Source organism: Paraburkholderia graminis (genome assembly GCF_003330785.1).
GTDB classification, from domain to species: Bacteria; Pseudomonadota; Gammaproteobacteria; order Burkholderiales; family Burkholderiaceae; genus Paraburkholderia; species Paraburkholderia graminis.
The window spans coordinates 1149072-1204564 of record NZ_CP024934.1 but is presented as its reverse complement, the minus strand read 5'-3'; the positions used below and the strand labels follow the sequence as shown (position 1 = coordinate 1204564).

At 63.0% G+C, this 55493-nt stretch carries 58 protein-coding genes and 1 pseudogene (2 of these 59 cut by a window edge); 14 read left to right on the top strand and 45 right to left on the bottom strand.

Annotated elements, in window-relative coordinates; genetic code table 11:
• The 12 genes from CUJ91_RS05450 to CUJ91_RS05395 all read right to left on the bottom strand — a co-directional run.
• Positions 1 to 94, bottom strand: partial view of a response regulator transcription factor gene (locus CUJ91_RS05450; RefSeq protein WP_114155990.1) — the 5' portion only. It extends 287 nt beyond the left edge of the window; the window shows 94 of its 381 coding nt (coding positions 1-94); its start codon is at positions 92 to 94; its stop codon lies off the left edge, out of view.
• A gap of 140 nt (positions 95 to 234) precedes the next feature.
• Complete coding sequence (locus CUJ91_RS05445) at positions 235 to 636, bottom strand: hypothetical protein (protein WP_114155989.1); 402 nt, start codon at positions 634 to 636, stop codon at positions 235 to 237.
• A 64-nt stretch (positions 637 to 700) separates the two neighbouring features.
• Positions 701 to 1783, bottom strand: coding sequence for a GlxA family transcriptional regulator (locus tag CUJ91_RS05440; RefSeq protein ID WP_244230974.1), 1083 nt, complete (start codon positions 1781 to 1783; stop codon positions 701 to 703).
• A gap of 106 nt (positions 1784 to 1889) precedes the next feature.
• Positions 1890 to 2690 (bottom strand): crotonase/enoyl-CoA hydratase family protein, encoded by an 801-nt coding sequence (locus tag CUJ91_RS05435; RefSeq protein WP_029969891.1) that lies wholly within the window; start codon positions 2688 to 2690, stop codon positions 1890 to 1892.
• 2 nt (positions 2691 to 2692) lie between these two features.
• Positions 2693 to 4294, bottom strand: coding sequence for a class I adenylate-forming enzyme family protein (locus CUJ91_RS05430; protein ID WP_114155988.1), 1602 nt, complete (start codon positions 4292 to 4294; stop codon positions 2693 to 2695).
• 18 nt (positions 4295 to 4312) lie between these two features.
• On the bottom strand, positions 4313 to 5503 hold the full coding sequence (locus CUJ91_RS05425; protein ID WP_114155987.1) for an acyl-CoA dehydrogenase family protein: 1191 nt from the start codon (positions 5501 to 5503) through the stop codon (positions 4313 to 4315).
• Between the two features lie 13 nt (positions 5504 to 5516).
• A complete protein-coding gene (locus CUJ91_RS05420; RefSeq protein WP_006048301.1) occupies positions 5517 to 6395 on the bottom strand; it encodes a nitrilase-related carbon-nitrogen hydrolase in 879 nt (292 codons plus the stop codon).
• Between the two features lie 35 nt (positions 6396 to 6430).
• Complete coding sequence (locus CUJ91_RS05415; protein ID WP_006048302.1) at positions 6431 to 7327, bottom strand: glycine betaine ABC transporter substrate-binding protein; 897 nt, start codon at positions 7325 to 7327, stop codon at positions 6431 to 6433.
• 35 nt (positions 7328 to 7362) lie between these two features.
• Positions 7363 to 8100 carry an ABC transporter permease gene (locus CUJ91_RS05410; RefSeq protein ID WP_371026874.1) on the bottom strand — a complete coding sequence of 246 codons (738 nt, stop codon included), beginning with the start codon at positions 8098 to 8100 and terminating at the stop codon, positions 7363 to 7365.
• Positions 8097 to 9215, bottom strand: coding sequence for an ABC transporter ATP-binding protein (locus CUJ91_RS05405; protein ID WP_114155986.1), 1119 nt, complete (start codon positions 9213 to 9215; stop codon positions 8097 to 8099). The genes CUJ91_RS05410 and CUJ91_RS05405 overlap by 4 nt, the downstream gene beginning before the upstream one ends.
• Positions 9216 to 9217: 2 nt before the next feature.
• The gene (locus CUJ91_RS05400) at positions 9218 to 9943 is read right to left on the bottom strand and encodes an ABC transporter permease (RefSeq protein WP_114156687.1); all 726 of its coding nucleotides are present in this window, start codon (positions 9941 to 9943) and stop codon (positions 9218 to 9220) included.
• Between the two features lie 315 nt (positions 9944 to 10258).
• Positions 10259 to 11425 carry an MFS transporter gene (locus CUJ91_RS05395; RefSeq protein ID WP_244230973.1) on the bottom strand — a complete coding sequence of 389 codons (1167 nt, stop codon included), beginning with the start codon at positions 11423 to 11425 and terminating at the stop codon, positions 10259 to 10261.
• 541 nt (positions 11426 to 11966) lie between these two features.
• Here CUJ91_RS05395 and CUJ91_RS05390 point away from each other — a divergent pair.
• The gene (locus CUJ91_RS05390) at positions 11967 to 12734 is read left to right on the top strand and encodes a transposase (protein ID WP_035570241.1); all 768 of its coding nucleotides are present in this window, start codon (positions 11967 to 11969) and stop codon (positions 12732 to 12734) included.
• A 57-nt stretch (positions 12735 to 12791) separates the two neighbouring features.
• Here the strand turns inward: CUJ91_RS05390 and CUJ91_RS05385 are convergent, their stop codons facing one another.
• From CUJ91_RS05385 to pdxR, 5 genes and pseudogenes are all read right to left on the bottom strand, one after another.
• Positions 12792 to 13079 (bottom strand): DUF1330 domain-containing protein, encoded by a 288-nt coding sequence (locus tag CUJ91_RS05385; protein ID WP_107710216.1) that lies wholly within the window; start codon positions 13077 to 13079, stop codon positions 12792 to 12794.
• Positions 13080 to 13402: 323 nt separating this feature from the next.
• Positions 13403 to 14393: pseudogene (locus CUJ91_RS05375) on the bottom strand (nitrilase-related carbon-nitrogen hydrolase).
• 67 nt (positions 14394 to 14460) lie between these two features.
• The gene (locus tag CUJ91_RS05370; RefSeq protein ID WP_006048754.1) at positions 14461 to 14772 is read right to left on the bottom strand and encodes a DMT family transporter; all 312 of its coding nucleotides are present in this window, start codon (positions 14770 to 14772) and stop codon (positions 14461 to 14463) included.
• Between the two features lie 30 nt (positions 14773 to 14802).
• Positions 14803 to 15261 (bottom strand): carboxymuconolactone decarboxylase family protein, encoded by a 459-nt coding sequence (locus CUJ91_RS05365; RefSeq protein WP_006048753.1) that lies wholly within the window; start codon positions 15259 to 15261, stop codon positions 14803 to 14805.
• Positions 15262 to 15378: 117 nt separating this feature from the next.
• Complete coding sequence (gene pdxR / locus CUJ91_RS05360) at positions 15379 to 16800, bottom strand: MocR-like pyridoxine biosynthesis transcription factor PdxR (RefSeq protein WP_114155985.1); 1422 nt, start codon at positions 16798 to 16800, stop codon at positions 15379 to 15381.
• A gap of 270 nt (positions 16801 to 17070) precedes the next feature.
• Between pdxR and CUJ91_RS05355 the strand changes: the two genes are divergently transcribed.
• The 3 genes from CUJ91_RS05355 (at position 17071) to CUJ91_RS05345 (ending at position 19306) form a co-directional block, all read left to right on the top strand.
• On the top strand, positions 17071 to 17709 hold the full coding sequence (locus CUJ91_RS05355; protein ID WP_114155984.1) for an FMN-dependent NADH-azoreductase: 639 nt from the start codon (positions 17071 to 17073) through the stop codon (positions 17707 to 17709).
• Positions 17687 to 18319, top strand: coding sequence for an LOG family protein (locus CUJ91_RS05350; RefSeq protein WP_114155983.1), 633 nt, complete (start codon positions 17687 to 17689; stop codon positions 18317 to 18319). Before CUJ91_RS05355 ends, CUJ91_RS05350 begins: the two co-directional genes overlap by 23 nt.
• Before the next feature lie 246 nt (positions 18320 to 18565).
• Positions 18566 to 19306, top strand: a complete 741-nt coding sequence (locus CUJ91_RS05345) for an ABC transporter substrate-binding protein (protein WP_114155982.1) — start codon at positions 18566 to 18568, stop codon at positions 19304 to 19306.
• A 33-nt stretch (positions 19307 to 19339) separates the two neighbouring features.
• On the opposite strand, the gene CUJ91_RS05340 is transcribed toward CUJ91_RS05345, so the two are convergent.
• Positions 19340 to 20314 (bottom strand): LysR substrate-binding domain-containing protein, encoded by a 975-nt coding sequence (locus tag CUJ91_RS05340; protein ID WP_053857771.1) that lies wholly within the window; start codon positions 20312 to 20314, stop codon positions 19340 to 19342.
• A 136-nt stretch (positions 20315 to 20450) separates the two neighbouring features.
• Here CUJ91_RS05340 and CUJ91_RS05335 point away from each other — a divergent pair, with 136 nt between their 5' ends.
• Positions 20451 to 21665, top strand: coding sequence for an MFS transporter (locus CUJ91_RS05335; protein WP_208716155.1), 1215 nt, complete (start codon positions 20451 to 20453; stop codon positions 21663 to 21665).
• A gap of 14 nt (positions 21666 to 21679) precedes the next feature.
• Here the strand turns inward: CUJ91_RS05335 and CUJ91_RS05330 are convergent, their stop codons facing one another.
• Complete coding sequence (locus CUJ91_RS05330) at positions 21680 to 21862, bottom strand: hypothetical protein (RefSeq protein ID WP_114155980.1); 183 nt, start codon at positions 21860 to 21862, stop codon at positions 21680 to 21682.
• A 169-nt stretch (positions 21863 to 22031) separates the two neighbouring features.
• Between CUJ91_RS05330 and CUJ91_RS05325 the strand changes: the two genes are divergently transcribed.
• On the top strand, positions 22032 to 22934 hold the full coding sequence (locus CUJ91_RS05325) for a LysR family transcriptional regulator (protein ID WP_114155979.1): 903 nt from the start codon (positions 22032 to 22034) through the stop codon (positions 22932 to 22934).
• Here CUJ91_RS05325 and CUJ91_RS05320 read toward each other — a convergent pair.
• Positions 22900 to 23298, bottom strand: coding sequence for a RidA family protein (locus CUJ91_RS05320; RefSeq protein ID WP_114156686.1), 399 nt, complete (start codon positions 23296 to 23298; stop codon positions 22900 to 22902). The genes CUJ91_RS05325 and CUJ91_RS05320 overlap by 35 nt on opposite strands.
• Positions 23299 to 23428: 130 nt before the next feature.
• On the opposite strand from CUJ91_RS05320, the gene CUJ91_RS05315 reads away from it, so the two are divergent.
• Complete coding sequence (locus tag CUJ91_RS05315) at positions 23429 to 24334, top strand: LysR family transcriptional regulator (RefSeq protein WP_029969921.1); 906 nt, start codon at positions 23429 to 23431, stop codon at positions 24332 to 24334.
• An 86-nt stretch (positions 24335 to 24420) separates the two neighbouring features.
• Here the strand turns inward: CUJ91_RS05315 and CUJ91_RS05310 are convergent, their stop codons facing one another.
• The 4 genes from CUJ91_RS05310 to CUJ91_RS05290 form a co-directional block, all read right to left on the bottom strand.
• Entirely contained in the window at positions 24421 to 24873 is a 453-nt protein-coding gene (locus CUJ91_RS05310; protein ID WP_006048319.1) for a winged helix-turn-helix transcriptional regulator, read from the bottom strand.
• Complete coding sequence (locus CUJ91_RS05305) at positions 24857 to 25288, bottom strand: hypothetical protein (RefSeq protein ID WP_175130879.1); 432 nt, start codon at positions 25286 to 25288, stop codon at positions 24857 to 24859. The genes CUJ91_RS05310 and CUJ91_RS05305 overlap by 17 nt, the downstream gene beginning before the upstream one ends.
• A 157-nt stretch (positions 25289 to 25445) precedes the next feature.
• Positions 25446 to 25958, bottom strand: coding sequence for a GNAT family N-acetyltransferase (locus CUJ91_RS05295; RefSeq protein ID WP_006048321.1), 513 nt, complete (start codon positions 25956 to 25958; stop codon positions 25446 to 25448).
• A gap of 24 nt (positions 25959 to 25982) precedes the next feature.
• Positions 25983 to 26882, bottom strand: coding sequence for a LysR family transcriptional regulator (locus CUJ91_RS05290; protein WP_006048322.1), 900 nt, complete (start codon positions 26880 to 26882; stop codon positions 25983 to 25985).
• A 120-nt stretch (positions 26883 to 27002) separates the two neighbouring features.
• On the opposite strand from CUJ91_RS05290, the gene CUJ91_RS05285 reads away from it, so the two are divergent.
• Positions 27003 to 28607, top strand: coding sequence for an MFS transporter (locus CUJ91_RS05285; RefSeq protein WP_244230972.1), 1605 nt, complete (start codon positions 27003 to 27005; stop codon positions 28605 to 28607).
• A gap of 23 nt (positions 28608 to 28630) precedes the next feature.
• Here CUJ91_RS05285 and CUJ91_RS34590 read toward each other — a convergent pair whose 3' ends face one another.
• On the bottom strand, positions 28631 to 28837 hold the full coding sequence (locus CUJ91_RS34590) for a hypothetical protein (protein ID WP_132384614.1): 207 nt from the start codon (positions 28835 to 28837) through the stop codon (positions 28631 to 28633).
• 309 nt (positions 28838 to 29146) lie between these two features.
• Between CUJ91_RS34590 and CUJ91_RS05280 the strand changes: the two genes are divergently transcribed.
• On the top strand, positions 29147 to 29341 hold the full coding sequence (locus CUJ91_RS05280; RefSeq protein WP_114155977.1) for a hypothetical protein: 195 nt from the start codon (positions 29147 to 29149) through the stop codon (positions 29339 to 29341).
• A 115-nt stretch (positions 29342 to 29456) separates the two neighbouring features.
• Positions 29457 to 29927: a YaiI/YqxD family protein gene (locus tag CUJ91_RS05275; RefSeq protein WP_006048326.1), complete on the top strand. Its 471-nt coding sequence runs from the start codon at positions 29457 to 29459 to the stop codon at positions 29925 to 29927.
• Between the two features lie 21 nt (positions 29928 to 29948).
• Here the strand turns inward: CUJ91_RS05275 and CUJ91_RS05270 are convergent, their stop codons facing one another.
• From CUJ91_RS05270 to CUJ91_RS05190, 17 genes are all read right to left on the bottom strand, one after another.
• Positions 29949 to 30824: a lipid A biosynthesis lauroyl acyltransferase gene (locus CUJ91_RS05270; protein WP_029969940.1), complete on the bottom strand. Its 876-nt coding sequence runs from the start codon at positions 30822 to 30824 to the stop codon at positions 29949 to 29951.
• Positions 30825 to 31108: 284 nt separating this feature from the next.
• A complete protein-coding gene (locus CUJ91_RS05265) occupies positions 31109 to 31534 on the bottom strand; it encodes a c-type cytochrome (protein ID WP_244230971.1) in 426 nt (141 codons plus the stop codon).
• A gap of 17 nt (positions 31535 to 31551) precedes the next feature.
• Positions 31552 to 31881 (bottom strand): hypothetical protein, encoded by a 330-nt coding sequence (locus CUJ91_RS05260; protein ID WP_006048329.1) that lies wholly within the window; start codon positions 31879 to 31881, stop codon positions 31552 to 31554.
• A gap of 10 nt (positions 31882 to 31891) precedes the next feature.
• Positions 31892 to 32530 (bottom strand): cytochrome c oxidase subunit 3, encoded by a 639-nt coding sequence (locus tag CUJ91_RS05255; protein ID WP_029969943.1) that lies wholly within the window; start codon positions 32528 to 32530, stop codon positions 31892 to 31894.
• Positions 32527 to 34452: a cytochrome c oxidase subunit I gene (gene ctaD, locus CUJ91_RS05250; protein WP_374710152.1), complete on the bottom strand. Its 1926-nt coding sequence runs from the start codon at positions 34450 to 34452 to the stop codon at positions 32527 to 32529. The genes CUJ91_RS05255 and ctaD overlap by 4 nt, the downstream gene beginning before the upstream one ends.
• Positions 34453 to 34463: 11 nt before the next feature.
• Positions 34464 to 35531 (bottom strand): cytochrome c oxidase subunit II, encoded by a 1068-nt coding sequence (coxB, locus tag CUJ91_RS05245; protein ID WP_208716153.1) that lies wholly within the window; start codon positions 35529 to 35531, stop codon positions 34464 to 34466.
• Between the two features lies 1 nt (position 35532).
• Positions 35533 to 36153 carry a c-type cytochrome gene (locus CUJ91_RS05240; protein ID WP_114155974.1) on the bottom strand — a complete coding sequence of 207 codons (621 nt, stop codon included), beginning with the start codon at positions 36151 to 36153 and terminating at the stop codon, positions 35533 to 35535.
• On the bottom strand, positions 36150 to 37049 hold the full coding sequence (locus tag CUJ91_RS05235) for a substrate-binding domain-containing protein (protein WP_114155973.1): 900 nt from the start codon (positions 37047 to 37049) through the stop codon (positions 36150 to 36152). Before CUJ91_RS05235 ends, CUJ91_RS05240 begins: the two co-directional genes overlap by 4 nt.
• Entirely contained in the window at positions 37030 to 38805 is a 1776-nt protein-coding gene (locus CUJ91_RS05230; RefSeq protein ID WP_029969950.1) for a methanol/ethanol family PQQ-dependent dehydrogenase, read from the bottom strand. Before CUJ91_RS05230 ends, CUJ91_RS05235 begins: the two co-directional genes overlap by 20 nt.
• Before the next feature lie 195 nt (positions 38806 to 39000).
• Entirely contained in the window at positions 39001 to 39237 is a 237-nt protein-coding gene (locus tag CUJ91_RS05225; protein WP_114155972.1) for a hypothetical protein, read from the bottom strand.
• A gap of 60 nt (positions 39238 to 39297) precedes the next feature.
• On the bottom strand, positions 39298 to 40020 hold the full coding sequence (locus CUJ91_RS05220) for a chemotaxis protein CheB (protein WP_161966566.1): 723 nt from the start codon (positions 40018 to 40020) through the stop codon (positions 39298 to 39300).
• Between the two features lie 189 nt (positions 40021 to 40209).
• Positions 40210 to 40587, bottom strand: a complete 378-nt coding sequence (locus CUJ91_RS05215; RefSeq protein WP_006048337.1) for a response regulator — start codon at positions 40585 to 40587, stop codon at positions 40210 to 40212.
• Positions 40588 to 40589: 2 nt separating this feature from the next.
• The gene (locus tag CUJ91_RS05210; protein ID WP_029969952.1) at positions 40590 to 43736 is read right to left on the bottom strand and encodes a CheR family methyltransferase; all 3147 of its coding nucleotides are present in this window, start codon (positions 43734 to 43736) and stop codon (positions 40590 to 40592) included.
• The gene (locus CUJ91_RS05205) at positions 43733 to 43972 is read right to left on the bottom strand and encodes a type II toxin-antitoxin system ParD family antitoxin (protein WP_029969953.1); all 240 of its coding nucleotides are present in this window, start codon (positions 43970 to 43972) and stop codon (positions 43733 to 43735) included. The genes CUJ91_RS05210 and CUJ91_RS05205 overlap by 4 nt, the downstream gene beginning before the upstream one ends.
• A gap of 103 nt (positions 43973 to 44075) precedes the next feature.
• Positions 44076 to 45704 carry a putative bifunctional diguanylate cyclase/phosphodiesterase gene (locus CUJ91_RS05200; protein WP_244230993.1) on the bottom strand — a complete coding sequence of 543 codons (1629 nt, stop codon included), beginning with the start codon at positions 45702 to 45704 and terminating at the stop codon, positions 44076 to 44078.
• A 135-nt stretch (positions 45705 to 45839) separates the two neighbouring features.
• Positions 45840 to 46340 (bottom strand): GAF domain-containing protein, encoded by a 501-nt coding sequence (locus tag CUJ91_RS05195; protein WP_006048341.1) that lies wholly within the window; start codon positions 46338 to 46340, stop codon positions 45840 to 45842.
• Between the two features lie 87 nt (positions 46341 to 46427).
• Positions 46428 to 46853, bottom strand: a complete 426-nt coding sequence (locus tag CUJ91_RS05190) for a TOBE domain-containing protein (protein ID WP_114155970.1) — start codon at positions 46851 to 46853, stop codon at positions 46428 to 46430.
• 204 nt (positions 46854 to 47057) lie between these two features.
• Here CUJ91_RS05190 and CUJ91_RS05185 point away from each other — a divergent pair, with 204 nt between their 5' ends.
• Together CUJ91_RS05185 and CUJ91_RS05180 are read left to right on the top strand one after the other, a co-directional pair.
• The gene (locus tag CUJ91_RS05185; RefSeq protein WP_114155969.1) at positions 47058 to 48734 is read left to right on the top strand and encodes an SH3 domain-containing C40 family peptidase; all 1677 of its coding nucleotides are present in this window, start codon (positions 47058 to 47060) and stop codon (positions 48732 to 48734) included.
• 174 nt (positions 48735 to 48908) lie between these two features.
• Entirely contained in the window at positions 48909 to 49373 is a 465-nt protein-coding gene (locus CUJ91_RS05180; RefSeq protein ID WP_006048344.1) for a VOC family protein, read from the top strand.
• Positions 49374 to 49565: 192 nt separating this feature from the next.
• Here CUJ91_RS05180 and CUJ91_RS05175 read toward each other — a convergent pair whose 3' ends face one another.
• The gene (locus CUJ91_RS05175) at positions 49566 to 50483 is read right to left on the bottom strand and encodes a recombination-associated protein RdgC (protein WP_114155968.1); all 918 of its coding nucleotides are present in this window, start codon (positions 50481 to 50483) and stop codon (positions 49566 to 49568) included.
• Between the two features lie 249 nt (positions 50484 to 50732).
• On the opposite strand from CUJ91_RS05175, the gene CUJ91_RS05170 reads away from it, so the two are divergent.
• Complete coding sequence (locus CUJ91_RS05170) at positions 50733 to 51065, top strand: hypothetical protein (protein WP_006048346.1); 333 nt, start codon at positions 50733 to 50735, stop codon at positions 51063 to 51065.
• A 147-nt stretch (positions 51066 to 51212) separates the two neighbouring features.
• Here the strand turns inward: CUJ91_RS05170 and msbA are convergent, their stop codons facing one another.
• Positions 51213 to 53006: a lipid A export permease/ATP-binding protein MsbA gene (msbA, locus tag CUJ91_RS05165; RefSeq protein ID WP_006048347.1), complete on the bottom strand. Its 1794-nt coding sequence runs from the start codon at positions 53004 to 53006 to the stop codon at positions 51213 to 51215.
• Between the two features lie 237 nt (positions 53007 to 53243).
• Here msbA and CUJ91_RS05160 point away from each other — a divergent pair, with 237 nt between their 5' ends.
• Positions 53244 to 54029 carry a glycosyltransferase family 2 protein gene (locus tag CUJ91_RS05160; RefSeq protein WP_006048348.1) on the top strand — a complete coding sequence of 262 codons (786 nt, stop codon included), beginning with the start codon at positions 53244 to 53246 and terminating at the stop codon, positions 54027 to 54029.
• A gap of 13 nt (positions 54030 to 54042) precedes the next feature.
• Here CUJ91_RS05160 and dnaE read toward each other — a convergent pair whose 3' ends face one another.
• Positions 54043 to 55493, bottom strand: partial view of a DNA polymerase III subunit alpha gene (gene dnaE, locus CUJ91_RS05155; protein ID WP_006048349.1) — the 3' portion only. The gene runs 2140 nt beyond the window's last position; 1451 of the gene's 3591 nt are visible here — the last part of the coding sequence; the start codon falls outside the window, past its right edge — the gene reads right to left on this strand; the stop codon is at positions 54043 to 54045.

Sequence of the window (55493 nt, the reverse complement as noted above, 5' to 3'; positions counted from 1 at the left end):
GCACGTCCCAACCCAGCGAACGAACCAGACTCGATGTGGCGATGCGGACGGATTCGTCGTCGTCGATAATCGAAGCTATCGGATGGGAATGCAAGCGACTGATCCTCTGCCATACATGCGGTTACGGCGGCACACTGTTGCTTCGCCCGCCGTTCAGGTGTTCCCATCTTAGGGAGAAAAGCCTGCCGGGAAAATTATATGTGTGTATAGGGTGGGTGCGTGGAGTCGGCGTTGCTACCCGAAAAGCCGCGCCCACACCCGCCGCACACGACGCGCGCGGTCTTCGAAAAGATATGACGCAACCAGCGCCAGAAGACCTGAAATAGCCCCCGTCAGGATGTGCTCGACGTAGGGGATTGGGTAGTGACTCGCGTGGGAGTAGGCGTCGCCTATCGCTGTCAGGACGCCGACGACAAGCGCATTGCCGTAGCGATGGCCGTAGAGTTTCGCTGCAGGTGTGAAAGTCAGAAGTATGGCCAGGAGCCCGGTGAGCAGACCGGTGCGGAATGCAATCGTCCAGTGGACAAGGCTCATGATGTTGCCCCAGCTACCCGGCATGCAGGTCATGCATGCGCTTGTGGGCTGCCAGAAACGCTGGATAAACAGCCTGATGCGGCGCTTCCACTCGCTTGACATGATCGATGCCCTTGTCACGGCCGACGCCAATATACGGTGGAATACTACACTCGCAACGGCAGCTTCACTTCCCCTTGACGTTACGTTCCTGTCCCGGCGTGACGTCAAAGACCTTCCGATAACACCGCCCCAGATGCGAAGCGCTGGCAAACCCGCACTGCATCGCAATGTCGAAGATGGAAGCGGTCGATTCATGCAGGAGCTTTTGCGCCGCCTTCAGGCGCACGCCCAGATAGAACTGCGACGGTCCCATGTCAAAATGCTTGAGCCACATGCGCTCGAACTGGCGAGGCGAGATACCGACCAGCGAGGCGAGTGTCTGCACAGGAACGGGGCGCTCTATGTTCTGCTCCATCAGCGTGATCGCATTGACGATGCGCCGATCCTCGATACCGTAGCGCCACTGGATCGCCATTTTCTGGCTTTCCTGCGACGCGCGAATCCGCGTATGCAGGAACTGATCGGCGACATCGGCGGCAAGCCGGTGGTTATGCGCGCGCGCGATCACGTCCAGCATCAGATCGATCGCCGCGGTGCCGCCGCCGCATGTCAGCCGGTCGCCGTCGATGCAATAGAGGTCGCGCGTGACCGCGAGCGAAGGAAACTCGTCGGCGAGCGCCTTCAACGCTTCCCAATGAATCGTGCAACGCCGCTTGTCGAGCAGCCCGGCGCGCGCGAGGATCATCGTGCCGAGGCTCACGCCGCCGAGCGGTTTGCCTGTCGCGGCATAGCGGCGCAAAAAGTCGAACACCCGCTCGTTGCGGTAGTTCTCCACACCGATGCTCGCCACCACGAACAACTGGTCCACGGCAATCGACGACGTCATTGCGGATTCAGGCTGCAGCGAAAATCCGGAACTCGACGACACGGGCTCGCCGTCGGCGCTGATGAGATGCCAGCTATACAGCGGCTTGCCGCTCACCCGGTTAGCCGCGCGCAGCGGCTCGCTCGCGGAGCTGAGCGCCATCATCGAGAAGTTGGGTACGAGGAAAAAGCCGATGCGTTCCGTGTCGGGCCGTCGCTCCCGGCTCGAATCCGCCGTGCTTTCCGTGGGCGCGGCGGCGAGTGCGGCGGCCAGTGCGCCCTCCTCCGCCCGTGGCCACTTTTGACTGCGGGCGGAAGCCGGTTGCGGACCCTCATCGTTCATTTTCCTGCGCATGTCCATGCTGGATTGGCCAAGGTGAGGAAACTGTCGCATATCGGGCCGCGCCGGTCCATCGCCGCATGAGCGCGCAAGCGCTATCGGGCCCGCCTCAATCGCCGGTGTAATTCGGCGGACGCTTTTCGAAAGTCGCGGCGAGCGCCTCGCGATGATCCTCCGTGCGATGCGCGATGCCTTGAAAAGCCGCCGAGAGTTCCAGCAGGCTCGGCAGGTCCATCCGCTGTCCTTCGCGGATCAGGCGCTTGCTCATGCGCAGCACGTTGGGCGGATTGACGGCGATTCGCGCCGCCAGTTCCTTCGCCGCGGACAGCAGTTCCGCGTCCGGCACCACCCGCGAGACGAGCCCCCACGCGAGCGCGCATTGGGCATCGATAGGCGTGCCCGTGAAAATCATTTCCGCGGCGCGCGAAAGACCGATTGCACGCGGCAGCAGCCACGCGCCGCCGTCGCCAGGAATGATGCCGACCTTGGCGAAGCTCTCCGCGAACAGCGCGCTTTCTGCGGCGATACGGATATCGCACATCAGCGCGAGATCGCAGCCCGCGCCATGCGCGGGTCCGTTCACCGCGGCGATGCAAGGCACGTCCAGTTCATGAAACGCGCGCGGAATGCGTTGAATGCCGCGCCGATAGTTCTCGCGTATTCGTGCCGCGTTGCCGGCGAACGTGCCGAGTTCGTCGCGCATGTGTTTGATGTTGCCGCCCGACGAGAAGGCGGGGCCCGCGCCCGTCAGCACGATTGCGCGGACGCTCAGATCGGCTTGCGCGCGCGCGAGGCTCGCTACCAGCGCGTCGACCACTTCCATTTCGGTGAGTGCGTTGCGCGTTGCCGGACGGTTCAGCGTGATCGTGGCGACGCCACCGTCCAGTTCATAAAGTACCGGTTCGTTCATGTTCAGGTTCCCGTGCGCAGAAGTTCTTCGGCGACCGATGCGGCCAGTTCGCGGCGCAGCACCTTGCCGCTCGGGTTCAGCGGCAAGCGCTCCACGAACAGTATTTTCTTGGGCCGCTTGTATGGCGCGAGGTCGTCGCTCGCCTTGCAAAACGCAATGACGGTGTCCTCCGTCAACTGTGCGTCGCTGCGCACGACAAACGCCGTGACCGCCTGGCCCCACTTCGGATCGGGCACGCCGATCACCGCGGCCTCCTGCACGCCGGGGCAGTGATACAGCACCTCTTCGACTTCCCGCGGATAGATGTTTTCGCCGCCCGAGACAATCATGTCGTCGGCGCGGCCGTGAAAGTGGAAATAGCCGCCTGCGTCGACGCTAAAGAGATCGCCCGTATAGAGCCAGCCGTCGCGAAACTTCTTTGCCGTTTCGACGGGATTGTTCCAGTACGCGCGCGCCAGTTGCGGGCCGCGTACGATCAGTTGACCGACTTCGCCAGGAGCCACGCTTTCCGTGGATGGCACGGCGCGCTCCGCATCGTTCGTCACGACGCGGCAGGTGCTGATCAGCGTCGGCTTGCCGCACGACCCGAGGCGCGACAGTGCATCGCGTGGATGCAGCAGCAGCGTCAGGCTCGCTTCGGTCATGCCGTAGCCGTTGTAGACATTCGGACAGAACTCGTCGATGACGCGTTGCATCGCTGCGGCGGGAATCGCCGCGCCGCCCGTGGTAATCATCCGCAGGCTGCTGTGATCGGTCCGCGCGAACGATGGATGGAACAGCATGTCCTGGATCTGCGTCGGCACGGCAAAGAGCGTCGTAATGCGATGTTCGCCGATCGCGGCGAGCGTGCGCTCGGGATCGTAGCGCGGCAGAACGATGTTGGCCGCACCGACCATCAGGTGCGGCATGAAATACGCCTGCATGCCGCCGACGTGGTACAGCGGCGCGATATGAAGCGCCGAATCGGTGCTCGTCAGGCTGTATTCCATCACGCAGTTCGTGGCGATCGCGACGTCGTTGCCATGCGTGTGGATCGCGCCTTTCGGACGCCCCGTCGTGCCGGACGTGTACACCAGCGCCGAGATGTCCTCGGGCGTGACGGGAGGCAGCGGCGCATCGCGATGACGCGTGCCGTCTATCAGCGAATCGAAGTCGTGATGATGCGATGGCGCATCGCCGTCGCCGGGAAGTTCATCGCCGTGGCCGCCGTGTCCTGTCACACGCACATAGATGCGCAGATCGGGCAAGCCCTGTTCGACCTTCGCGACGACGGCCTGCATCGAATCGTCGTAAATCAGCGCCCGCGCGCCGGCATCGCGGATGATGAACGCCGCGTCGTTCGCGGACATCCGGTAGTTCATCGGGACTGCAATCGCGCCGAGCAACTGACAGGCGAGATACGCGGTGGCCGTGGCGTCGGATGTCTTCTGGAAGATGGCCACGCGATCCGTTTGCCGCACGCCAAGATCGAACAGCGCCTGCGCGAGTCCGCGTACGCGCACGTCCCATTGCGCGTAGGTCAAGCGCGCGTCGGCGCAGACCAGCGCGAGACGGTCGGGGTACTTCGCAACCGTGTTTTCGAACAGCGAGGTAATGGTCAGCATGATGGAAATGGAGTGCGCTCAGAGGTTGATCTTCAGATCGGGGAGATCGCGCGAGGCGATCAGGTATTTCGCCATTTCCGACGTTCCGCCGACAATCGTCAGCGCGCGCGCGTCGCGATAGAGCTGTTCGGCCCGGCCGTATTCTTTGGTAAGGCCGTCGCCACCCAATATCTGCACGGTTTCGTTGACACAGAAATTCGCCGTCTCTGTCGCGACGAGCTTGGCCATGGCCGCTTCCTTCATCAGCGCCTTGCCGTCGGCGCCCGCGTCGTACATCTTGGTCGCGCGATACGTGAGGAGTTCGGCGGCGTCGATGCGCCAACTCATCTGCGCGATCTTGTCCCAGATCAGTTGCTTGCAGCCGAGGAACTGCCCGAACGTCCTGCGGCTTTGCGCATGCGATCGGGCGATGTCGAACGCACTGCGCGCGACGCCGAGGCCCGAGCCGCCCAGAATCGCGCGCTCGAAATTGAACATGCCGCGCATGATTGCGAAGCCCTCGCCGGCCACGCCCAACAGGTGATCCGCGCCGACCCGGCAATCGTCGAACTTCACTTCGCCGACGATGCAGCCGTGCCGGCCCATGAACGTATAGTTGCGCGGAAAGCTGATCCCGCGCGCGTCTTTGGGCACGGCCACGGCGGTGATGCCCGGCCTCTCCAGGCCATCGCGCGGCGTGATGCCGTAGGCGATATAGACGTCCGCAACCGACGCGTTCGAGATATAGCGCTTGAAGCCGTTGATGACCCATTCGTCGGTGCGGGCGTCGTATTCGACGCGCGTTTGCATGTCGGCGGAATCGCTGCCCGTGCCGGGCTCGGTCACGCAGATCGCGCCGATCGCGCGGCCATCCAGAATCGGTTCGAGATACGCATCGCGCACTTCCCTGCTGGCATGACGATGCAGCGGATAGGCGCAGCTCAGCGCGGTGGCGATGGTGGTCTCAAACGCATAGTTGATGGCGGACGCTTCCTCGGAGAGGATCGTCGCGTGCGTGAGACCGGGCTTTGTCAGCGAGCCGCGATACAGGTCCGCGAACATCAGCCGCAAATAGCCGGCTTCGCCCAGCGCGCGCACCACGCGTTTGACGGCGTCCCAGTCGCGGCGCTCTTCTATGTCCGCGGCGCGCGGCGCGAGTTCGCGTTGCAGGAACGCGCGCGCTTCGGCGCGAAACGCGCGGTCTTCGTCGGTAAGGAGAAAATCTTGCATGGCAGACGACGCTTCAGGTATTGACAGGTGAATGAGCCGCGCGGATGCCCCGCGCCGCATAGACGCGTGCATCGCGCACGGTCGGCAGCAGGAAGCGCGCTTCGCGCAGCGCCGCATAGTCGAGTTCGCCGACCACCAGTTCTTCGTCGGTCGTCGAGCCCATCGCGACCGTGTTGCCGAACGGATCGAGAATGCGCGAGCCGCCCCAGAAACGCAGCATGCCTTCGGTGCCGATGCGATTCGCCATGACCACCGCGACCCCGTACGTGACCGCATAGAAGCGCAGGTTCAGTTCCCACGCGGACGGATTGTCGAAGCCGCCGCCCACCGCTTCGCGCGCGGAACTGATCGGCGCGGCGAGCAGCGTGACGCCGTCGCACATCAGGTCGTGAACGAGCGCGGGGTTCCACAGGTCGTTGCAGATCGGCGTGGCGACGCGCCAGTCGCGGTCGATGCCGAACGCGCCGAGATCCGCTCCCGGCGCGTAATAAAGGCCATCGCGCAGCTTGCCGTAGGTCGCCAGTTGAATCTTGCGATGCACGTGCACGATTGCGCCTTCCGTCACGCTCGCCTGGCTGTTGTAGAACTGGCCACCAGGCGCTTCTTCGATAAAACCAAACGACGTATGGAGACCAACGCTCGCTTGCGCAAGCGCCGCAATGGCCGGGTGATCGACACGCATTGCAAGCTGCAGCGCGTCCTTGCCCGCGCTATGGCCGCATAGGGACAATTCCGGAAAGAGCAGCATCGCGACGCCGCGCCGGCGCGCTTCGTCGATCATGCTCAGATGCTTGCCGAGGTTGGTGTCGAGATCGCCATACGAACTGTCGATCTGCGCGGCCGCGACTTTTAGCGCGCCGTCTCGCGGCGCTTCGGGGGAAGGCGAAGGCATGTTCTCGTCTCTCTGATCTGATCGGGTCGCGTGCGTTACAGCAGACCGGCTTGCTTCAGGAAATCATGCGAGACTTCGCTGAACGATTTCTTCTGCACGTCGACGGATGCGTTCAGGCGCGCCATCGTCGGTGCGTCGAGTTTTGCGGACAGCGAGTTGAGGATCGGCCCGAGCTTCGGATTGGCGTCGAGCGTCGCCTTGCGGATCACCGGCGTGAGCGCGTAGGACGGAAAGAAGCCCTTGTCGTCCTTCAGAATGACGAAGTTGAATGCGGGCACGCGGCCATCGGTCGCGAAGACGAGCGCGATATCCACCTGACGATCCTTCAGCGCCTGATACGTGAGGCCGGAGTCCATCCGCTTGACCTCGTCCTGCGAAAATTCGAAGCCGTACAGCTTTTGCAGCGGACGCAACCCGTCGGGGCGCGCATAGAACTCCGAATTGGACGCGAAGGTCAGCGTCTTGCCTGCTTTAATCGCCCTTGCAAGATCGCTCAGGGTCGCGATGCCCAGCTTCTTCGCTTCGTCCTGATTCATCGCGAACGAGTACGTGTTGTTCGCACGCGAAGGGTCGAGCCATACCAGGCCCTTGCCTGCATCGAGTTCCTTGACCTTCCTGTAGGTGTCTTCCGGCGACAGGCGGTCATTGATCTTGTTGTACGTGATGAGCGACGTGCCCGTGTATTCCCAGTACACGTCGACCTGTCCATTCTCTTGCGCCGAGCGCAGCACCGCGCTGCCCAGGCCATCCTTCTTCGTGACGGTGAAGCCTTTTGCCTGCAGTAGCTCCGTGGTCATTTCGGCGAGCAGTTGCTGCTCGGTGAAGTTCTTGCCGCCGACCACCACGCTGGCCGCCGCGCAACTGATGGCCCACGAGGACGCAAAAGAGAGAGCGACGAGCGCGCAGGCCCGCTTGAAAAAAGTAGTCTTCATGATTTCCTCGGAAAACGCGTATGCGTGGGATGGAACTAGCGTTGGGAAGCGACGCCTCGCGACACGAGATGCACCTGCATCTGTCCGACGAGCACGTCTGTGAGAACCGCGAGGACCGCGGTTGGAATAGCGCCCGCCAGCAGCATCGAAAAGTCGTTCATGTCGATGCCGGTAAAGATCAGTTCACCGAGCCCGCCGCCGCCGACGAGAAACGCGAGCGGCGCGGTGCCGACGGTAATGGCGAGCGCGGTGCGAATGCCCGCGAAGATCACGTACAGCGCATTGGGCAATTCCACCTGCCATAGAACCTGCGCAGGCGTCATGCCCATGCCGGTGGCCGCTTCGATCAGCGCACGCGGAACCGCGCGCAGACCTTCGAGCGTGTTGAGCACGATGGGCAGCAACGTCGCCACCCACAGCGCGAAGATGGACGGCCATCGTCCAATGCCGAGCACGCTCATGGCGAGCGCGAGCAGCGCGAGTTTGGGCACGGCCTGCCCCATGTTCAGCGTCTGCATCAGCGCCTGAGCGACGCGAGCCTGTTTGCCCGACTCGCGGCTCAGATAGATGCCGAGCGGCACTGCGACGACGATCGCGAGGCTGCCCGCGATGGCGACCATCGTCATCTGCGCGATGGACTGGTAGACGATATCGCTGCGATATTGCGCGATCGACGCGAGCCAGTTGTGCCAGTTCTCCGCGCGGGCCTGCAGCGGCGCAGCGCACGCGAAGAGGACTGCGCAGCGTGAAAGCAGTGTTCTCATGTTTTTCATGCGCAGACCTCCGCGGGCAAACGCAACATGTCGACGATATGCGCCTGGTTCACGTAACCGACGAAGCGGCCCTCGTCGTCGACGGTGGGCAGCCATGCTTGTCCGAGCGCGAACATCGACGAAATCACGCTGCGCAGATCGTCGCAATCGCGCGCCACGCCGCGCATGGGTCTGGCATGCGCCGCCGTCAGCGTGCCGTCTATTGCCGCGAGTTCCGCCGCGCCGAAATACCCTTGCGGCTTGCCTGCGGCATCGAGCAACACGATCTGCTCGACGCCGTGCCGCTCGAGCAGCGCCCGCGCTTGCACGCTGCTGTCGCCTACCCGCGCGGCGCACTCGCAGGCGGACAAAGCGTCTTTTGCGCGCACGAGGCGCAGGCGCTTCAATGCCCGGTCCGCGCCGACGAAGCCGGCGACGAACGGGCTCGCGGGCCTCGCGAGAATCGTGTCCGGCGTATCGAACTGTTCGAGCCGGCCTGCGCGAAAGATCGCGATGCGGTCGGCCATCTTCACGGCTTCGTCGATGTCGTGGCTCACGAACATGATCGTCTTCTTGACCTGCTGCTGGATGCGCAGAAACTCGTCCTGGATCAGCTCCCGATTGATCGGGTCGATCGCGCCGAACGGTTCGTCCATCAGCATGACGGGCGGATCGGTTGCCAGTGCGCGCGCGACGCCGACGCGCTGCTGCTGCCCGCCGGACAGATCCTTCGGATAGCGCGACAAATAGATCGACGGATCGAGTGCGACGATCTCCAGCAATTCGGCCGCGCGGCGCTTCGCTTTCGTCTTGTCCCAGCCGAGCAGACGCGGCACCACGCTGATGTTTTCCTCGACCGTCATGTTGGGAAAGAGCCCGATCTGCTGGATCACATAGCCGATCTGACGGCGCAATTCGACGACTTCGAACTCGTCCGTATCGCGGCCGTCGATGAAAATCTTTCCCGACGTCGGCTGGATCAGACGGTTGATCATTTTCAGCGTGGTCGTCTTGCCGCAGCCCGACGGGCCGAGCAAAACGCAGATTTCACCCGCGCCGACTTCCATGTCGATGCCGTCGACCACCGGGGCGCTGGCGCCTTCATAGCGCTTCGAGATGCTGGAGAGCTTGATCATGGTTATTGCGCGTGATGAGGAGATTTACGGAACGACGCCCACGCGCCGAGACGCACTGCAAGCCTGCCGGTACGCGACGGGCTGCGAAGGCCCTTCGGCGTCAACAGGCGCTGCACCCAGCCGAGGCCATAGTCGGCGGCGATCGCCAGAACGCTCACGAGAATCGCGCCGGCAATCAGCTGACGCGGGTCCGACTGCGAGATGCCGCGACTGATCAGCTTGCCGAGGCCGCCCGCGCCGATATAGGCGGCGACGGCGGCAATGCCCACATTGATCACCACGGCCATGCGCATGCCCGCCATGATGATGGGCAGCGCAATCGGGATCTCGACTTTCCACAGACGCTGGCGCGTGGTCATGCCGATGCCGCGCGCCGCTTCGCGCAGCGCCGGATCGATGTTAGTGATCGCCGTGTACGTGTTGCGCACGATCGGCAGTTGCGAATAAAGGAAGAGCGCGATGACCGTCGGCAGAAAGCCGATGCCCTGGCCGATCAACGACAGGACCGGAATCATCAGACCGAATAGCGCGACTGACGGAATAGTCATCAGGATCGCCGCGAGGTACAACACCACTCTCGCGGCGCGCTCATTGGCCGTGATCGCGATGCCGAGCGGCACGCCGGTGAGGATGGCAAAACCGACGCCCACCCCGACGATCTCGATGTGCTCAACGGTGAGCCTGATGATCGACGCAAGGTTGTCGATCATGAAAGCAAGGGTATCCACGTTGTCTCCGTTCCGCTGTTGCGTGTCCGTGTGCTTCGCCACCGGGCAAAGATATCCGGACAAAACCCGGAACCCTTCATCTGCATTCGACGTCGTTTGTCACGGAAGCGACATCGCGATTGAGCCGTGGTGCGTTTCCCTTGCGGCACGGGGAACGGGCTATGCATCGCTAAGGGTTATCCCCGTCCTTTAAGCGACAGGTCGGTGCGGTGACTGAATCAGGAAGAAGCGAGAAGAGGCGCTGGCGGCGGGCAAATCGGCGGGCAACTAAGCGCATGGTTGGCGAGGTCGCCCATGACCAGGCGCGGCTTTGCGTTACCTTCCCTGCTGGCGCCAGACGCTGCGCAGCGTGAACGTGGCAAGCGCGCCTGTGACGAGCGCGGTGAACAGATAAAGCCCCGCCGGACCCGCGAGCGCCATCGTCGCGGAAGCGAGAGTCGGGCCGGCGCTCGCGCCGACGGAGAAGATCAGCAGAAGGCCGGCGCTCACGGCGATGCGCTGATCGGCGGGAATGCAGTCGTTCACATACGAGGTCACGACGCCGTACATGGAAAAAGCCACCGCGACATAGAGGTAGCCGAAGGCCCGGACCAGAGCGCCGTCGCGCAGCAGAAACAACAGCACGCTCAGCAATCCGGCGATGACCGCGAGACACAACAACACCTTGCGCCGATCGAAGCGGTCGGCGAGCCGTGCGACGGGCCATTGCGGCACCAGCGCGGCCAGCAGCGCGAAGCCCATGAAATGCGACACCTCCGGCACCGGATAGCCGAGGCGCCGCATGAACACCGGCTGCATCGTATAGAACGCGCTATTGAGCACACCCGCCGACAGGCACGCGAGCACGCCGAGCGGCGCCCAACGGTAGATGGTCTGCAGCCCCGACAGTCCGCGCGCGAGGCGAGAGCCGCAGGACGCAGCGGCCGCCTCGAGCGCGTGGCCGGGTGCGGGCGCGGTGCCTGCCAGCGCGACGGGAATCAGGGACGCCGCGAACAACGCGGCGACCGCGCTGAAGAGTTCGAAGCCGCCGGGGTCCGCGAGTCCGATCAGGAACTGTCCGGTGCCGACGCCGAGATAATTGGTGATCAGATAAGCCGAAAATACGCGGCCGCGTTGAGCGTTCGTCGCGACCTGATGCAACCAGCTTTCGACGATCGTAAAGATGCCGACGAGACAGAAGCCCGTTACGAAGCGCAAGGCCACCCACATCGAGGCCGCGCTCCACACCGCATAGCCGAGCGCGCAGCATGCCGACGACGCAGCCAATGTCACGAATGCGCGGTGATGACCGACCCGCGCGATGAGCGCGCCACCGTACAGCGCGCCGAACAGGAAGCCGACGTAATACGCCGACTGCACCACGCCCATCACGATCGACGGCGCCTGCTGCTGCGAGAGGCGCAGCGAGATGAGCGTGCCCAGCAGGCCGTTGCCGGTGATGAGAATCGCGTAGCCGAGAAGCAGGACCGCGGTGGAGCGCAAGCTTCCAAAGGCCGGCTCGCGTGACTCGACAGCGGCAGCGAGGGGCGCGGCCCTTTCTCCGCAATCGGCGAGCGGTAGCAAGTCCGTTAAAGAGGACGTGCCCGTTGGTTGACACACAGCCGGTTCCGGTGCCTGTTTCATTCGTGCTGAGTCTCGTTCGTCCTGCGCGGCACCGTTTAGCGACGTTGGGGCTTTCGAGTTCCGAATGTAGCGGTCCGCCGCCTCGCCGGCATATCGCGAATGCGACGTCGGTTAGCAGCATAACGACATTATGTTTTGCGCTTCATCGCGCTGCGCGCCTTCGGGTCCAAACACCGGAGCGTCAAGCGGTGTGAAACGCGGCGCCGCTCTTCCGCGGTGGCACAAAAGGGACACCGGCTGCGATCGGCAAATCAATGAAAAGAGGCCGGAAAAAAGGCCTGTTCGCCACGTAACGCGCGCACACCGCCGATAGAATTTCGTCCTATAGGCAGTTACACACCGCCACACGTTCGACTCCGGTCGGATCGCTTTTTCACATCGGATTTCCGGTTAATTCAGCATGACACGGCTTGCACGGCACTACGTCCCAGAACAACCGCAGCACGTTATCTTGCAGGGGTTCACGGGGCACGCGTTTTTGGATGAAGGCGACTATCTGTACTTCATCGCCTGCCTCGCAGACGCAGCGCGCGTCGCCGGTCTGGCCGTCCACGCGTGGGTCCTGATGCCCGACGCGGTACAGCTGCTCGTCACGCCTTCCTATGAGTCGAGCCTGGCGATGGCGATGCAAGCGGTCAGCCGCCGCTATGCCGAGACCTTCAACCGACGCCACGGACGCCGCGGCATGATCTGGCGTGGCGGGTACTCGGCGACAGTGATCGAGCCCGAGCGATACTTTCTGCTCGCGAGCCACGTCATCGATCATGCGCCGGTGCGCAACCGCCTTGCGGCTGAGCCAGGACAATACCCGTGGTCGAGCTATGCGCACCACGTCGGGCTGCGCATCGACAGGTTCATCAAGGAGCATCCGGTCTACCGGGCGCTCGGCGATACGCCGATCGAGCGCCACGAGGCTTACCGCAATCTGGCCGCGCAGCGTCTTGACGATCACGACGTCGATAACCTGATGCAGTCGACCCTCGAAGGCTGGGTGCTCGGCGGCGCCGCGTACTGCGAATGGGCGGCGCAGACCGCGAATCGGCGTTTGATGCCGCTGTTGCTACGCGACCGGCAGCCGAAGGTGCGCGCGACGCGCGCCGTCGCGCATCGGACGAATGAAAAGAAACATGAGCGAGGAACGAACGTCGAACTATCGCAGCCAACGTGAGGCTGCGATTGTGGTGATCGCCCGCTGAGGTCCACGACCCCGCGTCGCCGCCCTTTTTTACACGCCTTCCACTAGAACGGCGCGATACTTGGCGCCCTTGAATCGATGCTGTGCGACTTCCTGATACGCAGGGCTGTCGTACCACGCCCGCGCGGTCTCAGTCGACGGAAACTCGACAATCACGACGCCCTCCGGCGCGTCACCCTCGAGGACCTGCTGAGGTCCGTATGCGGCGAGAATCTTCACAGGATGACCTTTGAAGGTCTCGCCCACCTTGCTTTGGTAGATGTCGAGCTCGTCCTGAGCCTGCGTGCTTTCCCTCGTGAAGACAATATAAGTCGTCATGGCTACGCTCCTGAGCGTGGAATAGAGGCGGATACGATGATGCCATGAAATTGTGGCGGGGCTCGGGGGGTGGTGGGGGTGGTGGGGGTGGTGGCGGTGGTGGTGGTTGGGGTGGAGGGATGCCGGGGGTTCGTAGACGGGTGGTCGTGAGGCGGTAGGAGGTGAGGCGTTATACGATGTCTGTGTTGGCGGCGGACGCATATCGACCCATACGGGACAATCGCACCGACGTTCCGATACGTCCGCTATTGAAGAAGCAGCGGACGTCCAATGTGTTGCGCCGGGCTTGAACTGCACGTGTCGAGTCGATCCTAACAGGCACGTTAGCGATCAATCTCAGTAATGCCTGTATGCTCGGTGCGGATACTCTCACTCTCGGCATGCTTGCCACGTTCGTGCATATGGGCGGTCGGCGTGCGATCGATCAATAAGCTAAGCAACTCAGGCCGGCTGTAGTGACCGCGAGAATCCATCTTCCGCTTCCGCTCGATTATCGAAGAGAAATCCAGGTTTGCGATCACTTCGCCTTCACCCGAGCGCAGCGGCTCTGCAAGCAGACCTCCGTCCGGCCCGACAATTGCGCTAAAACAGCCGCCGGAAATCGGACCGATAGGGCAATCTGTATCCTTCATGAGCTGGGCCTGTTGCTCCGCATCGAGCCAGGCGGTCGCATTGACCACAAAACAACCCGATTCGAGCGCGTGCTGACGGATATTGATTTCCATCTGCTCGGCGAACGTTGCGCCCCCAAACGATCCGGGGTACATCGCCGAATGAATCTGCTCTCCTTCGACCATCAACGCGTAGCGCGCGAGAGGCAGATAGTGCTCCCAGCATGCCAGTTGCCCAATGCGACCGACTGCGCTGTCCACGGCTACCAGTCCTGATCCGTCTCCTTGTCCCCAGACAATCCGTTCGTGGTAGGTCGGCGTCAATTTGCGCCGACGCTGGAGCAGCGTGCCGTCGGCATCGAACAGGAGTTGGGTGTTGTACACCGTGCCGCCATCGCGCTCGTTGATTCCGATCGAAACGACCATGCCCGCCTGACGACACGCGTCGCCGAGCATCTCGGTCACCGTCGAGGGGACAGTGACGGACTCTTCGATGAGACGCACGTGTTCGGCACCGAGCCTGGAGGGAGCCTGGACGAACGAAAAATAGGGATAGTAGGGAACGATAGCTTCGGGGAAGGTCGCGTACTGGACGCCCTTGCTGCCAAGCTCCAGAATCTTGCGCACGACCTTCTCAACCGTGCCGGTCCGCGCTGTATAGGACGGGACTGATCTGTACTGCCGCTGCTTTTACAAGCGTCATGAGACATCTGCCTTAAGAGTTGATCCGGTTTCAGTCAGGTCGGCGGTCGCGGCTCCATCGAACGGGTTCATGCAAACTTGAGTCCGATCACGCCACTGAGAATCAGCAGAATGAAGAACACCCGCAACGGTGCGGCCGAATCTCCGAGCAAAGCGATACCAAGAATTGCCGTACCCGCCGCCCCGATTCCGGTCCACACGGCGTAGCCGGTCCCGACCGGGACCGTACGAAGCGCCACGGAGAGCAGAACGACGCTCGACAGCCCCGTCGCAACCGTAAGCAGCCCGGGCGTAAGTCGCGTGAAGCCGACTGAAGCCTTCATCGCAAAGGCAAACGCAATCTCAAGCAAGCCCGCCAGGCCAAGTAGTAGCCATGCCATCAGTGAAAACTCCGTACGAGATGTGCGATGTCAGGCTTTGGCGCTAGCCGCGGCCGGAACGGTGCGGAAGGCGATCCCCAGCCGATTGAAGGCGTTCATCAGGCCGATCGCATAGGTGAGATCGGCAAGTTCCTTATCATCGAATTCCGCTGCCGCCGCTTGATACGCGGCATCGGGAATGTGCGTTTCGGCCACACGCGTGACCGTTTCCGCCCAGGCGATTGCTGCTTTCTCGCGCGTGTTGAACAGCGTACCGGCGTCGTGCCAGACTGGCAGAAGGGTGAGCTTCTCGTCCGATACTCCGAGCTTCCTCAGATCTCGTGTGTGCATATCGATGCAGAAGGCGCATCCATTGATCTGCGAGACGCGCAGATACACGAGGTTGATCAGGTCCGTTGCAAGGCCGCATTTCTGCAGTATCGAATGCACTTCGCCGAACGCCCGATACGCTTGCGGCGATGCCTTGGTGTAGTTGATGCGTTGAATCATGAAATACCTCTCTGATTGATCGTTAGGGAGGCCTCATCTTGTCGCATCTTGGTTCAGTCCAAAAGGACCATAAACTTGCATTTGAGCTGTGCCATGACCGCGCAGGAGTTCAATGGATTACATCAGCGACAGGATGCGCTTGCCGAGTTGCGCCGCAGTTGCCTCGCTGTCGACGTTAGTAAAGCCGATGAGCAGTGCCGATCCCGCTTTCCGTCCCTCGCCCCAATCTGAAAGTGCTTCCGCGTAGAGGCCGTTTTCGCTCATACTTGCAACGAGCCGTCGGTCCGACCGACGACCACGCAAACGCAGGATCAGATGCATGCCGCCAGGCTGGGCATCGATGTCTACATAATCGCCCAATTCGCTTTCCAGACCTGCAACCGTCGCATCGCGTCGTTCGGCATAGAGCCTCCGCATTCGCTGGATATGCCGTGCAAAGTGTCCCTCTCTCATGAACGACGTCACCGTCGCCTGAACGAGATGCGACGTGCCTGTGCCAAGCGTATGAACGACCTGCTCGAAGCGTTCGGTGAGTGCGTCGGGGACCACGAGATATGCGAGTCGAAGGCTCGGCATGAGCACCTTACTGAAAGTGCCTGCATAAAGGACTCTTCCCTTTGCGTCCAGACTTTTCAGCGCGGGCAAAGGCCGGCTGACATAGCGATATTCGCCATCGTAATCATCTTCGATGACCCATCCCTTGTTTTGCGCAGCCCATTCCAGCAAAGCGATGCGGCGGGGCAAAGACAGTGTCACGCATAAAGGGCTTTGATGGGCCGGAGTTACGATCGCCGCCCGCGCGCGCGGTGCGAGTTCAATGCCGCAGGCAACATCTATCCCTTCATTGTCGACAGGAATGGGGACACCCTTCAGACTGAGCATGCCCATCAATTGCCGGGTCGGCGGGTATCCCGGGTTTTCGTACCATACCTGATCGCCTGCGTTCAAAAGCGCGCGAGAGATCAGTTCGATCGAGTGACGATAGCCCGATGTCACGAATACCTGCGTTGGGGCACACATGATTCCGCGGGAAACCTGAAGGTATGCCGCGATTGCCACGCGTAGCTCGCCTAACCCACATACCGGCGGGTGAACCATATCGAACGTTTGCATTGCGCGAATACGGTTTGCGCCGAGCCGCGCCCAGATCTTTCGGGGAAACGCGTCAAGTGCGGGCAAGCCCATCTGCAGAGGCAGGATGGAGTCCGGTCGGAAGCTGGGCGCTTCTAGCGAGGCCGTTAACTTCGGCTGCACTTCGCGTCTCGGAATTCGCGCTCGGAGGCCTGGCGTGACGATAGTTCCCGCCTGCCCTTGCGCGACGACATACCCTTCGGCAGCCAATAGCTCATAGGCGCTATTCACTGTGCCCCGCGCGAGACCGAGATCGGTCATCAGGGCACGCGCGGAAGGTATTCGATCGCCGGGCTTGAGCGTGCCATCGGCGATGACCGCCACAAAACGCTCATAGACCTGGCGATAGAGCGGAATCGTTGAGGTGGGATCGAGTGGCGAAACAATGGATGCTTTCAATTTGACCACGAGCGGTCGCCTCTGCTGAAGAGTTGAACGAACGCCTGCCGACAGGGCTCACGCCGCACGCAGCCATGGCGCTTTGGTCTGCCGCTCCAGTATTGTCCGCTATTCATTTCGATGTCCTCGCGATGGTCTACACGAGAACTCAATTCTTGGCCCTGTTAGTTGATCCATCGCGTCTTTACAGTAGTGCCATGCGATACGCTTGCCAAGCGATCTAGGCGCATCAGGAAAGCGTCACCGCTGCCTTGAAACCGATCTTCCGAGTACCAATAGATGAACATTTTGCACCTCACATTCAGTTCCCGGGGAGAGTTGTCCGAGAGTCGAAAGCTTTCGAAAAAAATCGTCGACATACTTGTTCGACTGAATCCCAATGCCGAGTTGATCGCACGGGGGCTCGGCGATGGAACACTACCGCACATCGACGCTGAGTATGCGTCCATGCAGCATTCAAACGATGCAGGCCAACCCGGGACGGGGTCGTCTGCGAGGTCCGACCAATTGATCGCGGAGCTTGAGCGAGCAGATGTAATTGTCATAGGAACGCCCATGCACAACCTCAGTGCGCCTTCCTCTCTTAAGGCGTGGATCGACCATGTCGTTCGCGCACGAAGGACGTTCACCATGACGTCCGCGGGTAAGAAGGGAATGCTGCACGATCGACCGGTTTATATCGCAGTTGCGTCTGGCGGACGTTTCTCCGGAGCGAATGCCCATCAGCCAGACTTCCTGACGTCATACTTGAAGACCATTCTGGCGTCGATTGGACTTTGCGACGTCCGTTTCTTCACAATCGAGGGGACGGGAGGACGCGCGGAGTCGGTGGAAGTCAGCCAACGCATTGCCAATCAGGAGCTCACGCGTCATTTCAACTCTCTCGGACTTAAGCATGCCTGCGAAAACCTTGACTGAGATGCCGGCGCGCGCAATTAACGCCATCGCCGTGTTTTGTGGCTCAAACTTTGGTGCTTCAGAACAATATCTTCAAGATGCGCGCAAGCTCGGCTTGGCTCTCGCATGTGCGGGCATAACGGTAGTGTATGGCGGCACGACCAAAGGCCTGATGGGCGCCGTAGCCGACGCGGCTTTATCGGCGGGAGGCCAGGTGCACGGCGTCATCACCGAAAGCCTGCATCGGCGCGGCCATTCGCATTTGAGACTGGCTCATTGCGAGGTCGCTGCGACGCTAAGAGCGCGAAAGGCGCGAATGGTCGAGCTTGCCGACGCCTTCATTGCACTCCCCGGAGGTATCGGAACGATCGAGGAAGTCATGGAAGTGTGGACAATGAACCAGTTGCAGGAAATCGACAAACCGTTGGGCTTGTTGAACACAGCGGAGTTCTTCACGCCCTTCATCGCATTCATCGATCATATGATCGAGCAAAGATTCTTGCCCTCAGCACATCGCGACTCCATCGCTATTCATTGTGAAGCGAGTAGATTGATCGACTCGTTACATCGGCATCCGGGCATCACCGTGCCCAAATGGTTGGAGCCCATGAGACCGTCAGGAGCATCATGAAAATTGGACAGCTGCTTACGAGCGTGGAAGAGACACTCGCCGGGCTAGTAAGGAGCGAACTGTAAGACCGCTTCTGGCCGATCTCAGCCTAAGACGTCAACCCACCTGACCCTCTTCCAACAATCACCCGCCAACCTTCGTCCGACAGCGACTACAGTGCCCAAAAACAAACAGTACGATATTGTGCTGATGTAGTTCAAACCGAACGACTTCACGCCGGCGCTCATCTTCCCGCGAGACAACACCATGATCCTCACCCAACCTGTCATTTCCGCATTCACCCCGACCGGCAAACTACGCGCGTCGATCAACCTAGGCAATCCGATCCTCGCCAACAAGGACCCGCAAACCGGCGAGCCGTTCGGCGTTTCCGTCGATCTCGCGCGAGCGTTCGCGAGGCAGCTCGGCGTCGAGCTCGAACTGGTGGTGTTCGACGCCGCGGGCAAATCGGTGCAGGCCGTCAGCGAAGAGCGCGCCGACTTCGGCTTTTTCGCCGTCGATCCGTTGCGTGGCGAGACCATCGCATTCACGGCGCCGTATGTGCTGATCGAAGGCTTCTATCTGGTGCGCGACGACTCGCCTGTGCGGACCAACGCGGACGTCGATCAGCCGCATAACCGCGTCGCGGTCGGCAAAGGCAGCGCTTACGATCTCTTTCTCACGCGAGAGTTGAAGGCCGCGCAAATCGTTCGCGCGCCGACGTCGCCGACGGTCGTGCAAACGTTCCTCGAACAGGGGCTGGAAGTCGCCGCGGGCGTGAAGCAGCAACTTGAAGCCGATGCGCGAGCCGCTTCCGGCCTGCGCCTGCTCGACGAGCGCTTCATGGTGATTCAACAGGCGATGGGCACGCCGAAAAGCCGCGGCGAAGCGGCCGCATCCGCGCTGCGCAGCTTCGTCGAGGAAATGAAAGCGTCCGGGTTCGTCGCCGAAGCACTGGCGCGACATGGGATTGCGGGAGCATCGGTCGCGCCGGCATCGTTGGACTGATCGATAAGTCCGCGCGTCGCGTGGTCGAGCCACCTATCGCCGCGCCCCTTTCCTGCGCGATGTGCGTCGAGCCGGCACCACCGAACTGCGCGCCGCGGCCGCGAGAATCCATTTCTCGAATGCGATGACCGCGTCGTCGCGGGCCCGGTCGGTGTTCACGACCAGGGTGTAATCGGGTCCGCGCCCCGCGGGCTCGGATATCGGACACACAAGACGCCCCGTCGCGATGTCGCGCTCGATCAGCGGCAGCGATGCCAACGTCACGCCGAGCCCTTCCGCCGCCGCGCCGAGTTGCAGAAAGACATGATCGAAGTCGAGATGGCCCGCGCCCTGCAAGCCCGGCGCGCCGGCCTCGCGTAACCAGTCGGACCATGCCGTGCGCGTGCTCATCGAGTGAAGCAGCGTGTGATTTCGCAAATCGGCAACCGTCCTGATCGGATGGCTTTGCAGCACCGCTGGACTACAGGCGGGCAGGCGCAGGTCGGGCATCAGCGGCGTCGACGTGAGGCCCGCTGCGTCCTCGGGTCCCGAACGCACGCCGATGTCGAATGCGCCGCCGACATAACGCAGCTTGCGTGAGGTTGTCGAAAGCCGCACATCGATGTCCGGATAAAGAGCGCGGAAATCGGTCAGACGCGGTATGAGCCAGCACAACGCGAAGCTCGCCAGCGTATTCACGCGCACGACGCCGGTAACACGACGCGTAATCGATTCGTGGCGCAGCCGCGTGACCGAACTGCTCAGCCGCGAAAACGCACCTTTGACATCATTGAGCAGAGCGGCGCCCTCGTCGGTCGGGACGACGCCGCGCGAGCGGCGCTCAAAGAGAGGCACTCCGAACCAGTCTTCCAGCATTCGGATCTGCTTGCCGACCGCCCAGTGCGTGACGTGCAGATCGCTCGCCGCCGCGGCGAAACTGCCCAACCGCGCGACCGCCTCGAAGTGCCGCAATGCATTCAACGGAGGCAGGTTTCCGGCCTGCTTACCCGTGCGTTCGTCTGTGTCCATGTGGTGACTTTTTCTCCCGTCTGACGCTATTTTACGTCAGTTGTGCGCCGCTCCCGACGACCCATAGACTATGGGTGCGCTTCAACAAACGCTCGAGCAGTCGCCAGGCCGCGCGCTTTCACCACTCGATTGAACCATGAGACCTTTCTCTTCCTCGTTGCCAACGACGGCGGCGGCCAACGCATCCGGTAACTCGTCCTCCGTTTCGCGCGCGCGCGTGCTCTGGCTCTCATGCACGGCGCACGCGCTGCACGACGGCTACACCGACATGATCTACGCGTTGCTGCCGGTCTGGCAGACGGACTTCGGACTCGGTTATGGCGCCCTCGCTATCGTGCGCGGCGTCTATGCGGGCACGATGGCGACGCTGCAATTGCCCGCCGGGCGCCTCGCGCGCGCCTGGGGCACGCCTCTGACCCTCGCGTTGGGTACGTTGCTGGCCGCGCTGGGCTACGCAGTCGCCGGCATGTCGGGAACGTTGCTGGGTTTATGCATCGCGCTCGCCATCTCGGGAAGCGGTTCGAGCACGCAACATCCGCTGGCTTCGGGAGCAGTCGCGCGCGCATATGGACGCAACGCTCGCGGGCCGCTGAGCGTCTACAACTTTGCAGGCGACCTTGGAAAATCCGCGCTTCCTGCGGCTATTTCGCTTCTGATCACCGTCATGCCGTGGCGTCATGCGCTCTGGGCCATGTCGGCCATCGGCGTTTTAGTCGCCGTCGTCATTGCACTTTTTCTCCCTTCGATACCAGCAAGCGAGGCTTCCACAGCCGAAGCGCCGAGCCACAACAGCAACGGTTCGCGCTCGGGCTTCTCACTGCTGTTCACGATCGGCGTACTCGACACCGCCGTGCGCATGGGCTTATTGACCTTTCTGCCATTCCTGCTGAAAGCGAAAGGCATCTCGCCGCCGATGATGGGCACGGCGCTCGCGCTCGTCTTCATCGGAGGCGCGGCGGGCAAGTTCGTGTGCGGCTGGCTCGGCGCACGCATGGGCGTCATCGGCACTGTGTTTGCAACCGAAGGCGGCACGGCCGCGCTGATTCTTGCCGTGCTTTACCTGCCATTGACGCCCGCCCTCGTCTTGTTGCCGCTGCTCGGCGCGATGCTCAACGGCACATCGTCGGTGCTTTATGGAACGGTGCCCGAACTGACTTCGGTCGAGCGGACCGAGCGGGCGTTTGCGCTCTTCTATACCGGCACTATCGCCTCGGGCGCGCTGTCTCCGGTGGCTTATGGTTTTCTCGGCGACGGGATCGGCGCACACGGCGCTACGCTTGCGACCGCGGCCACGGCGCTGGCGGTCTTGCCACTCGCGCTTGCGCTCCGTCCGCATTTGCGCAAGACGTGAGCTTGCGCGCGGTCTCACAGCAAACGCATTACCTCGCACACCGCTGCGGTCGTCGCGAGAATGATCAATGCCCCACAACATAAACCGGTTAGGTACGCGAACAATGCCTGCTGCGCGTCGAACGTAACGGGGTCGCCATCCGGCGGAATCCGCGGATAAATAGCGTCGTCATAGTGAGCCTGTTCAATGTCGGACATGGCGTTTCTTCGTGATCGATCCATCGTGGACCATGCATCGAACGGCAGACGCCGGGAAGCCGCACGTCTGCTTGCGCAATGCAACGGATGACGTTAGCGTGTCACGAAACGTGCTGCTTTCAAACCGGCTGCCGCGTATTTCTGTGATGACATAATCGAATGGATCGTCATGAAAACACTCGATTTCGAAGCGGTACAGGCTTTCGTGCTGGTTGCCGATCTCCGCAGCTTCACGCGCGCGGCCGATGCGCTGAACAGCACGCAATCGGCAATCAGCATCAAGCTCAAACGGCTCGAAGAACGGCTCGGCCACCGCCTGATCGAACGCACGCCGCGCATGGTGCGTCTGTCGCCGAAGGGCGAAATCTTTCTGCAGGCCGCGCGCAATCTGCTCGGCGCGCACGACGACGCGCTCAGCGCGCTGGCGCGCGAGCGCATCACGCTCAAAGTCGGCATCAGTCATCACATCGTCGGCAATGAATTGCCGCTGCTGCTGCGGCATATGCATCGCGCCGATCCGGGTCTGCTGGTTGAGATGCGCGTATCGAGTTCGCGCGATATCGAAGCGCAATTCGACAGCGGCGCACTGGACGCCGCGCTCGTCCTGCGGCATGACGACAGCCGCCGCGACGGCGAAACGCTGCTCAACGAACCGTTCGGCTGGATAGCGACACCCGACTGGGTTCATCACGCAGGGCAGCCGCTGCGGCTCGCGACTCAGGCTTACCCCTGCCGTGTGCGGGCAATGGCCGTGAGCGCGCTCGATGAAGCACGCGTGCCGTGGGTCGAGGTATTCGTCGGCGGCGGCATTGGGACGATCGGCGCGGCCACGCAAGCGGGGCTCGCGGTCGCCGCCCTCGCGTTGCGCGTCGCGCCGCCGGGCACGGTCGATGTCGGCCCGCGACTCGGCTTGCCGCCGCTGCCGTCGCGCGAAGTCGTGTTGTATTCGTCGACGTCTGACGCGCAGGTCCGCGCGGCGTTGCGCACGCTGGTCAGCGCTTTCCGCTCGACGCCGGCCAACGCGCCTGACCGGCACATCAGTCGTTCAGAGGAAGCTTCGCAATTACCTTGATCTCGAAGTCGAAGCCGTAGAGCCATGTCACTCCGACTGCGGTGAGCGCCGGATGCGGCGCGTCGCCCCAGAATTCGGGAACGACCTGCCACACGCGCTCGAATGTCGATTGCGGGTCGACCATGAACACGGTCACGTCGACCACATCGTCGAATGTGCATCCGGCCTCGTGCAGGATCGCATTCAGGTTCCTAAACGCGAGACGCACCTGCTCCTGCAAATCCGGTTCAGGCGTGCCGTCGTCGCGGCTGCCGACTTGGCCTGATACGAACAGCAACCCGTTCGCCCTCACGGCCGGTGAATACCGGTTACGCTCGTAAAGCGCCCGACGTCCCGGCGGAAATATCACATCGCGCTTTGCCACTTTCGCCTCCATTGATCAATCGCTGGTTTCGATCAGCTCACTCTACCGATCGACGCGTGCGCGATAAACCGTCAACGCTGTCCATGACTATTTGTAGAATGCAAACAATCTAATCACGAGGCAAACGTTCATGGACCGCTTCGACGCAATGCGCGCTTTCGTCCGGGTCGTCGAGGCAGGCAGCTTCACGAAAGCGGCCGAGACGCTGCATATGAGCAAGACCACGGTGACGCATCTGGTTCAGCAACTGGAGGCGCGCTTGCGCGTCCGGCTGCTGAACCGGACGACGCGCAGGATCAACGTCACGCCCGACGGCATCGCGTATTACGAGCGCGTGACGCGATTGCTCGCCGACATGGATGACGCCGAGACGAGTCTCTCGAGCGCATCGGCGGCACCGCGAGGCCGCCTTCGCGTGGACGTGCCGAGTCCGCTCGCCCGCCTGATCCTTATCCCGGCGCTTCCGGCATTTCTCGCCCGCTATCCGGACATTCAACTCGACATGGGCGTCAGCGACCGCACCGTCGATATGATCGGCGAGAACGTGGATTGCGTCGTGCGTGGCGGCGAGCCGAACGATCAGTCGATGGTGGCCCGGCGCGTGGCGGATCTTGCGCTCGGCGTGTTCGCTTCGCCTGGATATCTGGCGTTGGCGGGTGTGCCTTCGCATCCCGCGGAGCTTGAAAACTCGCATCACCGTATTGTCGGGTTTTCGTGGGGACGCGCGGGCAATCTCTATCCGGCCGTCATGCGTCGTGCAGGGGAAACGGCAAAGGTGCAAGGCCGCTACGCGCTCGCGGTGGACGACGGCAACGCCTATCTCGCGGCCGGAGTCGCGGGGCTCGGCATCATGTGGCTGCCGCGTTATATGTCGAAAGCGCATCTGAAACGACGCGAACTGGTCGCACTATTCGAGGACTGGCAGCTCGATCCGATGCCGCTTTACATCGCGTATCCGCCGAACCGCCACGTCAGCGCGAAGCTGCGTGTGTTTATTGATTGGGTGGTGGAACTGATGAATGAACGGGACGTGTGATGGGAAGCTATCTGAGCACCGTCGATGCGATAGTGAATGATGGACGCAACGATGCCGTCACTGTCCCGTCGCGGACTGCCTCCCGCTCACTCCCTACTCTCAGGAAAAATACATCCGCCATTGCGGACCAGTTCCTTCACTTCTTCGCTCACCTGCACCGGGCTTGCCTTCAAACGTGCAACGAAGTCCTTGCGGCGCCTCACGTACGACTTCGAATCGTGCCTGGCGCTCCAAACGACTATGCTAAGCACGATCGGAATCAGGTCGAGACCCTTCTCGGTCAGCGTGTAGAAGTCCTTGCGCCTGTCCTCGGGGCTGGGCGCCTTCGAGAGAATGCCTTGCTCTTCAAGAAACGCAAGGCGCGTAGCCAGCACGTTGGTCGCGATTCCCTCTTCCGATTTCAGGAATTCGCCATACGTCTTCTTGCCAGCAAACACGATGTCGCGAATGATCAGCAGCGACCACCGGTCGCCGAAGATCTCCACGCCGTAATTGACCGCGCAATGGGACCGAAGGTCTTCTTTACACGTCGTCTTCATGGCTGGATTCTAACATCGCTTGCATGTCGCAAGTTAATTTCGGTCGTTGACTTCCAGGTTGTGGGGGAACCGTCCATTGATATCGCTCCACCAGCTTTTCCGCAGCGGCGACCGCCTTCTCATTCCACAATTTCTCGGCAGCATCAATACGGACGTCCTCACGTTCCAGCGCATCTGCCGCCCAGTACGCACGGACGCTGCCAACCGGAAGATCATCGGTCGCCGATGCAATCGCGCGGAACAGTAGAAACTCCGGCTCGCCCTCAACCTTGGTCCAATACGCCAATTGAAGCATGGCGCGAGCGGCTTCAATGACGCCGAGGCGACCTTCGAGCAAGTCCAGCGCTCGGGCGCGAATCTTCCGGCAATGCTTGCGCCAAAGCTCTTCGTTCGTGACTCCAGGCGGGATCTTCATTTTTTTATGCATCGCGTGTGCTGACGCCGAATCGTGCAAATGTCAGTTTTCAAGTCGAGGAGCAGTCCGGCCGCAGGGCATTGCTAAGGTCGGCGATGAGTTCATCGGCGTCTTCCTGGCCAACTGAAACTCTGACAAGGCCAACTGAACACGTCGATCACAACTTTTCCATCGACGCATACCGAACCATCTTCCTTCCGTGCCCCACGACATCCCCTCGCCGCACCAACCCAAGCTTCTCCGCAACGCGAATAGACGCCAGGTTCAACGGATCGATTTCAGCCACCACTTCCGCCAAACGCAGCGTTGCGAAAGCATGCTGCAGCACCGCTGTTGCAGCCTCCGTCGCTATGCCCGAGCCCCACGCTTTTCGCGGCAAGCGCCACCCAATTTCAATCTCCGGTCCAACAGCATCCGCGGGAATCAGGAGAACCCACCCAAGAAAATCCGCCGCATCATTCCGGCTTCTGATCGTCCAATAGCCCATGCCCGCCGGGTACGGGCCGAGCGTGCGCGCTTCGACGAATGCGCGATGCTTCCGTGCGTCCGACCAGGGCCCATCGACGAAGCGCGTGACCAGCGGATCTCGATCCATCGCAAGACATTCATCCGTATCCGCTAGCGTCCGCGGCCGCAATATCAAGCGAGGCGTTTCGAAAACAGGTTGCATATAAGAGCCTTCCTCCGGTTGCCGCTAACCCTCGCGACCGCCAAACAGCCGTTCAGCAAGGAAATCGACGAACACGCGCAGCTTCGGCGACAGTTGCCTGCTCGACGGCCACAGCACCGAGAACTGGCCTTCGTGTTTCAGATGCGCGTCGAGTACGGTTCGCAGCGTGCCGGCGGCGAGATCGTCGCGCACGAGGAAGTCGGGCATATAGCCGATGCCGAGTCCGAGCACAGTCGCGCCGCGCAACGCCTCCATGTTATTGCAGGTGAGCACCGTCGGAAACGACGCCACGAAGTTCGCGGGCTGGTCGCGGAACTGCCAGTCGTGCAGCTTGCCGGTGGTCGGAAAGCGAAAGCGGATGCAAGCGTGCCGCGCGAGATCGGCGGGCACGCGCGGCACGCCGTGTTGCGCAAAGTAAGCGGGCGTCGCGCACAACACGAAGCGAAAAGGTCCGAGACGGCGCGCGGTCAACTGTGAATCGGCGAGATCGCCGCTGCGGATGGCCGCGTCAAAGCCGCCTGCGATCACGTCGACGATGCGGTCGTTGAAATCCAGTTCCAGCTCGACGTCGGGATAACGCTGCATGAACTCGGGGACGACCGGCAGCAGGAAGCGATAGCCGATGGTCGGCAACGTCACGCGCAGGCGGCCGCGCGGCGCGGCGTTGGCCTGCAGCATCATCGTCTCCGCATCGGTGAGCGCGTCGAGGATGCGACGGCAGCGTTCATAAAAGCGCTCGCCGTCTTCCGTCACGCTGACGCGCCGCGTGCTCCGCTGCAGCAGCCGCACGCCAAGCCGCGTCTCCAGCCGAACCACGCTCTTGCCCACCGCCGACGCGGACAGCCCGAGCCGCCGCGCAGCGCCGACGAAGCTCTGTGCTTCGACCGTATGAACGAACGCGACGATACCGGTGAGATTTTCCATGGAAGGCGCTCAGCAGATTACGGAATTAAAGTCCGCATTGATTGTACCTGTCGGGCATTTATCGATTGAATGTCCGCAACTAGACTGCCCGGCATCACGTCACGCCTGGATGGACACATCATGACTTCTTCAATCGATCGACCCGCGTCAGCCCGCTGGATGGTGCTGCTCGGAGTGTGCTCGGCAGCCGTCGTGCTGCCGCTCAGTTTCTCGGCGGGAGCGATAGCAACGCCCGCGATCGGCCGCGCGCTCGGCGGCAGTCCTGTCGCGCTGAATTGGATCACCAACGCGTTCATGCTGTCGTTCGGCAGTTGCCTGATGGCCGCCGGCGCGCTGTCGGATCAGTTCGGCCGGCGCCGCGTGTTCCTCGCGGGCATCGCCGCGTTCGCGCTTTTTTCGCTGCTGCTGACGATCGCACCAGACATCGTCTGGATCGATGTGCTGCGCGGCGCGCAAGGCATCGCGGCAGCCGGCGCGCTCGCGGGCGGCTCGGCCGCGCTCGCGCAGGAGTTCGACGGCCACGCGCAAACGCGCGCGTTCAGCCTGCTCGGGACGACCTTCGGCGTGGGACTCGCATTCGGCCCGGTACTCGCGGGCGGCTTGATCGAAGCAGCGGGTTGGCGTGCCGTGTTCGCGTCGACGGCGGTCATCGGCGTGATCGCCCTGCTACTCGCGGCGCCGTGGATGCGCGAGACGCGCAATCCATCGGCCGGCCGCATCGACTGGCCGGGCATCGTCAGCTTCACCGCGATGCTGTGCCTGTTCACGGTCGCCATTCTCGAAGCGCCCGCGCGCGGCTGGTCGGACCCGGCGATCCGCGCGTTGTTCGTGGCGGCAGCGTTCGCGCTCGCGGCATTCGTCGCGATCGAGCGGCGCAGCGCGCATCCGATGCTCGACCTGTCGCTGTTCCGCTATCGCCGCTTTATCGGCGTGCAGATGCTGCCGATCGCGACCTGCTATTGCTTCGTTGTGCTGCTGGTGCTGCTGCCGATCCGCTTCGTCGGCATCGACGGCCATACGCCGTTGATCTCCGGCCTGATGATGCTCTCGCTCTGCGGTCCGATGCTGTTCGTTCCGTCACTCGCGGTGTGGCTCACGCGTCACGCGTCGCCGGGCGTCGTGTCGGCGGCGGGCTTGCTGATGTCGGCGGCGGCGCTTGTGTGGCTCGGCAGACTGCCCGCCGACGCCACGCCGTTCGCGATGCTCGCGCCGATGGCCGCGATCGGCATCGGCGCGGGACTGCCGTGGGGCTTGATGGATGGACTGTCGGTGAGCGTCGTGCCGAAGGAGCGCGCGGGCATGGCCACAGGCATCTTCAGCACGACGCGCGTGGCCGGCGAAGGGCTCGCGCTCGCGATGGTCAGTGCGGCGCTCTCGGCGTTGGTCAGTGCACGGTTGCGCGCGGCGCTGTCGTCGTTGTCGTCGTTGTCGTCGTTGTCGTCATTGCCGTCGTTGCCGTCGTTGCCCGGCATCGACCGGGACCGGCTTGCGGCCGCCGCTCAGCAGCTCGCGACCGGCGATCTCGCCGGCGCCGCGGCGCGACTGCCAGGCGTTCGCGCAGCGTTCTTACGCGAACAATACGTCGACGCGTTCTCGTTGCTCGCAGATGGACTCGCCATCGTGACCGTGCTCGCCGCGCTCGCGACGCTGCATTACCTTCGGCCCGATCCGCAAACTGCAACGCGCATCACGAACGCACCAGTGCCGGAAGCCGCGGACCGATAGACGCCTCGCTAAAAAGCACGCACTCAACTGCGTCCTTTCGCCTGACTGGTTCCCGGTCCGAGCGAGTTGCCGCTGCCGCTCGTCGGGGACTTTCCGGACACCTCCGTTTGCTGCCGCTCCCGTCGTGCGTCTTCGCGCGCCTGCTCGGAGGGCTCGCGGCGAACGCCGCTTGCCTGTTGCCTATCGGCTTCGCCACGGCTCGGCATGGATGATTGCTTGGTTCGATTCATTGCGCCTCCTTTTTTGCGCCGGACTACAAAATACCGCTACGCCGCAAGCGCGATACCCGAGCGCGATTTTCGCGGCACATGCAGGGGCAGTCAGCGTAATAGCGGCGGCAACCAGCTCCGTTGAACCGCGCAATTGAAGGATTTACGAGTCGACGTGTACTTGGTACACCGGATCGGTTGCGTCATCCACCAAGCGTCGGCGTGCGCGTGGCATACCGGTTGCGGCGAGAAATCAGCCGGAAGTGCTCGCTGCAACTCGCCAGCGAACCGGCAACGCCAAGTCATCCACGATCCAGCCTGGAGATTTCTATGAGCACAGGAAGACACGCCAATAGCCCGTCGGGGCCGGCGAAACCGACGGCGGTCGAAACGTCGATCGTCAAGGAAGAGGAAGGAATAGTCGAACTAACGAACGAGGACGATGCGCCTGGCGGCGCCGAAGGTGTCCAGCCACAGCAGCAAGATGAGCAACGCCGCGACGACGATTCCGCCGCCAGGCCGTAGACCACGACAGCCGACCGAAGTACACCGAAGCAACACCGAAGCAACACCGAGACAACAACAGGACCGCTGCCACCGTTGATATATGATCGCGTTTTAACCTGCTGGAATGGCCTTCATGCAAGTCCTGGTCGACGCCGACGCTTGTCCCGCCGTCATCAAAGACATGTTGTTTCGGGCCGCGCGGCGTGCCGAAATACTCGTGACGCTGGTCGCAAACCAATATCTGCGCACGCCGCCGTCGCCGTTTATCAGGTCGATCCAGGTGCCGGCCGGTTTCGACGTGGCCGATGCGCGCATCGTCGAACTCGCCGCGTCAGGCGATCTCGTGATTACCGCTGACATACCGCTCGCCGCCGCGGTACTCGACAAGGGCGCGCATGTGCTTGATCCGCGCGGCAACCGGTTCACACGCGAAAACATCCAGGAGCGCCTGACGATGCGCGACGTGATGGATCAACTGCGCAATACGGGTATCGATACGGGCGGCCCTGCGCCCTTCACCGCGCGCGACAGCAAAGCGTTTGCCGGCGAACTCGACCGCTTCCTCGCGCGTCACGGCACGCCGCCTCGCGCGCCAGGTGGATAGGCCGCAAGCGAGTCAAACGCTTCAATACACCGGTGCCATGCCCGGCGGCCGATGCTTGAAGCGCCGGTGCACCCAGTAATATTGTTCCGGAAACCTAACGACCTGCTCTTCGAGAAACGCGTTCATTCGACGCGCATCGACCTCATCGCTGTCCGAGGGAAAGTCGGCGAGCGGCTCGAAGATCGTCAGCTTGTAGCCTTCGTAGTCCGGCAGCACCTCGGTCACGAACGGCACGACGCGCGCGCGCCCCAGTCGCGCGAGACGCGAAACAGCCGTCAGCGTGCAGGCGGGAACGCCGAAGAAAGGCACGAAAACAGAGTTGTCGACGCCGTGGTCCATATCCGCCGCGAGCATCACGTCTTTGCCCGACCGCAATAACGCGACGATCCTTTTGGCGCTCGACCCGCGCTCGATCATCTCGGCGCCGAACCGGCCGCGTTGCCGCTTCGCCAGCTCACATAGACCTGCGTTCGACATGCGCGTGTACAGCGACGCAATCGGCAGGCGCGTCGAGTACAGCATGCAGCCGACCTCGATACCCACGAAGTGAAAGCCCATGAAGATAGTAGGCGGCGCGGACTCGTCGTCGAGATCGATTTTGCTTTCGATCTGCACGATGTCCCGGATCGATTGCGCACTGCCGAACCACTGAATGCCTCGCTCGAGATAGCTTCGGACAACGTGGCGAAAGTGCGCTTTCGCAAGCTGTTGATGTTCGTGCGCCGTCTTCTCGGGGAAGCAAAGCCGCAAGTTCACCAGCACGATGTGCTTGCGGCGGCCGGGAAGCGCATACAGCAGCGTGCCGATAACGATTCCAAGCCGTGCGACGAATTTATAAGGAAGTACGGAAAGCGTGCGTAGCAACGCCACGATGAGCGCAAGGCTGAGGCGTTTCAAAGGTTGTCCCCTACCGGTGGTAAGTGTTGGAAAGCGAAGTGCAGCAGCCGCCGTTCGACCGTTGCGACGGCCGCCGATTGCCTAAGAACAGGAATGTCTTCGCTCGAAATACCAACCGTGGACCGCACAGCCCAAGCGTGATTACCGAATGACTGGGACGACTCGCGAATCCCGGCAGTGTAACAGGCGGCTCAGTGGCGACTCACTTCACGATCGAGCCCCGAATCTTTGCGAGCGCATCCACGCCGGCGCGCCACGATGCAAACCGGCGCACCTGTAGCCCGTCAATGCAGATAGAGATAAGCGGCAATGTCGCGCGCCTGATCCTCGGTGAGGCCGAGATCGGGCATCGCGGTGCGCGGGCTGAACGCTTGCGGATGCATCAGCCAGCGCTCGAGGTTGGTCGCCGAATTGGCCGCAACTCCGCCGATGTACGTCCGTTGACGAAGGCCCATGAGCGGCGGCCCGACCAGGCTGTTGGCGCCTTCCACGCCCTCGATCGTGTGGCACGAGCCACAACCGGCGTGCACGATCAAGGCCTGGCCTCGAGCCGGATCGCCGCCGGTCAACGGCTCGCGTTGCGGCGTCTGTTGTCCGCACGCGCTCAGCATGAGGACGGCGAGACCCGTCATCGCGTAAGCGAGGACCGCTTTACTGACCGTCGCTCGCCGCGCCGCCAGCCCGCTCGCGCATCCACCGATGCGTGCCAACGGAAATCGCCGGATCGTCATTGCGCGCATGGCTGAAGCACCCATTGCGGCACATACTGCGCGAACAGCACGAACGTCGACAGCAGACCGACCAGCGTCGCGACCTGCGCGAGAAAATGCGCGCGCGCGGTGCTTTCCGCGGTGGCATCCGGTGGAAACAGGCCGCCCATCCAATGCCGCCACGCGCCGACCGTCGCCGCCGCGCTCAACACCGCGCTCGCAAGCGTCACGGCGTGCAGCATCCAGGTCGTGCCGGCATCGCACGATCGCGGCACCAGCGCATAGGTCAGCGACAGATTCGAGAGCGTCAGGAAAGGCGCGAGCAATAGCGCGGACCATACTGCCATGTCGATCTCCTCACAAACGCGGCGCCCAGTAGACGACTGCATAAATCGGCAGCCAGCTAAGCACGACGAAGTACCAGTAGGCGGCGTTCTCGCTGACGTCGACATAGCGCTTGCCTTCCACTGGCCCCGTGAACAGCAGGACGTCGAGCACGGCTGTGTCGAACGTATCGGTGATCAGGTGAACGGTATGCAAGCCCATCAGCATCCACAGCACGGACCCATAAGCGTTGTCGTACCAGGTCACGTTGAGCGCCTTGAACTCCAGCGCCCGCACGCCGAGAAAGGCGAACGAAAACGCGAGGCACACCAGCAGCCAGAGCCGCGACGCCGCGCGATCCTCCCGCTCCGCCGCGCGCTTCGCGAGATGGTTCGGCAACATGCTCACGACGAGGATCGCCGTATTCACGCTGCCCCATAGCAGGCCGGGGCCTGGCGCGTTCATCGGCCAGACGGATGCGAGCGTGCGCAGATAGAAGTACATCATGACGGCGATGGCGAACACCGTCCCTTCTATCACCATCAGTCCCATCGTTCCCCACCACATCAGGCTGCGATGGCTGAAGCCATACGTCGGCAGCTCTCCGACGTGGATCGCCTTGCGGGCCGCGCGCGGCCGACCCTCGGCATAGCGCTCGTCAACGGTAGTCACGGGCGTTTCTCCAGCGCGAGATGCTGATCGGTTTCGCGCCGCCGCGGCCAGAACCACGCGGTCATCGCGATAGCGACGGGCACGGTGCCCCACACCACCGCCCACGGCGTGAAGATGGAGCCGATGAACAACACGGTCGTCGCCACGGCGCTGACGAACGGCCAGATGTTGGGCGTCGGAAAGACCGGCCGATGATCCGGCATCGCGTCGAGTACGCTCGTCACCAGCACCTGCCGGCTATTCGAATCCAGTCCGCTGACGGTGGAAGGTTCGCGCGGCGCGTCCCACAGCGGATAGCCGCTGTGCACGACCGGCACCTTCACGAAATTGCCCGCGTGCGGCGGCGACGCGGTGCTCCATTCGAGCGTTCCGGCGCCCCACGGATCGTCGCCGGCAACGAGTCCTTGTCGACGGCTATGCAGCACGTTGACGATAAACAGCAGCACGCTCACGGCGATAATCGACGCGCCGATCGTCGCGGTCAGATTCATCGTGTCCCATCCCATTCCCGACGGATACGTGTACACCCTGCGCGGCATGCCATGCAGCCCAAGCAGATGCATCGGAAAGAATGCGACGTTAAAGCCGATGAAGAACAGCCAGAAATTCCAGCGCCCGAGCGCCTCGTCGAGCAGGCGTCCGGTGAACTTCGGGAACCAGTAGTAGAACGCGCCGAATAGCGGAAACACCGCGCCGCCGATCAGCACGTAATGCAGATGCGCGACGACGAAATACGTGTCGTGCACCTGATAATCGAGCGACACCGACGCGAGCATGATGCCCGTCAGCCCGCCCAGCACCAGAATGAAAAAGAACGCGAGGACGAAGAGCATCGGCGTCTTGAAGCTGAGGCGTCCGGTCCACAGTGTCGCGATCCAGCAGAAAATCTGGATCGCCGAAGGCACGGCGATCATAATGCTCGCCGCCGTAAAAAAGCTCTTGCCGAGATCGGGCAGATTTGTCGCGAACATGTGGTGAACCCACAGTCCGAACGAGAGAAACGCCGTCGCGATCAGCGCGAGGACCATCGCCGGATAGCCGAATACGGGCCGTCGCGAGAAAGTCGGAATGATGCTGGAGATAAAGCCGAGCGGCGGCACGAAGATCAGATACACCTCCGGGTGCCCGAAGAACCAGAAGAGATGCTGCCAGAGCACCACGTCGCCGCCCTCGCCGGGGTTGTAGAAATGCGTGCCGACGAGCCGGTCGAGAATCAGCGCAGTACTGCCAAGCATCACCGACGGCATCGCGAACAGCACCATGAACGACGTCACGAGCACGCTCCAGACGAAGAGCGGCATGCGGTTGAGCGTCATGCCCGGCGCGCGCATCTTGAAGATCGTGGTGATCAGCACGATAGCCTCGAGCAGCGCCGACAACTCGGTGAAGGTGATCATCTGCGCCCAGAAGTCGATGCGCTTGCCCGGCGAATAGTCCGGACCCGAGAGCGGCACATAGGCGAACCATCCGGCGTCGGGACCGATGTCGAGTGCGAACGCCACATAGAGCATCAGTCCGCCGAACAGGAACACCCAGTACGCGTATGCGTTCATGCGCGGAAACGCGACGCTGCGCGCGCCGATCATCAGCGGCACGAGGTAGACGGCGACCGCCTGCATGACCGGCACGGCGAACAGGAACATCATCGTGGTGCCGTGCATCGTGAACAACTGGTTGTAAATGTCGGGGCCGACGAGCCGGTTGCCCGGACGCGCGAGCTGCAGGCGCATCACCAGCGCGAGGATGCCGCCCGCGACGAAAAAGCCGAACGTCGTGGTCATGAAGCGGCGGCTGATCGTCTTGTGATTGATCGCGGCGAACACGCCCAGGAAGCCCGGCGGGTCGCGCCAGGTTGCTTCGAGCCTGTCGGCTTCCTGCGGGTCGGTTTGCGGTTCGTCGATCACGTCGAACCGGTCCGTCATCGAGGCATGATTCATCTGAGCGTCGCCATGTAGGCCAGCAGCGCGTGCAGTTCATCGGGCGCCAGCGGGTTGGGAGGCATCACTGTGCCGGGCTTGATGCGCTGTGCGTCGACGATCCAGCCGGCGAGATGTCCTGGTGTATTCGGCAGCGTGCCCGCAGCCAGCGTCTGCCTGCTAGCAACATGAGTCAGGTCCGGCCCGAGCACCGCGTTCGCACCGATGCCTTGCACCGTGTGGCACATCGCGCAACTGTGCGTGAGGAAAATCTGCTCGCCGCGCGTTTCGAGTTCGTTCGACGGCGGCGGCGCATCCTGGCGCTGATGCGCGAGCCAGGTCGCGTATTTGTCGGGTGTCTCGGCGATCACGAGGAACGACATCAACGCATGTTCGTAACCGCAGAACTCGGCGCACTGGCCGCGATACTCGCCCGCGTGGTCCGCGCGAAAACGGATCGTCGCGGTGCGGCCGGGAATCAGATCTTTTTTGCCGTGCAGATTCGGCACCCAGAACGAGTGAATCACATCCGACGATTTAAGCGTGACGAGCACGGGCTGTCCGACCGGAATGTGCATCTCGTTGGCCGTAATGAACACGTTCGACGCTTGCGGATCGTTGTACCGTATCTCCCACCACCATTGATGCGCGGTCACTTCGATCTGCACGGCATCGCGCATCGAAAGCCGCGCGAGCGCGCGGTCGGTCAGCACGTCGGCGAAAATGAGGCCGAACAGCAATACCGTCGACACGATTGTCGCGACGATGACCGCCCTTCTCAGGCCAGGTTCCGCGACCGCTTTCGGACCCACGGCGGAGTCCGCCTCGGTCGACATATCGGCGGGCGTTTCGCGCGTGCCTCGCGGCGCGCGCCACAGCGCCCAGAAGAAGGCGATCAGCACGGCGGCGAAGACTGCCGTGCAGACAATCACCGTCAGATTCAACAGATCGAGGATGGTCCTCGCCTGGACACCGGCCGGTCGCAGCGCATCCTGCAATGGCGCGGCCCACGCCGACTGAACGGTTGCCGTTGCGGTTGCGATGGCGGCAGCGCCGGATAGCGGAAGAACGACTCGCGCAGTCATGTCAGTGCTCCGCGGCGGGCGGCGCCGAAGAGCGCTTCGGCTCTTCCGGCGGGCGCCGTTGTTCGGGCTTGCCGGCCTGCAGACTGTCGCTGCGCGGCGGTTCGATATCGGAGCGCAACTGGCCGCTCATCGAACGGACGTAGGCCACGATTTGCCAGATCTGATCGTCGGAAACGTGGCCGCCGAACGCCGGCATGCCGTTCGGCCTGCCTTGCTTGATGGTCGTGAACACGCTGGCCGGGTCCGCGCCGTAAATCCACTTATCGTCCATCAGCGCCGGACCCGAATCGCCGCTGCCTTGCGCGTGGCAACCACTGCAGTTGTACGCGCGAAACAGGCGCTTGCCTTGCGAGACCGCGTACGCGTTATTTTCATAGGGATTGCTAACGGTAGCGCTCACAGCGGCGGCCAAGGGTTGAGTCGAGCTCGTCGTCACGGCGGAAGCGACCGGTTGTATCGAACTCATGGTCACCGCCGAAGCCGCCGATGCAGCCGGCGGCGGCGTATGCAATTGCCGCTGTTCGCGTTCGCAGCCCGCGAGGCACGCGACGCTCGCGATCACGGCCGGCGCGATGAGCCAGAGCGCCCGAGGCATCTGTCGACGAAAGCGGACGGCTGTCATCGCGCACTCTCCCTCGCAGCCGACGACACCGCGCGCGGCGCGTCCACGCGAACCACGTTGTAGTCCGCGAGAATCGCATCGATCTCCGCGTGCCGACGATCGAGCGCCGCTTGCAGTTCATCGCGCAACGCCGGCTTCGCGCGGTTCACGCCGACCGCCACGGAGAATTCGAACGGCAGCGCCGAGCCAGCCGGCGGGCGGGCCCGTTCGACCGTCAGCGGCACAGCGGCGCGAGTCGCGAAGTACGCAAGCTGCGGACCCCAGCCAAGCGCGACGTCGATGCGGCCCGCCGCGATGTCGTTCACCATGCGCTCGCTTGCGGGGCCGTCGCCGTAGACGGTATAGCCGGTCACGTTGTCGGTCGCGCCCGCACGCGCGAGCGCGTAAGCGGGCGGCGTCGCCGCGAGGTCGTCGCCGATCAGTTGCACGCCGATGCGGCGCTGCGACAGCGCACGCGGTTCGAAGCCGTCGAGTGGCGGGTCCGCCGCGCGTTGCACGAACACATAACTCGACCGATAGTAAGGCCGCGTCAGCAGCAGACGCTCAAAGCCGTCGGGCACGCCGATGAACACATCGCATAAGCCCGCGCCGACCGTCTTGCGCACGAACCCGCGGCGTTGCGGAAGCCACGCGTAAGTGAGGCGCAGATGCAGGTCGCTTGCGAGCACCTGCGCGATGTGGTTTTCGAAGCCGCTGCCGTCTTCTTTCGAATACGGCAGATTGTCGGGATCGGCGCAGACGCGCAGTTCGGTCGCGCCGGACGCGGCTTCGTCGACAGGTCGATGAGCGCATGCGCCAAGCGCAACGGCGAGCAAACCCAGCACACCGAAAATAACCGCACGCGGCAGCCCACCCAGACGCCGCGCAACACACATTTCAAGGAAGCGCGAACACATAGAGCGTGCCCCCCTTGGTCGTGCGCTGCGGCAGATCGCGCATCGCGTTGACGAAGCCCTTGGCTCCTGTGCCGTCGCGCGGATCCAGATTGTTCGAGACGATCGCGCCGGCCCATCCGCCGACGCCCGCGAGGATCGCGATGTATTCCTTGCCGTCCGGGCCGCGATACGCAACCGGCTGGCCGATGATCCCGGAGCCTGTCTTGAACTGCCACAAGAGCGCACCGCTGCGCGCGTCGACGGCTTTGAACCAGCCGTCCATCGTGCCGTAGAAAACGACGTCGCCGGCCGTGGCAAGCGCCCCGCTCCACACGGGAAAGTCTTCCTTGATCGACCACGCCTTCTTGCCCGCAATCGGGTCCCACGCGGAGAACTCGCCGCGATTGCCGCCGGGCCCGGCGTACATTTTCGTATCGACGCCCACGTACGGCGTACCCGCGATGTAGCTCGTCGCGTAAGCCTCGGCGTCCTCGCACAGATTCTGGTGGGGGATATACAGCAGGCCCGTGCGCGGCGACCACGCGGACGGCTGCCAGTCCTTGCCGCCAGGCGACACCGGACAGATGTTGCGCACCGAATGGCCGACCTTCGGTTCGGTTGCCGGGTTGTATTTCAACAGCCCCGTCCTGAGATCGACGCCCTCGCTCGTCGTGATATGAACAAACGGTTTCGCCGACAACACTTCGCCGGTCAACCGGTCGAGCATGTACACGTAGCCGTTGCGATCCGGATGCACGAGCACTTGCCTCGGCTTGCCGCCGACGGTGAGCGTCAGCAGCACGTTTTCGTTGACGCCGTCGTAGTCGTGCAGATCGTGCGGGCTCCATTGATAGAACCAGCGCGCCTGCCCCGTGTCGGGATCGCGCGCGAAAATGCCGGCCGTCCATTTGTTGTCGCCGGGACGCTGCTCGGGATTCCACGGGCCGGGGTTCGCGGTGCCGTAATAGATCAGGTTGGCGTCGGGGTCGTAGGAAATCCAGCCCCACACGTTGCCGCCGCCGATCTTCCACGCACCGGATGGCCAGGTCGTGACGCCGAGATCCTTGCCCTTGTCCTGTCCGTACCAGGGCTTGAACTGATCGCCGATCAGCACGTCGCTGTCGGGCCCCGTGCTATACGCGCGCCAGACGATGCGGCCGGTCGCGGCGTCGAGCGCGGTCAGCCATCCGCGCACGCCGAGTTCGCCGCCGCTATTGCCGACCAGCACCTTGCCTTTGACGACGAGCGGCGCCATCGTCGTCGTCTCGCCGCGGCTGATGTCGCCGAGCCGCGTGCGCCACAATTCCTTGCCGCTCGCGGCATCGAGCGCGATGGTTTGTGCGTCGAGCGTGTTGATGAAGATTCGACCGTCCGCATACGCAGCGCCGCGGTTCACAACGTCGCAACACGCGACACCCTGCGCGCTCGCGTTGGGCGCCGGATCGAACTGCCATTTGACGGGAGCGCCGGGTTTCGTCAGATCGAGCGCATACACGCGATTGGGATACGGCGTGACGATGAACATCGTATTCGACACGACGAGCGGCGCCGCTTCCTGGCCGCGCAGCACGCCGGTCGAGAAGGTGAACGCGGGCTTTAACCGGCTCACATTCGATGTGTTGATTTCAGCGAGTTCGCTGTAGCGCGTGTTCTGGTAATTCTTCGCCGCCATCGGCCAGTCGCCGTCGCTGGTCTGAGCGCAGGCCGTCGAACCATAGGCGAGCGACGCCGCCGCTAACGCCGCCATCAGGTTCCGTACCGGTCTGGCCCACGCCATGATGCGCTCCCGTTGCAAGGCACTCGAGGCGCATCCAGCAAAATTCGTGCATGAGGGTGAGATTGAAGCGGCAGCGGCGTGTGCGTCGAACTGGCGGCGTCGATCACGCTGCTTTAGTGGCAGCAATAGCAACTGGTCCCGGACTATTTTTCAACGCATACCAGGCCGAAATGTTGTGGCCGACTCGGCCGCCGCTTAGCCGACCTTTTGACTGCTCGTCGACTTGGCCGACTCGAGCGCCAGGCGCCTGACGGCCTCGACCGCTGCCTCGAGCGGAGCTATTTCGTCGCGCAGCGCTTCGGCGTCGTCGCTGTGCGTCGCTTCCGCGAGCGAAAGCCGGTCACGTACCAGCAGCAGTTCTTCTTCGAGGCGCCGCACAGCGGACCACAACGCGTCTTCGGCGCCGGAGCGCTGGCGCGACTCGAGCGACATCGCGGAAAACGCATGCCCGGTATGACAGCGATACCTCAGCGGATACCCTTCGCCGATACGCTAGATCACGCCACCGCACTCCGGGCAGGTCAGGCTCGTTCGGTGGCCGATCCGCTCCATTTCCGCGGGCGAAGAATAGCCGGTCACTGCAATCTTCAGTTCCAGCGCGGCGCGCTCGCTTTCGTCCATGTCGATGCGCCTCGGTGTGCGGTCTGTCAAGGCTCTGACGATGGCCGGACCGATGTCGTCAATCGGCGCGACCACGTCGGGGGGAACAGCTTTAAGCGCAGCGTCGGGCATGTCGGGCGCCGCGCAAGTCGACGGGTCCTGAACGATGGTGAAGCCGCCGCACGCGTGAATCGCCTTCAGTCCCGCCGCGCCGTCGTCCAGTTTGCCGGTCAGCACGACGCCGATCGCGCGAGCGCCATAGTTGACCGCCGCCGAACGAAACAGCGGATCGGCGGCCGGGCGCGCGAAGTTTTCCTTGGGTCCGGTCGACAGCACCACCGTATCGTCGCGCAGCAACATGTGGCGGTCGGGTGGCGCGACGTAGATCGTGCCCTTCTCGATTGCTTCGCCGTCCGATGCATGGACTACCGGTAGCCGGCTGTCCGACGCAAGCAGATGTGGCAACTGGCTCGGCCACGTGCCGACGTGCATGACGATGAACACGCTCGCCGGAAGATCGGCCGGCAGCACGCCGACGATCTTCTTCAGCACCTGTAGGCCGCCGAGCGACGCTGCAACGACGACGATGTCCCGCCCATTCGAAATCTTTGCCATGAATGCCCTCCGCTGGAGAGGAGCAGCAAATGGCAAGCCTGTCGTCCGGCGCGCGCGGCCTTCGTGGCTGCGCACGCGCGCAATCGCCATCAGCTCAGCTTAAAACCAGTGTCATGACCGCCTGACGGATTGTCCTTGCCTCGATGATTCAACCCATTGCCTGCGGCACTACGGCTACGGGATCGCCCGTTATCGCGTGCCGACTGTCAGCGCCCTGAAAAGCATCTGATGGTCGAACGGCTTCTGACAACGCTCGTACTGACGATACTCTCCATCGACGGCGTCCGCGCCATAACCGGTCACGAATACAAAGCGGATATTGCGCGACACAAGCGCATCTGCGACCCGATATGACTTCTCGCCGTTCAGATCGACGTCGAGAACAGCGACGTCGACCTGCTCCTTGCCTTCTTCGATCATGGCCACCGCTTCCTGCGCGCCCGAGATGGGACCGACGACACTGGCTCCCGCGTCCTCGAGCGCACTCGACAGCGCCAGCGCAACCAGGTAGTCGTCTTCGACCACCATGACTCGCCGGCCCTGCAGCAATTTGGCGACACTGCCCATTTCTATCCCTCCTGCGAACCGCTGCGCACGCGTGGCGATGGCAGCGGTATCTCAATGTGACATGAGACGCCGTCGGTCTTGAACGCGAGTTCAGTTGTTGCATGCAGCGTGAACTTCAGCGCTTTCTCGATCAGCCGCCGCCCGAACCCCGTTCTCGACGAGTCGGGCACTGAGCGCAGACCGCTCTCGGTCCAGTCGATCACGAGCGAGGCGGCACCGGACGCCGTATTGCGCACGTCCCATGTGACTTCGAGCCGCGCCTCGCAATCCTTGAGCGCGCCGTACTTGACGGCATTCGTCGCCAGTTCGTGCAACACCAGCGCGACCGTCTGCACGTTGCGGAATCCGAGCGGCACAGGCGGACCGGCCACGGCGATCCGCTCGCTGTCCGCGACCCCCAATGCCTCCAGTTCCAGCCGCACAATGTCGGTCAGATTGATGAGATCGCCGTTCGCTTCGCCGATAAGTCCCTGCAAACGTCCGAGCGCCGCGAGACGGCTGATGAACGTTTCGAGCGAGGGAGCGGCCGGAAGCGTCTGCTGTGCGATCGACTGGATGACAGCCAGCAGATTGCGGGTGCGATGCTGCAACTCGGCAATGAGGACACTCTGCCTTTCTTCAGCATGGATCATTCCCGTGACGTCCACGAACGCCACCACGACGCCGTCCGTTGCACGGTCGCCGTTGCGATACGGCGCGAGGCGGATCAGAAAGTGCGTCAGCCCGTCGTTGCTGCTCACGTGCCGTTCGCGCGGCGCATTGGTGCGAAAGACGGTCGCAATGTCCTTCTCGAGCCCCGGCAAATCGAGGCGGCTCGCGAGTTCGGTGATCGGCCGGCCGCGATCCGTCGGGCGAATGTGGAAGATGCCGTTCATCGCCGGCGTGAACGAACGGATCACCAGGTCGCGATCGAGAAACACGGTCGCAACCGACGTGCTTTCAAAGAGATTCTGCAGATCGGTGTTCGCCCGGTCGAGCGCTTCGATCTTGCCGTTCAGTTCGAGATTGACGGTATGCAGTTCCTCGTTCAGCGAAACGAGTTCTTCTTTCGACGCCTCCAGTTCTTCATTGGACGACTGCAGTTCCTCGTTGACCGAGACGAGTTCTTCGTTCGACGACTTCAGTTCCTCGAGCGCGGTTTCGTATTCCTCGATCATCGACTGCAAGCGTTCGCGCGTGTCGCGCAATTCTTTTTCGGCTTCGGCCACCGTGCCGTCGCGCGGCAACTGCGCGCGTGCGATGGCTTCTTCGCGGCTCAGACCCGGGCCTTGATCCGCGAACACGACGAGGTACATTCGCTCGTTCTGCGGGTTTCCGTTCAGCGGCTCGACCGTCAGACTGAGAATCTGCACGCGGCCGTCTTCTCCCTCGACCGCGACGCCGTCGCGCGTCACCGCTCTGCCCGATTCGACCGCTTCGCGGAACACCGAGCGCAGGTCGAGGCCGAGACCCTTGCGCGCCATCGCAAAGAGCTGGCGCGACGGGACGCCGGGCGCGGCTTCCAGATACTTGCCGGTGCGGCTCGAAAAGTAGACGACGTCGCCGTCGCGCGTGGCAAGCACGTGCGGCGGCGTGAACCGCTCGAGCATGTGTGTATCGACCGTATGACGCATTGCGCCGCTGCCGAGCACGGGCCGGCCGGGCGCGAGCGCGGCCGGATGCCCGACGCGCAGCGCAGAGACGGTCATGGGCAAACGGATCTGCGGCGACACGTCGGCGCGACGGCGGAAGATCCGGTGCTTCTTCTCGACAGCCACGAACAGTTCGTCGAACTGACTGACGTTCTCCGACGTACCGAGAAAAAGGTAGCCGCCCGGACGCAACGCATAGTGAAACGTCGGGATCACCTGGTTCTGCACGTCGGCGCCGAGATAGATCAGCAGGTTGCGGCACGACACGAGGTCGATACGCGAAAAAGGCGGGTCGCGAATCACGCTATGCGGCGAGAAAATGCAGAGATCGCGTACGTCCTTGGCCAGTACATAACTGCTGCCCTCGAGCCGGAAAAAGCGCTGCCGGCGTTCTTCGGAAACGCCGTCGAGCAGCGCTAACGGATAACGCGCCGCGCGCGCCACCGCGAGCGCGCCGTCGTCGATGTCGGTTGCGAAAATCTGCACGCGCGGCGTATCGGCCTGGCCGTCGAAATGCTCGCGCATCAGAATCGCGATCGAATAGACTTCTTCGCCGGTCGCACAGCCGGGCACCCACACGCGAACCGTGTCGGCCGAACTGCGCCCCTCGAACAGCTTGGGAATCACGACGCTCGCGAGCGTCTCGAACGCCTGCGCATCGCGAAAGAAACTGGTCACGTTGATGAGCAGGTCGCGGAACAAAGCGGTGACTTCCTGCGAGTCCGTGGAGAGCCGCGCCACGTAGGCGTCGGGCGTGCCGATCTCGAGGACCTGCATGCGCCGCTGCACGCGGCGCACGAAAGTCTTGACCTTGTAGCCGCTGAAATCGTGTCCGACCTGGTTGCGCAAAATCGCATAGATCGCTTCGCGCGCCACGTCGAACTCCGACGTTTGAGCTTGCGCGGTCGCGTTTCCGGCCAGCCCGTCGAGCATGAAGGCGCCCGTTGCGAAGGTGGCGAGCTTTTCGCCCATCTGCCCGACCGGCACGGCGAAATCGACGAGTCCAGTGGCGATTGCACTGCCCGGCATGTCGGGATGCTGCGGGCCGAAGCCGTCCGCCGCCTGCGCGAGCGTCAGTCCGCCGCGTTCCTTGATGGCCTTGATGCCCAGCGTTCCGTCCGAATCCCCGCCGGACAGCACGACGCCGGCAGACAATTCGCCGAACTCCGCGGCGAGGCTGCTGAACAGAACGTCGATCAGCTTGCGTTCCCGCCGATGACTGTCCTGCGGCTGAACATGAAGCGCGCGTTTCTCGACGCTCAGCACGGCGTCGGTCGGTAACAGGTACACGTTATCGACTTCGATCTGCATGCCATCGGTAATGACATGCACCGGCAACGACGTAAATCGCGCGATGATTTCCGGAAGCAGGCTTTCGCGGTCCGGACTCAAATGCGTGACGATCACGAATGCAAGGCCGGGGGCTTGCGGCATGCCGCGGAAAAATCCTTCGAGTGCTTCGACAGCCCCCGCTGAAGCGCCCACGCCCACTACTGGAAAGTTATTTGCTGGCATCATGACTTCTCCGCCAGCAGAGCGCGTTCCCGCGCACGGGCGCGCTGCTTGCGCTTGAGGCTCGCGGCGTCGCCGCTATTGTCCGCAACCGCGCGGCCGGGGGTTCGTTCCTGAAGCAGGCGCAGGCCCGCGCGCACGACTTCGCTGGCCGTGCCATAACGGCCAGAGGCGATTTCTGTTTTGATAAACGAAGCGAGATGCTCCGTCAGGCTAATGCTTATTGCGTACTTGGCCGGCATGGCGTTTCGAATCGCGAGGGTGGTTGTTTATACTACCCTTGCGATTCCCACCTGGCATGAATTTTTGCAGCCGTTTCCGACTTGGCGGCGCTTGAAGGCGGTTCTACGGCCCGAGCAAATTCCGCAGTCCCGATGCCGTCACCGGCCGCGAAAACCAGAAGCCTTGCGCCTCGTCGCAACCGAGCGTCTGCAATTGTGCGGCCTGCTCCGGTGTTTCGACGCCTTCGGCCGTGACGCGCAGTTCGAGCGCATGCGCCATCGCGATGATCGCGCCGACCAGTGCAAGACTTTGCGGATCGTTGCCCATGCGCGCGACGAACGAGCGGTCTATCTTCAGGCGGTTCAACGGAAAACGCGTCAAATAGGCGAGGCTGGAATAGCCGGTGCCGAAGTCGTCGACGGCAATTTCCACCCCAAGTTCGCGTAATGCGTGCAAGGTTTCCAGCGCCTGGTCCACGTCGCCGAGCAACGCGCCTTCGGTGATCTCCACTTCCAGATAAGACGGATCGAGCGCGGCCTGGTCGAGCGCGTCGCGAATCGTGTCGAACAGGTCCGGCCGCCGGAACTGCTGCGGCGACACGTTGACCGCCACGCGCGGCAAGTTGCCGGTCAACCGCAGCAGCCTGCCCGCTTCGCGGCACGCGGTGCGGATCACCCACTCGCCGATCTGCTCGATCAAGCCGGACTCTTCGGCGACCGGCACGAATTCCGCGGGGCTGATCATGCCGCGCTGCGGATGATTCCAGCGCAGCAGCGTTTCGACTTGCGCGATGCGTCCGTTGGCGAGCGTCACCTGCGGCTGATACACAAGGTGCAATTGCCGGCGCTCCAATGCTTCGCGCAACATCGTCTCGATCTGGAAGCGGCGCGCGGCCTGTCCTTCGAGCGCGGTCGAAAAACGCCGGACCGCATTGCCGTTCACCGCCGACGCCGCCGACAGCGCGACGCCCGCGCGCCGCATGAGCGTGGCCGCGTCGCCGCCGTCGTCCGGATACGCGGCGATGCCGATGCTCGCCGCGATGTTGAGCGCCGTGCCGCCATAGTCGATCGGCTCGGCGATGCGCGCGAGCGCCTCCGCGGCGAATGCGTCGGCGGCGGCGCCGGTTTCGTTGATCAACAGCGCGAACTGCGTGCCGCCGATCGACGCGATCGTGCCGTCGTTGGGAAAAAGTCCGCGCAAGCGTTCGCCGACGATCTGCAGCACCAGTTCGGCCGCATGCAGGCCGAGCGCGTCGCGGAGCTTGCGCAGGTGATCGAGTTCGGCGATCAGCACGGTAAAGGAAGCGTGGCTGCGTGCGCAGCGTGAGATCGTCAGCTCGAGACGTTCGGTGAAGAGCGTCTGATTCGGAAGACGCGTGACGCCGTCGTGATGCGAGACGTACCAGAGGCGCGCCTCGGACTGCGCATAGCGCGTCATGTCGACGACCACGCCGACGTAACGCGCGTCGAACGCGTGGCAGGCTGTGGCGTCGGAACATGCAGGCAGCGGCGACAGCGCGAGTACGACGCGCACCGATGTGCCGCTGCGTCGCAGGTACGTCCATTCACCCTCGTAGCGAGCGCCGATGTCCGCGAGCGACGGCAGTTCGGCGCGGCGTCTCGCGAGTTCGGCGGGATCGTGCAGCGATTCGAAGCTGCGCCGGCCGATCAGTTCGTCGGCGCTCCATCCGGTCAGCTTTTCGAGCGCCGCGTTGACGAACTGAAAGGTGCCGCGCTCGTCGCAAATGAACATGCCGAAGGGAGCGGCGGTTAGTGCGGCGGTCAGTGCGGCGGCTAGTGCCGAGGCCGGCGCTTCATCTGCAAGACGCGACTCGGCTTGCGTCCCGCCGGCGTGGGTCGTGTTCAAAACGCGGTGTCTGTGCGGTGACTACGACGCGCGCGGCAATGCCGCTTCGATGAAGACCGCGCACAGCGCCTCCATGCCCTTCGCGTCTTCTTCGTCGAAGCGCGCGAGGACCGGGCTATCGACGTCCCATACGCCGATCAGCGTGCCGTCGGGCGCGACGAGCGGCACGACAACTTCCGATTGCGACGCCGAATCGCACGCGATGTGGCCGGGGAATTCGTGGACGTCGCGCACGATCTGCGTCTCGCGCGTTTGCGCGGCCGTGCCGCAGACGCCTTTGCCGAGCGCAATGCGCACGCACGCCGGCTTGCCCTGGAAAGGCCCGACCACCAGTTCGCGGCCGTCATGAAAGTAAAAGCCGGCCCAGTTCAGATCGCTCAACGAATGGAACACGAACGACGAGAAGTTCGCCGCGTTGGCGATCCAGTCGGTTTCGCCGGCGAGAAGCGCGCGCGCCTGCGCGACGAGTTCTTCGTATTGCGCGGCCTTGGGCAAGTGCGACGCGGAGGAGACTTCGAACATGACGGGTCCGTGATGAAGGCGGGAAACGATGCAACGTGGCGCTCCAGTGTAAAGCAAGCAGCTTGCTCGATCACTGGAATGCGGCCACTACGACTCGACGCCGACGATCACGCTCGACGCCTTGAAGATTGCCGTCGCCGCCTGGCCGACCGCGAGGCCGAGGCGCTCGACGCTCTCGTTGGTCACGATCGCGGCGATCTGCGCGCTGCCCGCGCCGATCGTCACTTCGGAATTGACCGCGCCGGTCGTCACGGCGGTCACCGTGCCCGCGATGCAATTGCGCGCCGACACCTGATCCTTCGATACGTCGACCATCACGATCACCGACGATGCCTTCACCAGCGCAAACGCCTGCTTGCCTGCGGCGAGCCCAAGCGTTTTAGCGCTGCCGTGCGTGATGATGGCGACGACGTCGAGGCCGTCGACGGTTCGCAGCGTGACCTCGTCGTTGACGGCGCCGTGCGTGAGCTGAACCACTTCGCCTGCGAACTGATTGCGTGCGCTTGTTTTCATGTTGGGCTCCTTTGGAGTTTGGGAAGCGCTGATGTGTTGCTTTGGCTGGCGGTCAAGTGTAATGGAAGGCGCAACGCCGTATCATCGTGCCCTTGCAGTCTCCCTTGCACTCTCTTTGCCGAACTCATGTCTTTAGCCGTTCCTTTTCGCGTTGTGCGCGTTGTTTATTTTGGGCGCGTTGTTTATGTTGTGAGCGCTGTTCGCATGGTCCGCGTTGTCCGCATTGCGCACGCGTTGCCGCAGGCCTGGCGCCGTGTGGCGTCGTTCATGGCGCTCGCGTCGCTCGCGGCTCTTGCCGCTTGCAGCAATCCGTCCCAGACCCATGACGCGCGAATCGCAGCCGATAACCTCACGCTCTTTCCGCTCGCCGCCTACGACCAGAACGTCGATCACTGGCTCGAGCCCGACAGCGCCGGCTACGACAAGCCGTTCCTGAGCCCCGCCGATCAGCAGGCGCATTTCCAGGCGCTTTACGCCCGCTACTTCGGCACCGGGACGAGCGCGCCGTCGCCGTGGAATTCCGCGTATGTGACGATGCGCGTCTATCGCCAGCAAGGCGCGGATATCGCCGCGCTGCAGCAGCGCCGCATCGCCCGCTTCGACAATACCGGCAAGAGCGGCGCGGGCATCGGTTATGGCGAGAACTTTCGTCCGCACGACAAGGCGTGGATCGACGCTATCGCGCGCAACATGAACGTCGCGCAGTTCACCGAGGCGCCGGTCTACCAGCCGGCACGGCGCGCGATCGCGACCACCAATCAGATGGTGCGCGAACTGCCGACGACCGATCCGTCGTTCTACGATCACCGTCTGGCCGGCGAAGGCTATCCGTTCGACAACCTGCAAATCTCCGCCGTGCGGCCGGGCACGCCGCTGTATGTGCTCGGTACGAGCGTCGACGGCGCATGGCATTACGTGCAGACGCCCGATGTGCAAGGCTGGGTGCGCAGCGACGGCGTCGGCATGGCGAGCGAGCGTTTCGTCGATAGCTGGCGCGCCGCGAGTGCGAAATCGCTCGGTGCGGTGATCGGCGCTTTTACGCCGGTGCGCGATAGCCGCGGCGTGTTCCGCTTCGAGGCGCCCGCAGGCACGCTGCTGCCGTTGGTGGCGGCGTCGGCGGATCGTGCGGTGCGGGGGAGGATGCGGGCTTCCGCGCCAGCGTCCGATGTGAGTTCGAACGACAACGAGACGGGCATGGACGCCAATGCCGCGCCTCCACCGCCGACGCCTCGCACGGTCCTCGTGCCCGCGCGCGGCGCGGAAGGCGAGGCGTTGATCCGCACGGCCGAACTCGACGACACGCAGATTGCGCCGATGCCGCTCGCCGCCACGCCGCGCCATCTCGCGACGCTGATGAAAGCGCTGATCGGCCGGCCTTACGGCTGGGGCAACAGCGGCCTCTACAACGATTGTTCGTCGGAACTGCAAAGCATCTTCGCGACCTTTGGCGTGTGGCTGCCGCGCCATTCGTCCACGCAGATGAGCGCCGGGCGCATGATCGACCTGTCCGCGTCGACGCCCGCGCAACGCCTCGATTATCTGGCCGCGCATGGCGTGCCGCTGCGCACGCTGATCTACATCGGCGGGCATGTGATGCTTTACATCGGCAATACGACTCGCAACGGCGTCACCGTGCCGGTGGTTTATCAGGACATCTGGGGATTGCGTCCGTCCGACAACAGCCGGCGCGCTGTGATCGGCGGCTCCGTGATTCTGCCGCTCCTCGAACACATTCCCGAGGATGCGACGCTGCAATCGCTCGCGGGCACGCCGACGTTCCAGATCAGCATACTCGGTGCGCCGACCGGCGCGTCGGCGCCTTCGCCGGGTTCCGCGCCGACGCCCGCCGCACCGGCTGATGAGGACAATCCGGCGGGCTAACGACTCGTCGACGATCCGTAGGACTAATAGCCGGGGCGCGCACGTGCGCACGTGCGCGAAATATTTTTCTCGGAGTGTCGATTCGGTGGCGACCCGTTCGTCGTAACGTTGAAAGGCTCGCTGAAACAGTCGGACTTTCAATCCACGAACCAGTTACTTCAAGGAGTCGCCGTCATGAGCAGCCCCGCTGTCAAACCGATCCCGGACGGGATGCACTCGCTCACGCCGTATCTGATCTGCGCGAACGCCGCGGAAGCCATCGCGTTTTATACGAAAGCATTCAACGCCGTCGAGCAGTTCCGCTTGCCAGGGCCGGGCGGCAAGGTGATGCACGCGTGCCTGAAAATCGGCGATTCGATGCTGATGCTCACCGACGAATGGCCGGAGCACCAGGCGTTCGGCCCGAATCATCTGCAAGGCACGCCGGTGACGATTCACCACTATGTCGAAGATGTCGACGCAAGTTTTCAGCAAGCTGTCAATGCCGGCGCGACCGTGAAGATGCCGGTCACCGACATGTTCTGGGGCGACCGCTACGGCCAGTTGAAAGACCCGTTCGGGCATAGCTGGTCGCTGGCCACGCACAAGCGCGATCTGAGCAAGGAAGAGATCGAGCAGGCGATGGCGGCAATGAAGTAACGTCTTTTGCCGTTTGGCGACGATGGTCGGTGTGGGCCGTTATAAAGCCGGGCGCGCGCAAGCGTGCCCAACTTCGATGTCTCTGCAAAAACGGCCAGCGCGTCAATGAGTTGCGGAGATTGCGGGGTAGTTATGCACAGCCTTGCAAACAGAATCTGTGGGTAACTTTCCCCGCTGCAAAGCACCCCTCGCTCAAGCCGCCCGCGCCATCGCATCGCCCTCTTCACCACCCAATGCATCGACGAGATCGCCCAGCATGCGCTCGAGCTCCGCGGTCATCAGCGTGAAGTCGGAATCGAACAGCTCGTCGTCGCCTTGAGCGGTTGGGTCGCTTGCTTCCTTCAGCACGTCGAGCGGTGCAATGCGCTTGATCGTCAGCGAAGGCGTCAGCACGAACGACACGCGGTCCTTCCACGTCATCGCGAGCCGCATGCATTGCTTGCCCGCTTCGATGTGACGGCGCATATCTTCCGCGTCCAACGTATGGCCGACGTAACGGACCGTCGCGTTGCCTTCGGTCGGCGAGCGCAATTCGGTATCCTGATCGACGGTGAAGCCGCTCGGCCCCTCACCGGAAAGCAGCCACTCGGTCATGGCCGCGACCGGCGATTGGGTGACGCGCACCGTGCCGAGCGGCAACTGATCGATCGACTTCACCAGCAGGCCGCGCACTTCGTCGGCGACCGTCTGCGACGCCGCGTCGATCACCAGCCAGCCGTTGCGGCAATCGATCCACACGCGCGTATCGCGGCGAATGCTAAACGCGCGCGGCAGCAGTTCGTCGGTGACCTGCTCCTTGAGTTCGCGCATCTGCTTGCGGCCAGGTTTGAAGCCCTGCTGCTCTTCCAGTTCGGCGGCACGCGCTTTCGTCACTTGCGTGACGACCGACGCCGGCAGCAGCTTCTTCTCCGTGCGGAACGTGAGCAGCAACTGGCCGTTCAGCGCATAAACGAGCGAGTCGTTATCGCGCGGCGACGCCCAGCCGTGGCTTTGCATTTCGACGCTATTGCCGGGCGCGAACGCGTGCGGCACGAGCCACTTTTCCATTTGTTCCGCCGTGACGGACCACGGAGCGGGAAGACGGTGAAGCTGTAGGTTTTTGAACCACATAGGCGAGATGTCCGACGGGCAAAGCGCGTCATTCTATATGACGGCGCTGGTCAAGCAACTGCGGTGGCCAATTGGCCGATGTCCGCTCGGGCTTCATGAAAAGTCCGCAATGTGCTGCGTCGGTGGCCATTCGTCTGAGGCGCGGTCAAGCCGTAATCGTTTAATGGTTTTGCCGTAGTCGTCGAGGCCCGCGCGTCGCCGCTAAATCGCCTAGACTTTCCGATATGCGCGACGAAGACGGAGGCGGCCATGGCCGACGAAACCGCACCTTGGCAAATGGTCGAATACGAGGGCTTCGAGATTCACGTGGCGCTCATGCCAAAGAATGAGCCGGACGAAGGCAACGCGTCGTACGCGCCGCCGAACGAGGCGAATAACCGCTACACGTATGTCGGCTACGTCTGTCATCCGGGCGCGGACCCGTCGATTCCCGGTCACGCGGTTCCGTTTCATGCGGACGGCGAGGAAAGCTTCGCCAGCAAGGACGACGCGCTGTACGAAGGCGTGCACGTGGGGCGGAGCATTGTCGATGGCACGCACCCGGATTTGACCGTGCTGCCGCTGGTCACGGGCGGTGTTTGAGCGTCTCTCGTCAATCACCCGGCAACGGCACGCCGACCGGCACTAGCAAGCCAGCGTTGCCATCTTCCAGCAAGTCCCGCGACCCGGTCGGGCAACGAGAACCGTGGAACGGAGACGCGGCTGGCAGACGGCGCAACTGCCGGACGTTTATGCCGCACTCTGCTGAAACTGAATTCGATGCAGATGCGCGTACAACCCGTTCTGCGCCAGCAGCTCCCGATGACTGCCGCACTCGACGATATGCCCCGCCTCCATCACGAGGATGCGGTTCGCGCGCTCGATGGTGGACAGCCGGTGCGCGATGACGAGCGTGGTGCGGCCCTTCATCAGCGTTTCGAGCGCGGCCTGCACGTGGCGCTCTGACTCGGAATCCAGCGCCGACGTGGCTTCGTCGAGAATCAGGATCGGCGCGTCCTTGTAGATGGCGCGCGCGATCGCGAGACGCTGGCGCTGGCCGCCGGACAGCATCATGCCGTTGTCGCCGACGAGCGTGTCGATGCCGTTGGGCATCGCGTCGACGGTGTCCCACAGGTTGGCCGCGCGCAGCGCCGCGGTCACCCTGTCGCGATCGGCCGTCTGGCCGTAAGCGACGTTGTTGGCCACCGTGTCGTTGAAGAGCACGACGTCCTGGCTCACCATCGCGATCTGGCTGCGCAGCGCGTGCAGGTCGTATTCGGGAAGCGCGACGCCGTCGACGAGAATCTCGCCGCCGGTCGGATCGAAAAAGCGCGGCAGCAGGTTCACCAGCGTGGTCTTGCCGCTGCCCGACGGACCCGCGAGCGCGACCATTTCACCCGGCGCCACCTTGAACGAAACCTTGTCCAGCGTGTGGCGATTGTGCGTGGCGTTGGCGCTGTACATGAACGAGACGTCGCGGAACTCCACTTCGCCGCGCGCGCGCTCGAGCGGCTTGCCGCCGCCCGCTGGCTCCGCCGGTTCGTCGATCAGGCCGAAGATCAGCTCGGCCGCCGTCATGCCCCGCTGCAGCGGCTGGTTCACATCCATCAGATGCTTGAGCGGCGAGATGATCAGCAGCATTGACGTGACGAAGGCGACGAAGCCGCCGACCGTGGTCTGATCCGACGACGACTGCACCACCGCGATCGTGATCACGACGGCAAGCGCGATGGACGCGAGGAACTGCGTCAGCGGTTGAGCGAGTCCGCCCGAGACCGTCATGCGCATCGCGTAGCCGCGCAGACGCTTGCTCATCGACGAGAAGCGGTCCATCTCGTACTTCTCGCCGTTATGAACCTTGACGACCTTGTAGCCGCCCACGGTTTCCTCGACGATGTAGGACAGCTCGTTGGTCAGCAGTTGATGCTCGCGGTTCAGCCGCCGCAGCCGGCGATTGATCTTGCCGACTAGCCAGCCGATGCCCGGCAGCAGCACCGCGACGATCAGCGTGAGCCGCCAGTTCAGATAGAACAGATAGCCGAGCAGGAAGACGACCGTGAGCGAGTCGCGCACCAGCGTGACCAACACGCTCAACAGCACGTTGAGAATCTGGTTGACCTCGAAGACGATCGCGTTGATCACCGTGCTCGCGGTTTCGCGCTGAAAAAACGCGACGCTCGTGTGAATCATGCGGTCGAACATGCGCAGCCGCAGTTCGAGCAGGATCTTGTTGGAGACGTATGCGAGCAGATAACCGGACGCATATTGCGACACGCCTCGAATCAGCGCGAGGCCGATCACGGCGACGGGCACGAACCATTTCGCGTTATCGCTTGCATGCGCGCCGAAACCTTTGTCGAGCAGCGGCTTGAGCAACGCGGGAATGGCGGCGTCGGTGGCGGCGCTTGCGGCCATCGCGATAATGGCCCCGATGATCACCCACAAGAGCGGCTTGACGAACGGCCACAGGCGCCGGAAAACGACGGCGGGCGACGACGCTTCGCCTTCACCGATGGGTTTGCTTAACGTTGGCTTCGCGCTCAAGGAATCCTCTGGGAATGCGGAACGAGATTCGCGCCGGCGACCGGCTGCCCGCGGCGCGAAGATCGAAAAGCAGCATTGTAAACGGTTGGTGTGGACGCTCGGCCGACGTTTTTGGGGGGTTGCGCCGCTTGCCGAAGCATCGTATTGCCCGGGTATACTTGCGCGGCCCGTTGCGCCTCACCGCGCGATCCCTTGCGTCGCTCCGCCTTCACGCCACTCGCCATCACCACTTCAGGTATGCAAGAAACTACCCTCGGCGTCGCCATCATCACTAAAAACGCGGCGGCGCGGCTCGCCGAATGCCTGCGGTCCGTGGCCTTTGCGGACCAGATTGTCGTGATCGACGGCGGCAGCGTCGACGGCACTGCCGACATTGCCCGCGCGCACGGCGCCCAGGTGATCGAACAGACCGACTGGCCAGGCTTCGGCCCGCAAAAGAACCGCGCGGTGAACGCGCTCAACACCGCCTGGATTCTCTCGCTCGACGCCGACGAGATCGTTTCGCCGGAGCTTGCCGCGTCGATCCGCGCGGCGCTCGCGGCACCCGCCGCCGACGTCTATGCGGTAGACCGTTTGTCGAGTTTTTGCGGGCACTGGATTCATCACAGCGGCTGGTATCCGGACTGGATTCCGCGCCTCTTCAAGCGCGGCGCCGCGCGTTTCTCGGACGACCTCGTTCACGAACGGCTTGTCTTCGACACGCCCGCGCAACGCCTCACCGGCAAGCTGATGCACTACTCGTACGAGGACTTCGAGTCCGTGCTGCGCAAACTCGATGCCTATTCGAGCGCCGGCGCGCTGCAGCGTCATGCGGCGGGCCAGCGCGGCAGCTTCGGCAAGGCGCTTGGCCGCGGCGCGTGGGCCTTTGTGCGGACTTACCTGTTGCGCCGAGGCTTTCTGGACGGCCGCGCCGGCTTCATGATCGCGATGTTCAACGCGGAGACGGTGTACTACCGGTTTCTGAAGCTTGCGCGACTCGGGGAAGCGTCGCGCTCGAAGCCGGGCTCACAGCAACGCCCGTAGCAGCGACACACCCTTAATACACAATCTCGATCGCGCTGCCGGCGAACTGGCCGCGCAGATCGGCCAGCAATTCGTCGGTCGGCTTCACGCGCCAGGCGTCGCCAAGACGCATTTCGCCCTCGGCATTCTCGCTTCGATACACGATCTGAACCGCGAGCCCGTTCGGGATTTGCACCGGCTGACGCTGGCGTCCGTTGTCGCCGCCGTAGCCGCCACCGAAGCCGCCGCTACCGCCATTGCGCCCGCCGCCGTTGCCGCGCGCCGAAGCCGCGGGTGCCGGCGCCGCCTGCGGCTCATCCTTGCCCGCGCTATGCGCTTCGAGCACGCGCCGCAGCGCCAGCGCGTCGGCGTTGCCGTTCATCTTCACTTTCACGGCTTCCGCGTAACGGCAGCGTGCGCGGCCGAGGTCCATGACCGTATCCACCGTGAAGCGGATGCCGCCCGTGAACGCGTCGTTGCGCGCCTGGCCCTGGACGACCAGCAGTTCGTCTTCCTTGAAGAGTTGCTTGTTCGCCTCGAAAGTCTCGTTGAACACCGTCACTTCGCATTGACCGGTGCCGTCGTCGAGCAGCGCGATCAGCATCTTGCCGCGCTGGGTCATCTGCGTGCGCAGCGACGCGATGATGCCCGCGACCAGCTTGTCGCGTCCTTCTTTCAATTCGCCGATCTTCTGCCGCACGAAGCGCCGCACTTCGTCCTTGTAGGCGTCGAACAGATGGCCCGACAGATAAAAGCCGAGTGCGGCCTTCTCTTCCTGGAGCTTCTTCTTTTCCGGCCACTCGGGTTCGTCGACGAGTTCGTGGCCTTGCGACGGCGCATCGCCCATATCGAACAAACCGGCCTGCAACGCATTCGCGCTCGCCTGCTCTGCGGCTTCCATCGCGAGCGAAACGGACGCGATGAGTTGCGCGCGATTCTGATGCAGAGTATCGAACGCGCCCGCGCGAATCAGCGCTTCGACCGTGCGGCGATTAACCACGCGACGGTCGATCCGGTTGCAGAAATCGAAGATGTCGATAAACGGACCGTCTTCGCGCGCGCGCAAAATTTCTTCGATCGCATTCTGCCCGCTGCCCTTGATCGCACCCAGGCCGTAGCGGATGGTTTTCGAGCGCTTGCCGTCAGGCTCCGCAACCGGCTCGAAGCGATACGCCGACAGGTTGATGTCCGGCGGCAGCACCGTCATCTTGTTCGTGATGCAGTCTTCGAACAGGATCTTGACCTTGTCCGTGTCGTCCATCGCGAGCGACATATTCGCCGCCATGAATTCCGCCGGATGATGCGCCTTGAGCCACGCGGTGTAATACGCGAGCAACGCATACGCGGCCGCGTGCGACTTGTTGAAGCCGTAGCCCGCGAACTTCTCCATCAAGTCGAAAATTTCGTCGGCCTTCTCGCCGGTCAGGCCATTCTTCGCGGCGCCCTGGCGGAACAACTCGCGATGCTGGGCCATTTCCTCGGCCT

What these genes read in the sequence shown, in the direction of transcription:
- CUJ91_RS05275 (WP_006048326.1), top strand. Translation starts at nt 29,457, where the DNA reads ATGCAAGTCCTGGTCGACGCCGACGCTTGTCCCGCCGTCATCAAAGAC.
- CUJ91_RS05345 (WP_114155982.1), top strand. Translation starts at nt 18,566, where the DNA reads ATGATCCTCACCCAACCTGTCATTTCCGCATTCACCCCGACCGGCAAA.
- CUJ91_RS05390 (WP_035570241.1), top strand. Translation starts at nt 11,967, where the DNA reads ATGACACGGCTTGCACGGCACTACGTCCCAGAACAACCGCAGCACGTT.
- CUJ91_RS05420 (WP_006048301.1), bottom strand. Translation starts at nt 6,395, where the DNA reads ATGCCTTCGCCTTCCCCCGAAGCGCCGCGAGACGGCGCGCTAAAAGTC.
- CUJ91_RS05240 (WP_114155974.1), bottom strand. Translation starts at nt 36,153, where the DNA reads ATGACAGCCGTCCGCTTTCGTCGACAGATGCCTCGGGCGCTCTGGCTC.
- CUJ91_RS05405 (WP_114155986.1), bottom strand. Translation starts at nt 9,215, where the DNA reads ATGATCAAGCTCTCCAGCATCTCGAAGCGCTATGAAGGCGCCAGCGCC.
- CUJ91_RS34590 (WP_132384614.1), bottom strand. Translation starts at nt 28,837, where the DNA reads ATGAATCGAACCAAGCAATCATCCATGCCGAGCCGTGGCGAAGCCGAT.
- CUJ91_RS05295 (WP_006048321.1), bottom strand. Translation starts at nt 25,958, where the DNA reads ATGCAACCTGTTTTCGAAACGCCTCGCTTGATATTGCGGCCGCGGACG.
- CUJ91_RS05310 (WP_006048319.1), bottom strand. Translation starts at nt 24,873, where the DNA reads ATGAAGACGACGTGTAAAGAAGACCTTCGGTCCCATTGCGCGGTCAAT.
- CUJ91_RS05160 (WP_006048348.1), top strand. Translation starts at nt 53,244, where the DNA reads ATGCAAGAAACTACCCTCGGCGTCGCCATCATCACTAAAAACGCGGCG.
- CUJ91_RS05435 (WP_029969891.1), bottom strand. Translation starts at nt 2,690, where the DNA reads ATGAACGAACCGGTACTTTATGAACTGGACGGTGGCGTCGCCACGATC.
- CUJ91_RS05370 (WP_006048754.1), bottom strand. Translation starts at nt 14,772, where the DNA reads ATGGCATGGCTACTACTTGGCCTGGCGGGCTTGCTTGAGATTGCGTTT.
- CUJ91_RS05235 (WP_114155973.1), bottom strand. Translation starts at nt 37,049, where the DNA reads ATGTGTTCGCGCTTCCTTGAAATGTGTGTTGCGCGGCGTCTGGGTGGG.
- CUJ91_RS05195 (WP_006048341.1), bottom strand. Translation starts at nt 46,340, where the DNA reads ATGTTCGAAGTCTCCTCCGCGTCGCACTTGCCCAAGGCCGCGCAATAC.
- CUJ91_RS05440 (WP_244230974.1), bottom strand. Translation starts at nt 1,783, where the DNA reads ATGAACGATGAGGGTCCGCAACCGGCTTCCGCCCGCAGTCAAAAGTGG.
- coxB (WP_208716153.1), bottom strand. Translation starts at nt 35,531, where the DNA reads ATGACTGCGCGAGTCGTTCTTCCGCTATCCGGCGCTGCCGCCATCGCA.
- CUJ91_RS05365 (WP_006048753.1), bottom strand. Translation starts at nt 15,261, where the DNA reads ATGATTCAACGCATCAACTACACCAAGGCATCGCCGCAAGCGTATCGG.
- CUJ91_RS05290 (WP_006048322.1), bottom strand. Translation starts at nt 26,882, where the DNA reads ATGGAAAATCTCACCGGTATCGTCGCGTTCGTTCATACGGTCGAAGCA.
- ctaD (WP_374710152.1), bottom strand. Translation starts at nt 34,452, where the DNA reads ATGACGGACCGGTTCGACGTGATCGACGAACCGCAAACCGACCCGCAG.
- CUJ91_RS05170 (WP_006048346.1), top strand. Translation starts at nt 50,733, where the DNA reads ATGGCCGACGAAACCGCACCTTGGCAAATGGTCGAATACGAGGGCTTC.
- CUJ91_RS05425 (WP_114155987.1), bottom strand. Translation starts at nt 5,503, where the DNA reads ATGCAAGATTTTCTCCTTACCGACGAAGACCGCGCGTTTCGCGCCGAA.
- CUJ91_RS05200 (WP_244230993.1), bottom strand. Translation starts at nt 45,704, where the DNA reads ATGTTCATTTGCGACGAGCGCGGCACCTTTCAGTTCGTCAACGCGGCG.
- CUJ91_RS05205 (WP_029969953.1), bottom strand. Translation starts at nt 43,972, where the DNA reads ATGCCGGCCAAGTACGCAATAAGCATTAGCCTGACGGAGCATCTCGCT.
- CUJ91_RS05355 (WP_114155984.1), top strand. Translation starts at nt 17,071, where the DNA reads ATGAACATTTTGCACCTCACATTCAGTTCCCGGGGAGAGTTGTCCGAG.
- CUJ91_RS05340 (WP_053857771.1), bottom strand. Translation starts at nt 20,314, where the DNA reads ATGGACACAGACGAACGCACGGGTAAGCAGGCCGGAAACCTGCCTCCG.
- CUJ91_RS05350 (WP_114155983.1), top strand. Translation starts at nt 17,687, where the DNA reads ATGCCTGCGAAAACCTTGACTGAGATGCCGGCGCGCGCAATTAACGCC.
- CUJ91_RS05225 (WP_114155972.1), bottom strand. Translation starts at nt 39,237, where the DNA reads ATGTCGCTCGAGTCGCGCCAGCGCTCCGGCGCCGAAGACGCGTTGTGG.
- CUJ91_RS05445 (WP_114155989.1), bottom strand. Translation starts at nt 636, where the DNA reads ATGTCAAGCGAGTGGAAGCGCCGCATCAGGCTGTTTATCCAGCGTTTC.
- CUJ91_RS05415 (WP_006048302.1), bottom strand. Translation starts at nt 7,327, where the DNA reads ATGAAGACTACTTTTTTCAAGCGGGCCTGCGCGCTCGTCGCTCTCTCT.
- CUJ91_RS05180 (WP_006048344.1), top strand. Translation starts at nt 48,909, where the DNA reads ATGAGCAGCCCCGCTGTCAAACCGATCCCGGACGGGATGCACTCGCTC.
- CUJ91_RS05385 (WP_107710216.1), bottom strand. Translation starts at nt 13,079, where the DNA reads ATGACGACTTATATTGTCTTCACGAGGGAAAGCACGCAGGCTCAGGAC.
- CUJ91_RS05285 (WP_244230972.1), top strand. Translation starts at nt 27,003, where the DNA reads ATGACTTCTTCAATCGATCGACCCGCGTCAGCCCGCTGGATGGTGCTG.
- CUJ91_RS05410 (WP_371026874.1), bottom strand. Translation starts at nt 8,100, where the DNA reads ATGAAAAACATGAGAACACTGCTTTCACGCTGCGCAGTCCTCTTCGCG.
- CUJ91_RS05210 (WP_029969952.1), bottom strand. Translation starts at nt 43,736, where the DNA reads ATGATGCCAGCAAATAACTTTCCAGTAGTGGGCGTGGGCGCTTCAGCG.
- CUJ91_RS05220 (WP_161966566.1), bottom strand. Translation starts at nt 40,020, where the DNA reads ATGGCAAAGATTTCGAATGGGCGGGACATCGTCGTCGTTGCAGCGTCG.
- CUJ91_RS05230 (WP_029969950.1), bottom strand. Translation starts at nt 38,805, where the DNA reads ATGGCGTGGGCCAGACCGGTACGGAACCTGATGGCGGCGTTAGCGGCG.
- CUJ91_RS05330 (WP_114155980.1), bottom strand. Translation starts at nt 21,862, where the DNA reads ATGTCCGACATTGAACAGGCTCACTATGACGACGCTATTTATCCGCGG.
- CUJ91_RS05190 (WP_114155970.1), bottom strand. Translation starts at nt 46,853, where the DNA reads ATGAAAACAAGCGCACGCAATCAGTTCGCAGGCGAAGTGGTTCAGCTC.
- CUJ91_RS05430 (WP_114155988.1), bottom strand. Translation starts at nt 4,294, where the DNA reads ATGCTGACCATTACCTCGCTGTTCGAAAACACGGTTGCGAAGTACCCC.
- CUJ91_RS05315 (WP_029969921.1), top strand. Translation starts at nt 23,429, where the DNA reads ATGGACCGCTTCGACGCAATGCGCGCTTTCGTCCGGGTCGTCGAGGCA.
- CUJ91_RS05260 (WP_006048329.1), bottom strand. Translation starts at nt 31,881, where the DNA reads ATGGCAGTATGGTCCGCGCTATTGCTCGCGCCTTTCCTGACGCTCTCG.
- CUJ91_RS05215 (WP_006048337.1), bottom strand. Translation starts at nt 40,587, where the DNA reads ATGGGCAGTGTCGCCAAATTGCTGCAGGGCCGGCGAGTCATGGTGGTC.
- CUJ91_RS05335 (WP_208716155.1), top strand. Translation starts at nt 20,451, where the DNA reads ATGAGACCTTTCTCTTCCTCGTTGCCAACGACGGCGGCGGCCAACGCA.
- CUJ91_RS05185 (WP_114155969.1), top strand. Translation starts at nt 47,058, where the DNA reads ATGGTCCGCGTTGTCCGCATTGCGCACGCGTTGCCGCAGGCCTGGCGC.
- CUJ91_RS05280 (WP_114155977.1), top strand. Translation starts at nt 29,147, where the DNA reads ATGAGCACAGGAAGACACGCCAATAGCCCGTCGGGGCCGGCGAAACCG.
- CUJ91_RS05305 (WP_175130879.1), bottom strand. Translation starts at nt 25,288, where the DNA reads ATGAAGATCCCGCCTGGAGTCACGAACGAAGAGCTTTGGCGCAAGCAT.
- CUJ91_RS05325 (WP_114155979.1), top strand. Translation starts at nt 22,032, where the DNA reads ATGAAAACACTCGATTTCGAAGCGGTACAGGCTTTCGTGCTGGTTGCC.
- CUJ91_RS05175 (WP_114155968.1), bottom strand. Translation starts at nt 50,483, where the DNA reads ATGTGGTTCAAAAACCTACAGCTTCACCGTCTTCCCGCTCCGTGGTCC.